Source organism: Algibacter sp., from assembly GCF_039977455.1.
In the GTDB taxonomy this organism is placed as follows: domain Bacteria; phylum Bacteroidota; class Bacteroidia; order Flavobacteriales; family Flavobacteriaceae; genus Algibacter_B.
Genome location: NZ_JBDWDG010000024.1, coordinates 57,672 through 115,342, shown reverse-complemented (window position 1 = coordinate 115,342; position 57,671 = coordinate 57,672). Strand labels below are relative to the sequence as shown.

The window sequence follows — 57,671 nt, the reverse complement described above, 5'->3', positions numbered from 1 at the left end:
CCTTTGTAGCTACCGATGCGCATAAATTGGTAAAATACACACGTGGCGATATTCAAGCCAACCAAGTAGCAGAATTTATTATGCCTAAAAAACCTTTAAATCTTTTAAAAGGTATTTTAGCAGGTAGCGAAGATGATGTAACTATAGAATACAACGAGAGTAATGCAAAATTCACTTTTGAAAACTCTGAGTTAATTTGTCGTTTAATCGACGGGAAATACCCTAATTACGAAGCGGTAATCCCGAAGGAGAATCCAAATAAATTAGTAATAGATAGAAATCAGTTTTTAAACTCTGTGCGTCGTGTTAGTATTTTCTCTAACAAAACCACACACCAAATACGATTAAAAATTGCTGGTGCAGAGTTAAATATATCTGCTGAAGATATAGATTACAGTAACAAAGCTGAAGAGCGTTTAACCTGCGATTACCAAGGCGACGATATGCAAATTGGATTTAACTCACGTTTTTTAACAGAAATGTTAAACAACCTAAATGCAGATAATGTACAACTAGAAATGAGTATGCCAAATCGCGCAGGTATTTTAACACCTGTCGATGGATTGGATGATGGCGAACATATTACCATGCTAGTTATGCCAGTTATGTTAAATAGCTAAGTTCCTATTCAAGTTATCTCGAGCGGAATCAAGAGACCAGAATTTTATGATATAAAGCAGTAACCTTAATTAGGTTATTGCTTTTTTGTTTTTATTAACTTTATCAGAAAAAAGCGACTTACTTGATTTAACGACAGATATAAAACACCACCACGTAGAGAAATAGAAGCTAATAAAGATTTCGTATCAACCTCTATATTCAAGAAAACCCAAGAAAAATGACTTTTACTCTTGCTACAGTATTTTTTTATGCTTGTAAAAAACAGTAAACTAGTTCTCTATTTTTTATAATATCTTGGATATTATTTATAGGTGATATAAGTGGATATTATTTTAATATACCTAAGCCCAACACATCCATTCCCCTAACCCTTAAAAAACACTAAACCCTTCATTTTCATTAGACTAAACCCTGTGTTAAATATTTAAAATTTGGTTTAATAAAATATATTCACTAATTTGTACTGTATTTAATTCCTCATTTTCACACCTCTACTTCCCTTCAAAAACTGTGGCAACACTATTTATTAATTCAATCTTTTTATTATGGGCAAGTATAAAATCGGAAAAGACATTGGAAAATTGACCGTACGCCTTCAAGAAGTGAACAAAAAAGTAACTTACCTTCAAAACAAAGGGCAATCGGGTAATACTTCAAATCCTGGATGCCAGTGTCGAGGTGTTTCAGATAACGAACTTTTTGAGAGCCTTGAAGATGCAGCACCAAATGGTAAAGTATTCGAAATTTTAAAACATTTGATAATTGATGCTGGGGACGTTACAATAAGAGAACTGTTTGCATGTAACGCAGAAGATGTTGGACATAAGGCAGCAAATGCAATAACAGTAGCTAAAGACATAGGATTCCTCGCCTTAAGTAATGATAAATGCTGCCATGAAGTCGATGATGTCCTGCAGAATGACTACTGTAAGAGTAGCGCTGGAAAATGGTGTAGCCTTATAAAAAAGCATGGATTAAAGCGTTGCACGTTGGCAAGTGATAAGTGTTGAAAAACAGCTATAAAAATTGGGACAATTTGAATGTTTGAAAATCAAGTTTACATATTATTAATAGGCAGGCGCCTAAATAGTTCGGCATCAAATTTTAGTAAAGTGAATTAATTCTTAATTTCTTAAATTTATTAAAAATTAAAATTACTGAACTGTAATATCCGTGAATAGATGGTTCCATCCTGTTGTGGATTCCCAAACTGATTTAGAATTCAATTTACCAGCCAAGCGAATAGCATATTCAGGTCTATTATAAATTTTTGTTTCTGGATCAGGTAAGTTTAAAAACAAATCATATTTTCCTGGTTCTAATAATTCAGCCCATTTAAAATTAAGATTAATTTTTTGAAGCTCATCTGTAAACCAATAACGAGGATCACTCTCTATTTTTGTTTTATATATTTTTTTAGTGTCTTTATTCCTTAAAACCAGTTCAACAAACCTATAGTTATAAGTAGATGAATAACCTTCATTTAAAATATCCAATTCTATTTTTATTGTCTCATTATTTTTTATTTTAGTTGGGTACAAACCACGTTTTAAAACAAATCTATATCCTAAATTTCGTTTTATTTCATCGATACATTTATTATTCCAATCCCCATTTACAGCACCCGACCATGCCGTATTTAAAAATGAAGTATGAAAGCGTTTTAAATATTTTTGTGCACCACCCCCCTCGGACTCACAATCGTTATATGGACTATATACATCCTCACCATTATCACCTCCGGGGCAAGTTTCACCACCAAAAACTAAAAACTTCGTTTCGGCAGCAATGTATTTTTTCAGGTTTAATGTATCGCTTACAGCTGGCCACGTATGAAACGAATTATACGTCCAATAGTCGTCATAATTTGCCAATATACAATCGTTATGATGAGCTATTCTTGCCCTCGCCATACCGTTAAATGCATTTTCTTTTAATAAAGGAATTGCTTCTTCTGGTTTTGCTTTTTCACCATCAAAATACCTTAACTTATAATAAGGGGCCCGTACTTGTATCATTCTTGAAACAGGTACAACCTCTAGTAACTTTGTAATAATTTCATTTCTATCTAACCAATTTTGGTTAGTAACTGGCCCATGCTCCAAATCTCCAAAAAAGTCTGAATAATATTGCTCTCCCCATGGCCCTATTAATCCCATTTGAACTACAGCAATTACGTCTTTATTATGTTCTAAAATAGGTTTTAATTGATCTAAATGTTCTTTTATAATTTCTTTAGGGGCATCATTGAAAGGAGGATCACAACAAGTATTACTATAAGAAAACCTTAGCACTACCTTATTTCCAACTTCTCGAAGAATATCCATATCTGTTTGTATTGCAGTTAGGATAAAATTTGATAATGGTTTATCAAGAAAAATATCAAATTGATAAGACCTGTAGGTAAGAGAACAACCTACTTTAAAATCGCCAGCAGCAAGGTTTGGTGTTCTTAAATCACGTAGCACTTGGGCATTTAGAGGCACAAAATTACTTGCTAATGCATTAAAAGGTCTATAAAAACCGCGCTCAGGATTAATAAACTCATTCATATCTTCTTCATAAAAAACCTCTTTGGATTGTTGCTTATATTTCGAACAATTAAATAAGGTTATTAAAAAAATGAAATAGAAATAATGTTTCATAAATATTACTTATTTATTAATAATTAAGTTTTTAAAAATTAGAACCTTACATCTAGCAAAGTACTAACCTTTTATTTTAGTGGAATACGGTAAAAAAAACGAACACCCTAGCTTACAGCAATTTGGATTTCCAGCAATACTAATTTTAGTTTTATTAACTCATATTAAATTTTTATATAAGTTTTATTTTTATTCATGTACCATAATAACAAATACAAAATACCAAACCCTAAAATTGTAGCAAGAACATTATAGTAGTTTCCTATAAATGGCTCAAAACCAAATAGAAGATATTTAGATATTTCGGGGAAATTAAAAACATGAGAAAGTACATAAGCTGTTATAGCGTTTACACCTATAACTTTAAATAAGAACCCCCAATTGATGAAACCTTTCACATCAATTAGCCAATAAAATAGCACTAGCATAAGTGTACAAATTCCAGATGATATAAGCACAAAAGTACTATTCCATATTTTCTTAACACTTGGATGACCTACATGCAATATTAACCCCACAATCAATAAAAGAAAGCCTAACTTAACTAATTTAAGTGCTATTTTTTCTCGAGGTATTTTTAATCGAAGCATTTCCCCTGCAAATACTCCTGATAATGTTGTTGATATAAAACCTAAACCAGATAATAACCAAGTATATTGATAACCATCATCAAAACGACCAAAAATGTAATGGTCTATATACAACGCTATATTTTTATTAGGCAGTAATTTACTCCTACCAATTCCTGGCACTGGAGCAAATTCTAATAATAAAGCAAATACTATAAGACATACTACAAAAAGAATATATCTTAATTTTTTATTTAAATGAATAAATGCTACGCACGAAAACAAATAACCAACAGCAATAGCTTGTAACGTATTACTAAATATTTGAAATTTAGTAATATCTAGAGCTAAAAGATTTCCTTGAACAACCCAACCTAAGAAAAATAGAATTACAAATCTTTTTATTATATGTGGATAAAGTTTTGCCTTGTTATCAATTTCAGCAACACGTCTTTCCATAGAAAACGGTATCACAACTCCAACTAAAAAGAGAAATAGAGGCATTATAATATCGTAAAAGTGAAAACCAAACCATTTTGGATGCTCAAATTGTGTTGCAAAAAAGCCTGTAGTTTCAGTTTGAGCTGCAATATTTAAATGGTAAAAAAATCGATCTGCAAAAATAATCATTAGCATATCAAAACCTCTTAACACATCAATAGACAACAGCCTATTATTAGAAACCTTATTTTTCATAATTTAAAAAGTTAATTCCTTTTCTAGAAAGTTTTTAGTGAATAAAAAATAATTACATTTATAGAAATCGATTAATAAAACTATTAAACATTTAGGTTTACTCGCAAACACTAGTAGTCTCCGACGGAAGTTCATAAACAACAAACTGACTTGTTGCTGTTACTTTTGGAAAACTACCTACAGCTGCCCACCCACTGGTCATTTCAGAAAAGGCAAATGCAATAGAGCTGCCTAACGAACCAAATTGTGTTTTAGGAATTCTGAATTCTATAGCATTTGTTGTAGCATCTAGGTTAACAATTCCTGAGGATTCTATGTTTACTCCAGAACCTGCTAAATATGCCCAACCCCAGCCACCTGCAGGATCTGTATGCTGGTAAAAACCTCCCCAAGAATTACTTAATAAAGGACCTTCAAATAAATAATCTGCACCAGAACCATTTGGCCATTGCCAGCTTAAAAACCCTGTAGATGAATTACCATCAGAATTTATAAATATATCTACTAACTCCATTTTCATGGCTGTGTTACCTTCTAGGTAGACATTTACATTATCGCCTTTACCCCAAATTTTTATTTTTTTTACAGAAACACCGTCAGCTTCTTCATATAAAACAGGCACCTCATCCCAATCCTCAAAACCTCCATTTATATCTATTTCAACATTTAAAACAATTGGGGCTGTAATGGTTTTAGTTACATAAGACTCTTGTCCTTCATCGTTCATAGCAGTTAACGTAACCTCTATCTCGCCCCCCACCTTAGTATATCTATAGGTTGGATTCTCCTTTTCGCAATAAAAGCTTAAATCTCCAAAATCCCACCTATAAGATGTAGCTCCTTCAGACAGGTTGGTAAATGTAAATAAGTCGTTATCGTTTTTAAATGAAAAGTCGGCTACAATACCTCCATCAGAATTCACCTCACTATCATCTGTTCCACAAGAAGTAAGTTGAAAAACAATAATTATATAAAATAATAAATTTATTTTTTTCATGATTAATTATTTTAAAGATTAAATTTTAATTTTAATTTATTATTAATGTGTGTAATAATTTATTCATACCATTAGTGGCGTCCCAAGTATTTGAATTTGATAATTGTATAGAATATTCTGGACGATCTGCTAAAGTTTGGAATTGATCTTCAATTTTTAAGAATAACTCATAATTTCCAGCAGGAATTCCTGAAAGGCTTACTAATTCTGTTAATTGATAACTTGCCTCTGGTTTAACCTTCCTAATATCAAAATCTAATGCCTTTTTATAAATGGTGCCATCGGTTTCTGATTTAAAAACTAAAAAGGTATTTTTATAATTATATACTGGAGCAAATCCTACATTTTCAAGACTAGTATTTAATTCAAAATTACCACTAATTGATGCCTCCTTACTTAAACTTGCCGATTTCAATATAATTCGGTAACCTAGTTTTCTTTGAAAATCTAAAAAGCAACTATTATTTCTCCAAACATTTAATACTGGACCATAATAATCAAGATTTAAATAAGTCCATTTTAAAAAAGACATCTCATTTTCTGCCGTTAAACAACTTGCTGTTGGTATATCGGTTGGAGGGCATGTTTCTCCTCCTGTTGGAACATACAATGCTTCTTCACTTATATAACTTTTTTCGGCATCAACATCTTGATATGTACCATAATCATTAGAGCTTGCCAAAAAACAATCATTATGAAAACCAACTCTCGCTATATTTGTAGTACCATAACCTACACTAGCATCCATTGATGTTGAGGAACTGAATACTTGCTGCTTATATAGAGGTGTTCTAAGTTGAATTTTAATTTCTTTAGGCAGAACCTCTAGCAATTTATTAACAACAGCTTGTTTATTTTCTAACGTTGTTAAGTTATTGGTAGTGTAATACCACTCACCCCACGATCCAATAAAACCAGCTTGTACGAACGAAATAATATCGGCATTATTTGTAAAAATGGGTTTAAGCTGATCTAAATGCCTTTCAATTATATTTAAAGGTGCGTCTGTTTCATTTTGATTTTCATTATATGCAAATCTTAAAACACATTTTATACCGGCAGTTCTTAACCTATCAAAATCAGTTTCTATCAATGTTAATTGTGCTTCGCTTAAATCTGAATTTTTGAAAGAAGACAAATTATACAAACGTAATATGATAGATACATTTTCATTTTTTAAGCTTTGAAGTGTCACCAAATTTAATGCATCCCCCTCTGATTCAACACTCCAGGAATGCATAAAACCCCGTTCAGGATTAGAAATAACACTTGAAGATTCGCTATAAGTAATATTTGTTGTTGAATTATCTATTACTTCTTCCTCTTCTTCATCATTACCTGAAGACGAACAACATAGGCATGTTATAACTGAAAAGAATATAATGGGAATTAAAATTTTAATTTTCATAATGCTTTTTTGTAAGTTTTAATATGTGTTTTTTATCCATGAATAAGGTTCTCTTTTCACCCAATTCCCTCTGGTAAAATCTGGAAAATCTTGAGGTTCTCCATTGTTTTCAATTGAAGCCTCTGAAAGAGGTGTTACAGCACTCCAAGCTGCTGCATCGTATGCATCCATAGGCGGTGCTATTTTTAATTTGGCCGATTCTACAAATGCATTGATAACGAAAAAATCCATACCTCCATGGCCTGCTCCCTCGGCATGATCGCCAAATTTTTGCCATAATGGATGGTCGTACTTCTTTAACCATTTATTTGCCTCATCCCATTGATGAGCCTTTGTTTGGCCATCAATATGTATGCGATTTCCATCAACTTCCCATAAGCCATTTGCTCCTTGCACCCGAAAACCTAACGAATATGGTCTAGGTAAATTGGTATCATGAGTTACTATAATTGTTTCTCCATTAGCAGTTTCTATAGTAGAAGTAACCACATCCCCCAACTTAAACTTAACTTTAGAGTTTGGGTGTTGTTCACCCCCATTTTTTACAATATAATTATGTAAACCAACACCCTTAGAAGCATGTGATGTTAACGACATAAAACGGTTTCCTCTATTAATATCGCACATTGCAGCTATAGGGCCTACCCCGTGAGTTGGGTAAATATCTCCATTGCGCAATACGGAATGTTGCGTTCGCCATTTTGCCTCTGAAATTGCTTTTTCGCCAAACTCTACACCACCTCCATAAGGCTGTTTTCCATTGTTAAACTTAACTGCACGAAGATCATGTTGATAGCCACATCTAAAATGTATTAATTCTCCAAATACATTTTGCTTTACCATGTTTAATACCGCCATAACATCTCTACGGTAATTCACATTTTCTAATATCATTAAATGTGTTCCTGTTTCTTCATGGGTATTAACCAAATCCCAACACTCTTCCATGGTGTTAGCGGCAGATACTTCTAGGCCTGTATATTTCCCTGCTCTCATAGTATCTTTAGCCATACGAGTATGCCATAGCCATGGGGTGGAAATAATTACGGCATCTACATTATCCAATTCTAGCAGATTTTTATAATCGTATTCGTTCTTACCAAAAACAAGTGGTTTCTTCCCCCCTTTACTTATTATTTTATCAACCACTAAATTGGTTCGAGCTACGTCTATATCGCATATTGCGGTAATTACAACATCATTTCTTAACAAAAGATTATCTAGGTGATTTGTTCCGCGTAAGCCAACACCTATCATCCCTATTTTTAGTTTTTCTTCAGAACTAGCCATTCCAAAAGTTAAATTTGGAAGAATTGAAATACCTGCCCCAAACAATGCTGTTTTTTTTATAAAATTCCTTCTAGAGTCCATTTCTTTTTTTATTGTTTTATTATTTTACTCTTCATAAAATGTTTGTTTAATTTATTAAAACACCTAACTTGTTTTTAAAATTAATTATAACCTGTGTTTTGCAAAAACAGACCTTTACCTTCACTTATTCGCTCTAAAGAAAAAGGAAATAATGCTTTATAAGTTTCGCTTTGGCTTGAAACTCCATTTAATGAATTTGCGTATTCTGTAAATTTATCATGGCGAATTAAATCTGCTCGATATTGACCATTTTCACACCAATATTCATGGGATCTTTCTAATAAAATCATAGTATTAAAGGTATCTATATCCGAATAATTCGATAATAAGATATCATTTAATCCAGCCCTGTTTCTAACTATGTTTACCAAATCTATAGCTTCTTGAGAAGGTACATTAGCTTTATTAGCTAATGCTTCTGCCTTAGACAGTAAAACATCGGCATACCTGTAAATAATAATATCTACTGTGGTAAGCCCTGTGTTTCGAGCGGCATCTTCAGAAATTTTTAATGGTAATGGTCCCAATTGCATATAAGCCCCAGGGTTTGACTTATTGTACGTAACACCATCGGTACCGGTATATTCTGCAATTAAATTTGTTTTACGTATATCATCCGGTTCAAAAGACTCATAAAAATCCCAAGAGCTTTGTATAGTTCCATAACCTCCACGATTAGGGTAATTACTTGGTAATACCATAAGCTGCCATTGGTTTTCGCTAGTTCCTGCATAATCGGCTGGAACTGCAAAAATAACTTCTTTACTATCTACAGGTGCTTGCGTATCCCATAAACCAACATAATCGTCATCTAACTCATAATAATTCATTGCCATAATCGCATTTGCTTGCTCTTCTACATCCTCCCATCTTTTTTCATGTAAATACAATCTAATTAATAACATTCTTGCCATGCCTTGACTAAACCTTCCATATTCTGCATCTTCAGGTAACGGTAAGCCTTCAATGGCTTCTAACAAATTATTTTCAATAAAAGACACCATATCATTATAATCTAACCTTGCCAATGGCGTTTCTATTAGCGGATTTTTTAAAACATCTAAAGGAGCTATAACCAAAGGACCATAAACATCAAATAACTCATATGCCAAAAAACCTCTAGCACATTTTATTTCCGCAACTCCTTGTTCTTTTAAATTATCATTAACACTTGAGTTTTCTATCCTATCAATATTAAGAGTCATGGAGCTAATTTGGTTATAAAAAACATCATAATATCTAGTAAAACTAGTAGATGCTGAATTATAACTATGTAAAGTAGCTTCTTGTTGAATACCATAAGCCCCTTGAAGTATTTCAGTGGTAGCGTCTAATAAAAACATTAATCCATTTTCTGATGTGGAATGTATCCCGTTACTCCAAGAACCTCTTAAAGGATAATATGCGGAAACAACCAATGCTTCTACATCTGCCTCTGATGCAGGAAAAATGGTAGGGTTAATTTCATCGTAATTTATAGATTCTAATTCTGAGCTGCACGCAACAGACACCATTGAGATGAGTCCCATTAAATAAATTTTTAAATTTTTCATAAGTATTTTTTTTAAAATTTTAAATCTAAGCCTATTGTGTATGTTTTAACACTTGGATATGCTGCTTGATACGAATCGGTTTCAGGATCAACACCTTTATACGGTGTAATTACAAATAAATTTTGTCCATCTAATCGTAGGGTTGCAGATTTTATTAATTTATTAATCCATTTTGATTCTAATTTATAAGCTAGTGATACATTTTGTAACCTTATAAACCATGCATCTTGATAAAAGAAATCACCAGGACCATATTGCGAATACCCATAATAAGATGAAGGTCTTGTATTAGAAGGGTTTTCTGGTGTCCATCTGTCAAATACATTACTTAATACATTTTGTCCATTTGTAGCAACAGCTTCAGCACTTAGTCCTAAGGCATAATCGGTTGGATCTACCATTTGCCTCCCAAACATTCCGTTAAAATGGATATTTAAGCTTAAATTCTTGTATTTAAATGAATTACTAAAACCAGCAATAAAATCCGGATCTGATGAACCTATTAACACAGTATCGGCAGCGTCAATAATTCCATCAGACTCTCCTGTTCTAATAAAAACGCCATCTTCATCAACAATTGGATTTCCAGAATTATCACGTTGAAATCCATTTACATCTTTAATTTTTATTTGACCGGGAACTAAATCAGGTTGAGCAGAAACTACATCTCCGACTTGCATTATACCATCAGAAATATATGAAAATTGAGCTCGAATAGGGTCGTCTACACTTTCATAAACAGATGGCTTCCAATCCTCAGAACGCTCTTTCCATCGATCCTTATATTTAGAAAAAACAAAAGTACTATTCCATTTAAAATTTTCATTTTCTATATTAATTGAATTTAAACTAAGTTCTATTCCCTTACTTTGGGTACTACCTACATTTGCCCAAACACTATTTATTTCGTTATAAGAATTTATATCTTTAAGCTGAAGTAAGTCCGAGATTTCTTTATTGTAAACTTCAATAGAACCCGATAATTTTCGATTAAGCAATTCAAAATCAAGACCTATATTTATTTCCTTGGTAGTTTCCCATTTTAAATTAGGATTTTCTAACCTAGAAGGAAAGACACCTACTAAAATAGATTCATCAGCATCCAAATATGCAGGTTGTGCGTAATATGCAGCAAATGCATTAGAACCTATATCTGCATTTCCTGTTTCACCATACCCCACTCTTAATTTTAATTGAGATACATTAGATGAATTTTCCATAAATGATTCTTGAGACAAATCCCAACCCAGAGCTAAAGATGGAAAAATGGCAAACTTATTATTTTCTGAAAAAACACTAGATCCATCTCTACGCAGTGTAGATGTTAAAATATACTTCTTATCATACACATAATTTAATCTACCAAAATACGAAACCAGGTTATCTTCATTTTTTGATGAAGCCAATACTTTAGTACCCGCACCCGCATTAATGTTGTTCCATAAAAAAGAATCGGTTAAGAAATCACTATTTCCTAATGACGAACTTTCAGACCTATATTTTTGTCTAGAATATCCCACTAAAAAATTAAAATTATGCTTATCAATTAGTTTAGAATAATTTAAGGTTAAATCAAAAAGTTGATCGTTTTTTTTCTCGTTTGCAATTGATGCTTTTCCGTTTTCCAAAGCTCCCCACAATGTGGTTCTTGGCAAATAAGTATTTCTACTTGTATCCCCTTGATCTAAACCTACTTGAGCTCTAGCTGTTAATCCAGGTAATGGCTTAAATTCGATGAAAAAATTTGTAAGCGTCCTATCAATAACTCCTTCGTCTGATATGGTAAGCAGAGAGTATGGATTAGGTTCCTGAGCATTTTGTGGGTTAATAGGGTAATTACCAAACTCATCTATCGCCCCAATATGCGGCCCGTACTTTAATGCAGAATAAATTAATCCTGAATTTTCATATAGTCCATCTCCTAATTGGGTATTGTCGTTTTTTATTCTACTCATGGTAAAATTCATACCAACATTAATAAAATCATTAATTTTTTGATCTAAATTAAACCTTAACGACGCCCTATTGAATGCAGAGTTTTGTAGAACACCTTTTTGTTCGTATAGATTTCCGGACAAGAAATACTTAGTAGTATTAGTCCCTCCTCTTAAGGACAAATTGTGCTGTTGCGTACTTCCGTCTCTAGTTACTAAGTCTACCCAGTTTGTACCTTGACCAGCATTATTAATTTCATCATCAGAATAAAACCTTGTAAAAGCAACGCCATTAACAGGGTTAGCAATTGCTTCTTCTAGAGTTCTATCACTATATGGATATATTTTATTGTTAAAAGCCCAATTTTCATAAGCCGCATCATTTCGTAATTCCATCCATTCAGGTAAACTTAAAACATCAAAACTATTATTATATGGTTGATAAGAGAATGATGAATTATAATCAACTTGAATTCTTCCAGCTTTACCTTTTTTAGTTGTTATTAAAATAACCCCATTTGCGGCTCTAGCACCATATATTGACGTAGCACTAGCATCCTTTAAAATAGAAATATTTTCTATATCATTAGGGTTAAACGAATTTAAAATACTTTGTGTACCTCCATCATATCTGTTTCCAGTTTCTGGTTGTTGGAAGTCTGAAATTGGAAATCCATCTACAACAATTAAAGGGTTATTTGAAGCATTAATAGATCCTGCTCCCCTAATTTGAATATCTAATCCACCACCAGGTTGTGCACTATTTTGTGTAATCTGTAAACCTGCTGCTTTACCTCTAAGCACATCACCTACTGAGGTTGAAGACGACAACACTAAGTCTTCTGTTTTCACAGTAGAAATAGCACCAACTATATCCTTTTTTTGTTGTGTTCCATATCCTACTACTACAACCTCATCAAGACTAGTATTATCTTCTATTAATTTTACATTAAAAATCAATTGGTCGTTTATTGCTATTTCTTGAGTTACAAAACCTAAAAATGAAAATACCAACGTTTTTGAGTTACTAGGAATATTTAATGTAAAATTTCCATCAAAATCTGTAGAAGAACCTATAGATGTCGATTTTACCTGGATTGATGCCCCAGGAAGAGGAACACCAGCTTCGTCTGTAACATTACCAGTAACGGTAATTTGTTGTTTAGCATTTTTTAAATATTTTATTGCACTTGAAGAAAAAGAGTTTGCATTAACTTGACTTATTGAAACTAATAGAAATAACATTAATAGTTTCATTTTTAAATCAAACTTAATATTACCCCTCAATACATTGGGTGTTGTTGTAAGTTTTTCCATATTTTTACTTGTCATTTTTTAATTAGAGATAAAATTAAGTCACTTATTTTACCAGAAAATGTTTAAACATTTTTCCGTATTTAAGTTTGCATACGCTACTGTCACTATTTGTTTCATAATCTATTGAGTTGTTTTAATTAATTTTCTAATTTTATTTTTCTTCTTCCCCTAAAAAGAGCTGTGTTTTTTAAGATATATTCTGTCTTCATTTTATATAATTATCTCATTTTGCTAATTTCTATTTGAATTAAATTTTCATCTTGTAGATTTATTTTTTTTCTAGAGTTAAAAAACAAGATTAAAAGACTAAGGAAAAGAACCAAATGTATAACAAGCAGAACCAAACTGAGTCAACACGCTGAAAACCAAAACACTACAAGCGTATTTAAAACAAAAACAAATGAATATTAAATTTATTTTAAGCTAATGTATCTATTTTTTTTATATAAAAAAAGGAATAAAACAAAAAATGTTCTCGAACACACTATTTTTTTGTGCTCGAGAACATAATTTAGTGTAATAATAAATAACTTTTAATTATTTTTGCTTTATGAAAATTTACACAATAAAGGACATTGCTAACTTAGCAGGGGTTTCTAAAGGAACAGTTGATAGAGTTTTACACAAAAGAGGTAAAGTATCTCAAAAATCTTTAGAAAAGGTCAATAAAATATTAAAAGAAATTGATTTTCAACCAAATCCTATTGCTAGAAATTTAAAAAATAATAAAGTTTATCAAATATGCGTAGTGCTACCTAATCCGGAAGAAGACATTTTTTGGGAACCTTGCATTGTTGGGATAAACGAAGCTATAGAGGAATTTAAAAAGTTTGGCATATCAATTCAAACTTACTTTTATAGTCCAAGTAGTACACAATCTTTTATAGATATTAATAATGATATATTACAAACAGCTCCAGATGCTGTTCTTTTATCTCCCATGTTTTATAAAGAAAGTTTAGAAGTTACCCAAAAGTACACTTCGGCTGGTGTTATAGTTAGTACTTTTAACAATCAAATAGATTCAAATCAAATTGGAAGCCATGTTGGACAAGACCTGTTTCAAAGCGGTAGAGTAGCTGCCAAATTAATGGACATGATAACAAACAAAAAGTCAAAAATACTAATTGTGCATATTGATGAGGCTGTAAACAATGCATTACATATGCAACAAAAAGAAAAAGGCTTTCGAAATTACTTTGAAGAATTACCTAGTAGCCAATATGATTTATTGACTTTTAATGTTTTTCAATCTGAAATAGATAAATCACTTCCTGATATTTTAAAGTCGCAATCAAATGTTTCTGGGATATTTGTAACCACTTCAAAATCTTATAAAGTAGTAGAAATCCTAAAGAAAATAGATTATAAAGATCTTAATATTATTGGTTACGATTTATTACCAAAAAATATTATGTACATGAAAAATAATATTATTAATTTTCTTATTAATCAAAATGCAAAAATGCAAACCTATATTAGTCTAACCTATTTAGTTGAACATTTCCTATTTAATAAAAAAATACCTTCTCAAAAACTTTTACCAATTGATATTGTAAATTCTGAAAACGTAGAATCTTACATTCACTAATAATCAACAAGATTTAATATTCCAAAAGATGAAGCAATATGAAAATTAGGTTCTTTTGATTGAGGATTTATCCAAGAAATCCATGTAGGCTCAAAACTTGCATTTTTAGATTTATTATATTTTGCAACATAAATACCTGCTTCTATTATATTATTGTTTAATAAATTAAATTTTTTTAATGAAGCTAAACTAATTGCTCCTTCTACTGTAAAATAATCTTTTTGAATATCTGACTTAATCTCAATATCTTTAGAAGGCCAATTCCAATTAAAATCAAATTTTCTTTTAGGATAGGCCATAAAATCCATAAGCCTAGGCGTCGGGTCTATTTCTAGACAATAATATGGATTCATATTTAGGTTTGACCTAAAAAAAAGTTCTACCCTATCTGAATTACCTATACTATCGATACTATCATCCTTAGTATTCAGATGTACATTTTCATCAAAAACTTTAAACAAAAAATACAAATTATTTGAATCCCAAAGTGATTTAAATTCTATTTTATTTGTTTTTTTATCATCCCAAGGTGAAATAAAATCCTTTAAAACATTAGCATATTCCCATCCTTTATCTATTCCTTTTCCCGTTAAGCTAACATGTTCATGTTTGTTATAGTTTACGTTGTATACTTTTGTTTTCACACTTGGATATTTCGTTATATTAATTAAAATAGCGCATTAACATCTTATAAATTACTATCAGGTTAAATTAAGGTCTTAACTTCTTCTATAATTTTTTCGGCCAATAAATTAGCATTATCTAACGAAAAGCTCTCTGTATAGATTCTAATAATAGGTTCAGTATTAGATTTTCTTAAATGAACCCATTCCTTTTCAAAATCAATTTTCACACCATCAACAGTATTTACACTCTCATTTTGATACTTAATTTCCATTTTTTTTAAAACTGCATCTATGTTAATATCAGGTGTTAATTCAATTTTTTGTTTACTCATAAAGTAATTGGGGTAATTGTTTTTTAATGCCTTACAAGATATGTTTTTATGAGCTAAATGAGATAAAAATAAAACAACCCCAACTAAAGAATCTCTTCCATAATGAGATCCAGGGTAAATAATTCCTCCATTACCTTCCCCCCCAATAATGGCGTTAGACTTCTTCATTTCATGAACAACATTAACCTCACCTACTGCACTTGATGAGTAAACCCCTCGATGTTTTAAGGTTATATCTTTTAAAGCTCTTGATGATGATAAATTTGAAACCGTATTACCTCCATTTAGTTTTCCTAAAACATAATCGGCACAGGCAACTAAAGTATATTCTTCTCCAAACATAGAACCATCTTCACAAACAATTGCGAGTCTGTCTACATCAGGGTCTACCACGAATCCTAAATCTGCTTTTTGATTAACTACAAGTTTCGATATTTCTGTTAAATGTTCTTTTAATGGTTCTGGATTATGAGGAAAATGTCCGTTTGGTTCGCAATAAAGTTCGATACATTCCACACCTAACTTATTTAACAGCAATGGTAATGCAATACCGCCTGTAGAGTTGACAGCATCTATAACCACTTTAAATTTTGCTTCTTGTATAGCATTAATATCTATAATATCTAATTTTAAAACCTCGTTTATATGTTTCTCTATATAACCTTCAATTTTATTATGAGTCCCTAAATCATCAACTTCTGCAAAAATAAAATCCTCATTTTCTGCAATATTTAAAATTTTTGTTCCCTCACTTGCATTTATAAACTCTCCTTTATTATTTAAAAGTTTTAAAGCATTCCACTGTTTTGGGTTATGGCTTGCTGTTATAATTATACCTCCATCGGCATTTTCTAAAACAACTGCTATTTCTACGGTTGGAGTTGTAGACAATCCCAAATCTTTTACATTAATACCAAGACCTATTAAAGTTTTGGCTACTAAATCACCAATCATGCTACCAGAAATCCTCGCATCTCTACCAATCACAACCGTTAATTTTGTTTTAGAGCTTTTTTCTTTTAGCCACATGCCATAAGCTGCAGCAAACTTAACAGCATCCAGAGGAGTTAAATTATTATTTACTTCACCACCAATAGTTCCTCGTATACCTGATATCGATTTAATAAGAGTCATTTAAATTTTTAATTTTTAATTACTAAAACTGAGTCATTTTTTATTACCATTTACTAAACCATCAATTCTGGGAAACACTTTTTAATTGTAATACTTGTTCTTAAGACATAAATTAACTTGTAATCCTGTTCGCCAACTTCGTTTAAATACTATAAAAAAATTACATGTAAACTCTTTTTGGGCTGAAATATGATGGTTTAGCTTTGGATAATTTTTATATTTAATTCGACTTTTTATAAATTCGATTTAATATTAAACTTAATAATGCCATCTTACAAAAGCTTCCATTGCAGCATAATGAGATAACCCCAATTGATCATATAAATTGGCTGTTTCTTTATTTCTATCTTCTGCACGTTGCCAAAACTCTCTGCTATCTGTTCCTTGAAAAACAACACCATCTTTTTGAGACTGGTGCTTAAAAATACCTTTTCGCTTTTCCAATACTTGATCTGGTCCCATTGGTACAGCCATTTCTATTTCATCTACTCCCCATTCTTGCCAAGCACCACGATATAACCAAACCCAACATTCTTTCATAAACTTCTTAGGCTTAAGCTCTTTTACAGCTTGAAAAACAGCATCTAAGCACACTTTATGTGTTCCGTGTGGATCGGCTAAATCGCCAGCTGCATAAATTTGATGTGGTTTTATTTTTTCTATTAAATCTGAAGTAATCTTTATATCGGCAATTCCTATCGGGTTCTTTTTTATAGTGCCTGTTTCATAGAAAGGCAATTCCATAAAGTGAATTTGTTGGTCTGGAATACCCACAAAATGACATGTTGCTCGTGCCTCTCCTTTTCTTATTAATCCTTTTATAAAACGAACCTCTGCTATATCAATTTCACTAGATTTTTTATTTTTAAGAAAAGTAGCAGCTTTTTTATAAATATTTAAAGGTTCTGAATTTTCTATTCCAAATTTGTCATTATAGTCACAAACAAAATTAGCAAAGCGTAATGCTTCATCATCGGCTACTGCAATATTTCCAGATGTTTGATACCCTACGTGAACCTCATGACCTTGCTCTTGCAGTCTTTTAATGGTTCCTCCCATACTAATAATATCATCATCTGGATGTGGGCTAAAGACGAGAACACGTTTTTTTGATGGCTCTGATCGCTCTGGTCGCTTGCTATCATCGGCATTTGGCTTACCTCCTGGCCAACCAGTAATTGTATTTTGTAATTTATTAAATATTTTAATATTAATATCATAAGCAGGTCCAGAATCCGCAAGTAAATCGCTCATACCATTTTCAATATAATCATCGTCTGTTAACATTAAAATTGGTTTCTTCAACGAAAGAGCTAAACTCAAAACCGCTTTTCGAACGAGTTTGTCTGTCCATTCAATCTTCTCAACCAACCAAGGCGTATTAATCCGTGTTAATTTAGATGCGGCTGCTTGATCTAATACAAAAGTTGCATTGTTATGCTCTTGTAAATAAGAAGCTGGTACCTGACTAGTTACTTGGCCTTCAACAGATGCTTTGATAATATTTGATTTACCTTCTCCCCAAGCCAAAAGAATAATTCTTTTAACTTCCATTATTTTTTTAACACCTAACGTTATAGCTGTTCTAGGGGTGTTTTCCAAACCTCCAAAATCGCCACTAGCTGCAACTCTGGTGATGTGATCTAAAGCTACTAGTCTGGTTTTAGAATTTTGTAACGAACCAGCTTCATTAAAACCTATATGGCCATTTCCTCCAATACCTAAAATTTGTAAATCCAAACCACCCAAGGCTTCTATTTTAGCTTCATAAGCATCACAATAGTTTCCTATTTCTACTTTCGATAATAATCCATCAGGAATATGATAATTTTCAGGTAATATATCGACATGATTAAATAATTGCTCTTTCATAAAACGCACATAGCTATTTACAGAATCTGGTTCCATAGGGTAATACTCATCCAAATTAAACGATATTACGTTTTTAAAACTTAAACCTTCTTCTTTATGTAAACGTACCAATTCGGCATAAAGACCTTTAGGAGAAGATCCTGTAGCTAAACCTAAAACACAAGGTTGTTTTTGAGACTGCTTAACCCGAATAAGGTCTGCTATTTCCTTTGCCACCGCTTTTGATGCTTCCGTTGAAATTTCAAATACTACTGTTCCTATATTTTCAAATCGCTTTTCGAAGCCTGTAGCTTTATCAATAATGCTTTTTAACATTGCTTTTAATTTTTTATTTATTTTTTGACCAATTTTTAATTTTATGCCCCCAAATAGCAAAGAAAAAAATAATACCATAACATGGAATTAGTATCCAATAACTGCTTGTTGCGGCTTTTGCCAAAGCATCTGTTAAGGGCATGCCTTCAGCAATTAATGCGAGCTTATTAGCATCAACGATTCTGCCATAAAGAGGTGGTATTATTGCTCCACCAGATACGGCCATAATAAGTAATGCGGATGCTGTTTTTGTAAACCTCCCTAAACCATCGAGAGTTAAAGGCCAAATTGCAGGCCACACCAGGGCGTTCGATATACCTAAAGCTGCTACAAACAAAATAGAAGTAAACCCTGTTGTGTTTAATATACAAATACTAAAAACTATTCCCAAAATGGCACTTCCTAAAAGAGCTTTTTTTTGCTTGAGATATTTTGGTATTAAAAACACCCCAAGAGCGTAAGTAAACACCATTGCTAATAAAGTATAGGTTGTAAAAAACTTAGCTTCTTCACCTGTAAATCCTAAGGAAATCCCATAAGAAATTATAGTATCCCCAGCAATTACCTCGGCGCCAACATATACAAAAAGAGCCAAAACACCTAGCCATAAATTTGGAAATTGAAAAATATTTGTTTTAACATTTTTTCCTGTTTCCCCTTCTTCTTCTTCCTGTGCTGCTTCAACATGTGGCAATGGCGCTTTTCTTATTATCCCTCCTAATATAAATAACACAACAGCCATTATTATATAAGGCATAAAAACACTAGCTGCCATTGTATCAAGTAGTTCTCCTTTTTCTTCTAAAGTTGCCGTTCCCAACTTTTCTTTAACATCATCGATGCCTGATAGTAGTACGGCCCCAAAAATTAACGACCCTAATGCTCCTGCTATTTTATTTGCTATACCCATTATAGCAATACGTTTTGCCCCACTTTCTATAGGGCCTAAAATAGTAATGTATGGATTTGAAGCCGTTTGAAGAAGAGTCATTCCAATACCTTGAATAAAAATACCAGAAAGAAATACCCAATATGTTCTTGCTACTGCCGCAGGAATAAATACTAAAGCCCCTATAGCCATAATTATTAAACCTAGAGACATTCCTTTTCTGTAGCCTATTTTAGAAAGAATATACGATGCCGGTAATGCCATAACAACAAATGAAATGTATGATGCAGAAGCCACCAAGTAAGATTGCGCATCTGTTAATTCATTAATGGTTTTCATAAATGGAATTAATGCTCCATTAATCCAGGTAACAAAGCCAAAAATAAAAAAGAGTCCTGCGATGATTAAAATGGGAACTAACCTTTTATTATTAACCCGTTCTTGCTGTAATTTTGACATACGAATGATATAGAATTATATTATTTCTTGTTGAATTTCTTTAATTTTTTCCGAAAAACTCTCTATGAGTTTCAATTGATTTTTAGCCCTAACTAAATTGTGATCTTCGTATTTTATTTTATAATAAATATCGTTATTTAGATAATCTGTTAAAAACCTCAAAGCCATAATATAGGTCATAGTTTTAGCTCCTAATGGTAAATATTTAATTTCCAAATCAGTTAATGAGCTTTGTATTTCTTCTAGAAAACCTCGAGTATAAGCTTTATAAAAATCAAAATTAAAATTCACCAAATCAAGATTTGCTTCATCTTCTGCGGCAGAGTTACAAATGGTTCTAATGGCGTCGCCAAAATCATAATGTACAATACCAGGCATTACTGTATCTGTGTCTATTACACAAAGGCCTTTATTATCTTTAGTAAATAAAGCATTAGATATTTTGGTGTCGTTGTGTGTAACTCGCAATTTTATATCTCCAGATTCTTTTAAATTTTGAAGAATATGCATTTCCTCCTTTAATTCCGTAACCATATTTATGGTCTCTGTGGCCTTAAAAAGACGCTCTTTAGCAGCCGATTGTAATGCCGATTGGAATTGAGAATACCTAAACGACATATTATGAAACTTAGGAATAACTTCTGTTAATTGAGATGTATCAAAATCACTGGTTAAATTTAAAAACTCACCAAAAAGCTTTCCGCCTTCATATGCTATTTCAATATCGTTAACAGTTTCATAGGTTACACTGTTATCTATATAGTACATTAAACTCCAATAATTACCCTTGATATCTTTATAATAAGAATTATCATCATTAGACTTTACAAAATCTAACACTTGTTTTTTACTTTCTTTTAATTTACTTTTTATGTGTTGGCTAATGGCTACTTTATTATTAATTAAACCCGCAACATCTTTAAAGACACTATGATTAATACGCTGTAATACAAAGTAAGGCCTTGTTTTAGTAATAATTAAATAAGTATCATTTATATGCCCCGAGGATAATTCTTTATAGGATTCATAAACATTTAGATGCTGAAATTGATCGAATATTTCTTTTAAATTTTCTACTTCCATTCTACCATAATTTTTTAGGGTAAACACCTTGTTCCTTTAAATTTACTATTGCTTTTTCAACAATTTCTTTGTCTTCTTTATAGGTTACTCCAAACCATTTGGCTTTAGATTTTAATACTTCTACACAAGCCTTATTAGATTTTAAAATTTCATTAACTATTGAAGGTAAATAAAATTCAGATTTTAAATTTTCCTTATTGGCTTCTAAAAATGCCTTAAATAACTCTCCACCAAATTCAAAACATTTTGGTGTAAACCCCCAGAAATTCATAGATACAACTGTATCCTTATTTATAGGAAGCATTTCTCCTTTTTCCCCCTTTCGATATAACTTATCGGCAATTTTCTCAATATGGGTACGTTCAGTAACATTTAATAAGTAACCTTTGTCCGTTACTTGGCATTCGCCTCTAGAAACAAATCCATAATTAGACACTGTGTTTTCTAATAAATACGCTATCATGCTAAATTTATATGAATTTTTATCCATCGCTTTCAAGGATTCAGCCATAGTTTCAAAGGCTTCTGCTCCATAAAAATCGTCTGCGTTTATAATAGCAAAATTCTCTTTAATTACTTCTTTAGCCATTAAAAGAGCATGACCAGTCCCCCATGGTTTTGTTCGGTCAGGGTTAATATATTTTTCAGGTACGCTATCTAATTCTTGAAAAACATAAACTACTTCGGCCCTACCCTTTAATTTTTTATTAAAAATTTCTTTAAACTCTTTTTCAAAACTCTTTCTAATGATAAAGACAAACTTTCCAAAACCTGCCTTTAAGGCATCATGTAATGAAAAATCTATAATAGTGTCTCCTTCAGGTGTAAAGGAATCAATCTGTTTTAATCCTCCATATCGGCTTCCCATTCCCGCCGCTAATATTACTAATGTTGGTTTATCCATTTTAATTACTTATTTAATTTGCTTTATTTTTCATAAAAAACTTAAAACGCTTACATACAGAAAAGTACACAGAAAAAACCCTTGTTAAATATGTAATACGCTACAAATGTAGAGAATGTAAATAGATAAAAAAAGGAAAAACAACAAAAATGTGCTCGTGCACATAAAATAATGTGTTCGAAAACACTAAATTTAGATTCTAGAAAAATTTAATTGATTAAATTAGTGTTACCTTAATTAATTACAAATTCTTCGTCTTTAAATAAAGTTAAGCAGTTAAAACACTATTTTAAAAAATGAATAATATAAAAAAATCTTTATCAGCTCCTTTTTATGGTATCCTTATAACCATAATGTAATAAATAACTAAACTGCTGAAATTGAAACATAGTTATAAAACTAAGCAATGACACTAAACCTTCAGTCCTTTGCAAGTACTCCTAAAGGAGAAGCATAAACAAGACCTATTACTTTTAACCATATCCACAAAACAATTAATAGAATCACTATTAATCTTCCGTTATAATAACTAAAAAATGCCCACTAAAAAGTGAGCGTTTCAATTACCTCGTTTAAATTCACTAACTAATAAAATTAAGAGATAAAAGTAAATGTAAATGGGTATGTTGCTACTTCACCTTTACTTGCTTTTACGGCATTTACAATAGGAAATATTATTGATATAAGTCCTAAAACAGCAAAGCCTAAAAGGCCTAAACCGAATAATAAAATTAACGGTACGCATATAATACACCAAACTATTAAACTTAATTGAAAGTTTAGTATGTTTTTGCCATGAGTATCCATTTGATACACTTTATCTTTTTGAGTAAGCCATAGTACCAATGGTAATAGTAAACTACCAAAACCGGTTACTAAGGTTATTAATTGACTTAAATGTGTGATGACTAAAAGTTGATTATCTTTTTTCATGATTATTGATTATTGATTGATACTTATATGACGAAGAAAACCATAATTTGTTACAGCATGAATACCTAAAACTGAAAAACAACCTTTATTTATAAAGCTATTTTTAGTCCTTATGTTGCAGTACTAAAAGAGGAATGTCAATTTTAAACGCAAGCCTTTCCACCGTATGAGTCGTAAATAAACGTTGTAAAAAGGAGTGTTTTTTATTGATTATTGCTAAAACGTCTATATTATTTTTTTTAATACAGTCACTTACCTCGTTAAACAGATTACTACTTGTGGTATTTATGTAATCATGTTTTAAATTGCTAAAATTACTATTAAAAAAAACTGAATTATCTTGGGTGCTATCCAATACATTTTTTTCATCGGATACATGAAGCACATTTAACACTGCATTGTGGTAGTTAACAAATTGAGTTAAAATATCTAATTCTCCAGTTTTAAACTTTTTTGAATTTGTGGTTATAAAAGCCAAACGATCTATGGGCTTAAAGGTATAACCATTTGGAATAGCTAGGACAGGAACTGCACAACGTTGCATAACCCGTACCGTATTACTTCCAAAAAGAACTTTTTCTAGTCCCGAAGCGCCTTTGGTACCCATAATTATTAAATCGATATTTTGTTTCTCGCTTACTTGGTTTATAGAATCTATGAAATTATCATAATCCACAACAGAATGAAACTGATGCTTTTTGTTATCGTTTGTTTTTTTAATAGTTGTTAAAATATTAGAAATTGATTTTTTTGCGGCATCAATCAGGGTTTTATAAATGGTTGTCGATGAATTTACCGCCATCATATTATCTGTAATAAAAGAAGATGCTTTCTGTATGTTTAAAATATAGAATTGACATTCCTGATTTTCAAACAACTTTAAAGCGTATTGAATGGCATTTATAGAGTTTTTGGAGAAATCTGTTGGTAACAAAATATGTTTCATGGCGCATGAATTTGAATTTAAAATTACCGCTTTTAACCCTAAAAAACTATGATAAAAATCAGTAAACGAATACCTCAAAAAAATAATAAATTAGCATAATAATTATAAGGATTGTATTTTCGGCACAATAAATGATTAATAGGACGTTATAACCAAAACTATATTTTATGATTCGTATCTCTTTTTTGTTATTATTCTTTGTTTCAATAACAATAAATGCGCAGAATAACGCTATTGGCACAAATGAAAAACTTACTTATACAGCGTCTTATAACATGTCTGGAGTTTTAACTGATTTGGCCGAAGTCACAATGGAAACTAGCACGGTTAAAACATCAAAAGCTACACTTTTACGCTTAAAATGTAGAGCTTTCACCTATAGTAAATGGGATAGTTTCTTTAAAATTAGAGATTTATATGAAACTTATGTGAGTCCGAAAACCTTAACACCATACTTACATAACCGCGAAATCAATGAAGGTAGCTATTTTAAAAACATGAAATACACGTTTAGCCACAAAACCAATACGGTTAAAACAGTACAAACCAAGAAAAACAATTGGGTGCAGAAAAAAACAGTAACTATTGGTGCTGATACTAAAGATATTATCTCGACTTTATATACCATAAGAACCTTCGATTTAACAAACCTAAGTCCAGGAACAAGTAAAATATTTACTATTTTATTTGATCGTGAAGAGATAAAAGCTAAAGTGACTTATTTAGGAAAAGAAACCATATCTACAACATTAGGAAAAAGGACTTGCTATAAGTTATCTATGGGTTCTGCTAGTAATAACAAAGTAAACGGAACCATGTGGCTTTCTGCCGATGAAAATAAAATTCCTGTTTATGTACAATTCAAAATTCCTGTTGGCACAGGCGAGTTAAAACTTAAATCTGCTTCTGGCTTAAAACACTAAACATATTAAAATGAAAAAAGTATTTACAATTTTAGCACTAATAGCCTCTATATTTTCGGTTATTTTTTCTGTTTTACCTATTTCGAACTTGGCCATATTTCCAGCAATAGCAGCCTTAATATTTGGTATAATAGCCTTTTATTTATTTAAAAAATCAGGCCAGACAAAAAAAATTATTCAATTCACGTTTTTATTAACCATTGTTGCATTAGCGGTTACCACTTATAAAGCCATTTTTACAACAACAGAAATTGCAAACACCGATGCTATTGAGGCTAAAGAAGTTAAACTAGAAGAGGCATCTATTGAAGAACTAGAAGGCTTAGACATTGAGATTGACGAATCTGAATTAGAAGATATTTCATTTGAGTAGAACGTAACTTTATTCTTAAATGTTTTTAGTAGCCTTAGTTTTATTGAAACTAGTAAGCTATATATAGCCACTCTATCAAAATAATTTGATGGTAATTTGATGTAATTACTAACTGCTCAAACTACAATAAATTTATTGACAACCTATTTAATTACTTGGTTAGAATCTATTTTAAAACTTAGGATATTGTAATATTCAAAATACACTTGCAGCTTTACATTGCTTAATATTTTTGTTATTTTCTATTATAATTGCGAACCTAACGATTAGCATTAAGTATCGGTTACACCAGATAAAATAGATTATCCTTAATTAGAAAAGTGAGCCAAACGGATATTCGTAATTCCCTTACGAATCGTTTATCTAGAACATAAAATCGCCACGGATACCGCAAATGAATTGTTAAATTGGACTGAAAATTAGAAGTCTATAAAAACTATTTTGTAATATCGTATTTAAAAAAAAGACTAAAACATGAAAAAATTAGCCATTTTAGTTTGTATGAACTTACTATTAGCGTCTTGCAGCTCTTCACAAAATAAAACCAATACAGAAAAAGATATAACGCCAGAAACTTACGCTAACACCATTACAGCTAGCGAGCTTAAAACTATGCTTTACACCTATGCTTCTGATGATTTTGAAGGCAGGAAAACTGGCGAACCAGGACAAAAAAAGGCCATAGAGTTTATAAAAAGTAATTATCAATCTAATAACATTCCTTCTCCAATTGCTAAGGATGATTATTTTCAAGAAATTCCTGCGAGTTACTTTGGTAAAAACATAAAAGATTCTGAAAATGTAATTGCCTATATAAAAGGAAAAGAAAAACCAGATGAAGTTATTATTATTTCAGCACATTTAGATCATATTGGGGTATCTGGAAGTGGCGATATTAATAACGGTGCAGATGATGATGGTTCTGGAACCGTAGCTATTTTAGAAATTGCAGAAGCTTTTAAAGCAGCCGAAAAAGATGGAAAAGGACCTAAACGCACTGTTGTATTTTTACATGTTACAGGTGAAGAAATTGGGCTTTACGGATCGCGCTATTATGCCGATGAGGACCCTATTTTCCCTTTAGAAAATACGGTTGCAAACTTAAATATAGATATGATTGGACGTGTTGACCCAAAACATGAAGCTAGTGGTAAAAACTACTTATACCTTATTGGGTCTGATAAATTAAGTAAAGAATTACACGATATATCGGAAGATGTTAATAAGACATATTTCAATTTAGAATTTGATTACACCTATAATGCTGATAACGATCCTAATCGTTTTTATTACAGATCGGATCATTATAACTTTGCAAAAAACAACATTCCTGTTATTTTTTATTTTAATGGAACACATGCCGATTACCACAAACCATCGGATACTCCAGACAAAATAAATTATGCCTTTTTAGAAACTCGTGCTAAACTTATTTTCCATACAGCATGGGAACTCGCTAATAGAGCAGAACGTATTAAAGTGGATTAAAAACAAAGTTAAAACCACAAAAAAAGCCTTTCAATTTCTTGAAAGGCTTTTATTTTTGGGTGGAAGACCGGATTCGAACCGGCGACCCTTGGTACCACAAACCAATGCTCTAACCAACTGAGCTACAACCACCATGTTTTTTTCTTTAAAAACCTATTAAAAAGTTTTTCAAGAGGAACGCTCTAACCATTAAGTTAAAACCTACCATGCAACTACATTTCTGTAATGCGTGTGCAAATGTAATTGATTTCATTCTTTATAACAAAGACTTTTTTTAAAATTTTTAGTTAAAAATGAAAAAAAAATAGTTAAAACCCCTAACTACTTTAAATCGAACAAACTATCAACTGCTGCATAACGCTCCACAGTAAAACCTTCTGCGTGCTCTACACTTATTAATCTACCTAAATCTCTAGATCTATAAATTATACTATCTGTAAAGTTCTTACTAGATATAGGAGTTTGCGGTTCTTTACTATTTGCATCAAAAAACTGAGTTTTATACGCCAAAACAGCATCCATTTTTTTATCGATAAATCCAGTAACATCAACAGCTATATCTGGTTCTATATGGTTCCACTGTATATAATGGTAAACATGTTTTGGTCGCCATGGCTTTTGTATTTCACCATCATCTTTAGTTTCTATTTTAATTAAACCACTTAAAAAACAAGCATCACTTACAAGTTTACTGCCTTTACCATGGTCAATATGCCTATCATTAATGGCATTGCATAATATTATTTCTGGCTGATATTTTCTTATCATTTTAATAATAGCCAATTGGTGTTTTTTATCATTAACAAAAAATCCATCAGCAAATTCTAAATTAGTGCGCATGCTAACCCCCAATATTTTTGCGGCATTAAAAGCTTCTTCGTCTCTAGTTTGGGCAGTACCACGTGTACCTAACTCTCCTCTAGTTAAATCTATAATGCCAACTTTTTTACCCTTATCAACTTCTTTTGCTAGTGTTGCACCGCAACCTAATTCTACGTCATCAGGATGTGCTCCAAAGGCTAAAACATCTAATTTCATGTGTTTATATTTATTTTTTTTATTGTCACAAATAGCACCTATATAATATTGTCCTTAATTACGAACTTTAAATATGGATATTTCTTATATAAATTTATTTTTATTTTCCGATTTCACATTTCTGTAAATCATTTTATTCAGCTAAAACATAGAATATCGTAAAACTTCACATAACGAAAACGTATTCGTTAGCATTTTCTTTAATTTTTTTATCCTAAATATACTAAATACTTAAAAATAACGCCTTTACTCAAAGCATGATATTAGTCATAATTCTAACAGGATAATCAAAGTAGTTTTGCTCTATAATTATTACGAACCCTATAGCAGTCAAAGCTAATAAAGAATTACAAGATATGATCTATTTAATGCTTACCATTTTAATTATTACTATTGGTCTCTTCGTCTGGGGAAAGTTTACACCAGATATTGTTGCATTAATTTCAATGTTAAGTTTATTCTTAACAGGTATTTTAGATACTAAAGAAACCTTAAGTGGTTTTAGTAATCCTACAGTTATTATGATTGCTGCCTTGTTTATAATAGGAGAAGGTATTGCTCAAACTGGTTGGACAGCCCTAGCGGGTAAAAAGTTTGTAGAATGGGCAGGAAAAAGTGTACCTAAGCTATTAGTAATTATAACGCTTGGTGCAGGTGTTTTATCTGGTTTTGTTAGTAATACAGGTACCGTTGCTACTTTAATGCCGCTTACAATCTCATCAGCTTGGAGTATTGGTACCTTCCCATCTAAAATGCTAATGCCTGTGGCATTTGGATCGAATACAGGTGGTTTACTTACATTAACAGGAACACCTCCAAATATTATTGCTAGTAATGCTTTAGCTGAAGCTGGTTTTGAAGAATTTTCATTTTTTGAATTCGCGCTTATTGGTTTACCATTACTCATTGTCGCACTGCTATACTTTAGATATATAGGTTATAAACTTTTACCTGAAAACAAAACCAATAACAAACCCGTAAATATAGAATCTACACTGCATAACTGGATTGAAGCCTATAAAGTTCATAATGGATACTACCGATTACGTGTAAGATCTATATCGCCATTATTAAACACCAAGTTAGATACCTGGGAGCTTGAAAAAAACTTTAATATATCTATTATCAGAATAAAAAGAAGACATCCAAGTGTATTGAAAAAAATACCACAATTTATAGAATTCCCAGATCCTGATACAGAATTTCTGTATCACGATATTATAACTGTAAAAGGGGAAACAGAGGATATAAACCGATTAATGATTACGTTCAGGCTAGGGCTTTTACCGCTTGAGCCTATTACAGACGAGCTTAAAAACAACTTAATAAATCAGGAGGTTGGTATGACCGAGGTTATAGTAAACCCTAACTCTATGTTAGTAGGCAGAAAGTATAATTTAAGCACGTATTTTAATCGTTTTAATTTACAACTTCTGGCCATTTCTAGAAACAGACAGCCTGTTTTAGATAAAGAGATTACAATTAAACCTGGCGATGCATTTTTAATTCGTGGTACTTGGGAACATATTGACGATTTAAAAAAACAACATGAAAATTTGATAATTATTGGTAGTCCTGAGGGGATGGCTAAAAACGTAGAAAACCTAAACCATAAATCATTTATAGCATTAGGCGCTTTAATTCTCATGATTATATTTATGGTCTTTAAAATCGTACCAGGATCTATAGCAGCCTTAATATCTGCAGGTGTGGTATTACTTACTGGTTGTGTACCTATTTCCAAAGCCTATAAAGGCATTAGCTGGACCAGTGTTGTAATGATTGCAGCTATGATACCCATGGGTATTGCGCTTCAAAAAACAGGAACCGCTCAATTAATTGCAAACGGACTTGTAAATTATTTAGGTGCCATTCACCCTGTACTATTATTGGGAGGTGTTTTTTTACTAACTACAACATTTAGTCAGGTAATAAATAACTCTGCTACAGCAGTATTAATGGCTCCAATAGCCATATTAGCAGCAAACTCATTAAACCTATCACCTGCTCCATTTATGATTGTTGTGGCTATAAGTGCATCGACAGCCTTTTTAACACCCATTGGAACAACAACTAATGCCATGGTAATGACGGCAGGCGGATATAAATTCATGAACTATTTAAAAGTGGGCGCACCACTGCTATTTATTTTTTTCATAATAACACTAATACTTGTGCCAGTAATATGGCCATTTTAATAATAATTAATAGGAACCTTTAAATTCAATAAAAATGGAAACAACAGAAACAAAAAATCCAAGCTTAGAGCAATACGGATTAAAAGATGTGACGGTTAACTGGAATTTATCACCAGAGGAATTACAAAAAATCACAGTTGATAAAGGAATGGGGAAAGAAACAGCTAATGGCACCCTAGCAATAAAAACTGGAAAATTTACAGGACGTTCACCACAAGATCGTTTTATAGTAAAAGATGATTATACTGCAGATAAAGTATGGTGGGGTAAAACAAACAAACCTGTTACCTCTGAAAACTTTGATAAATTAAAAAACGAAATCACTAAATACCTTTCTGGAAAAGAAATTTATGCTAGAGATGGCTACGTATGTGCAGATCCCGAATACAGAACTAATATTAGAACTGTTACCGAATTACCTTGGTCTAACATGTTTGTATATAATATGTTTTTAAGACCTAGTGTAAATGAATTAGAAAACTTTAAAGAAGATTGGTTAATTCTATGTGCTCCGGGCTATGAATGTCCTAACCCAAAAGATTTTGGTATTCGTCAAGGAAACTTTTCAATACTGAACTTTACCCAAAAAATTGCATTAATTGGAGGGTCGGCTTATACTGGAGAAATGAAAAAAGGTATTTTCTCTGCATTAAATTTGATTTTACCTACAGAACGTAATGTATTACCAATGCACTGTTCTGCTAATGTTGGTAAATTTGGAGACACTGCTATTTTCTTCGGATTATCGGGTACGGGAAAAACAACTTTATCGGCTGATCCAGAACGTAAGTTAATTGGAGATGATGAACACGGTTGGACAGCAGACAATAACATTTTTAATTTTGAAGGTGGTTGCTATGCCAAGGTAATAGACTTATCTGAAGAAAAAGAACCAGACATTTTTAGAGCTGTTAAACCAGGTGCTATTCTTGAAAATGTGGTTTTTAAAGAAAATGGAGAACCTGATTATCTTGATAGTAGCATTACTCAAAACACGCGTGTAAGCTACCCTATTCATCATATTGATAATATTCAAGAAACGCTTTATGCTAACAATCCTAAGAATATTTTCTTCCTAACTTGTGATGCCTTTGGTGTTTTACCTCCAGTATCCAAATTAACTCCAGGACAAGCAGCTTATCACTTTATTTCGGGGTATACCGCAAAAGTTGCTGGAACAGAAGCAGGAATTACTGAACCTGTACCATCATTCTCTGCATGTTTTGGCGAACCTTTTATGCCATTACACCCAACAGTTTACGGCGAAATGCTAAGTAAAAAAATGACCGAAGCTGGTGTAAACGTTTGGTTAATTAACACAGGATGGAGCGCAGGACCTTACGGTGTTGGATCTCGTATAAAATTAAAATATACAAGAGCTATGATAACTGCTATTCTTAATGGTGAGTTAGACAATGTAGATTACCATCAAAACTTTATATTTGGTTTATATATGCCAAAATACTGTCCAGGTGTACCTTCAGAGATTTTAGACCCTATGAACACTTGGCTACAAAAAGGAGCTTATGTTGGGAAAGCTATTCACTTAGCACACTCATTCCACTTAAACTTTGAGAAATTTGCTCAACATGCATCTGATCAAATTATTGAAGGTGGACCACTAATTGATGAACATCATCATTTAAACGAACACTTTTAATAGGTTCTTATTTAATGGTAAAAGGAGCTCTTATATTTTGAGCTCCTTTTATATTTTATCCTATTTCAAATTCTAGTTGTTTTAAAAGCATAAATTATGAAGTATTTACTAATTTTCATACTACTAAGTGTTTCTGTTTGTAATGGTTACGCTCAATCTAACCAAGAGAAAAAAATAGGCTCATGGTTTACTTACGCAGGCACACATCGTGTATCCGATAAACTGAGTATAAGTACACTTTCTCAAGTTTGGATGTTCGAATTAACAGAAAACTTTAATTTCATTCTGCTTTATGGCGGTTTAAATTATCATGTATCTCCAAAGTTAACCACAACTTTAGCTTATGGATATGGAGATATTGATGGCGGTTTTTATACCGACAAGCCACATACTTACGAAAATAGAATATTTGAACAGGTTACTTTTAAACATAAAATTTCAAATCTCCCTATAGATCATCGATTTAGAGCAGAACAGCGCTTTTTCCATAAATACGATTTTAAAAGCACGTCTCACCGATTACGATACAGGTTAGGCACCAAAATAAACTTAAATAAAAGTTTATTTATTAGATTGAATAACGAGTTTTTAGCAACCATTCAAAGTGATATGCTTACAGAAAACAGGTTTTACACCGCTTTAGGCCTTAACATTTCAAAATCTTGCAATGTACAATTAGGGTATTTAAACAGAAAAATAAACGGTTTAAACTTACATAGACTACAAGCCGGACTTTTTATAAAAACAGATCATAGAAAGAAAAAAAAATAAGCTAAATTTTATTTAAGAATAGCCATTAAAATTTCTCCTTTTATTTAAACGTCCACGCTACAATACGTGAAATTTTATTGCCTTGTCCCATACTTATAGTTTTAATATTAGTAGCCCCTAATTTTTTTAGCGAATTATACATGCCTTTTACCAAATCCTTTTTAGAAACTAAGGTTGTAAACCATTCGCAATGGTCTTTAAACAGCGAACTTTCATATAAATAAGTATGCAGAAACGCTTTTTCACCACCTTTATACCACAACTCATTTTGGGTACCAGAAAAGTTTCTAATAGGCTTTAAATCATCCATATTTAAACCTTTAAGCTTTCTAGCATTAGCTTCTAAAGCATCGGCTTCCGATTTAAAAAATGGTGGATTACAAATAGCCACCGAAAACCTATCGGTATCCTTTAAAATACCTTGAAATATTTTTGACGCCTCTCTTTGAAGTCGAAGTTCAATACCATGATCAAGCTTATTCTTAGTAATAATATTTTGAGCATGTTTTAAAGAATCCTTATCAATATCTGTAGCAACGAAGCTCCAGTTATATTCTGCGTGTCCTAAAATCGGGTAAATGCAACTAGCACCAGTTCCAATATCTAAGACTTTAATATTACCTGTAATTTCTGAGGATTTTAATAAATCGGAAATATGATGAATATAATCTACTCGCCCTGGAATTGGTGGACATAAATTAGTTTCAGGAAACTCCCAAAACCCAATATTATAATATTTAAAAAGCAAAGCCGTATTAAGTGCTTTTACCGCATGCGGATTCGCAAAATCTATAGTTTTTTTTTCATATTTATTTACAAAAACATACGGTGCCAATCCTGAGAAGAATTCACTTAATACATCTAAATTGTATCCTAATTTATGCTTGTTATTTGGGTGTATTTGAGCTGACTTCTTGATAGTTTTGGTTTTAAGGAAAGGTATTAAGGAGACTAGTTTTAACTATACAAAGTTAAGAATAACAAACTACACTTCAATACTTTTTAATAATGAGAATTGCTTTACATGTCTAACCTTCCATTGGAATGGAAAAACTAAAAGTAGTTCCTTCACCTTTTTCAGATGTAAACCATATTTTACCTGAATGTGCTTCCACAATTTTTTTACAATGGGCTAAACCAATACCAGAACCTTCATACTCCAAACGTGAATGCAAACGTTGAAATATATCAAATACCCGATCTTGATATTCTTTAGCTATTCCAATACCATTATCGGAAACAGAAAACACCCAAAATTTTTGATCTTTTTTTAATATGCTATCTGTTTCACGAACCTCGTTACACGCTATATTTATAATAGGTTTTGTATTTGGATTTCTAAACTTTATACCATTAGTTATCAGATTTTGAAATAACAAGCGTAATTCTGTTTCATTACCTTTTACTATTGGTAAAGCATCATACTTTATTTCGGCATTGGAGTTTTTAATCGTATTATGAAGGTCACTTGTTAAAACATCTAAAAGCGGCATACAATTAACATCTTCGTATTCCTTAGATCGCCCTAATCGAGAATATTTTAAAAGCTCGTCAATTAACTTTTTCATTCTTACACTACCCTCTTTAATAAACCCAAGCATTTGTACACCATCGTCATCAAACTTACTTTCATACTCATCTTTTATTATATCTATAAAACTAGATATGGTATTTAAAGGCTCTTGTAAATCGTGACTTGTTATATATGCAAATTGCTCTAGTTCTTTATTTTTTAATGATAATTGTCTAGACTGTTCGTTTATCTCAATATGTTGTGCATTTAATCGAATATTTAATTTTTTGTTCTTTATGTAAGCTACCAATAAAGACATGCTTAATATTAGCAATAAAGTAGACAAGATTGATAGTACAATATTTTGCTTTCTTTGCGTATCTATTATAATATTCTTCTCCTTTAAAACTGCTGTTTTTTCTTGTATATCACTACTTTGATCGTTTAATATTTTTTGTTGGTATAGAATTTGAATCTTTATAGAATCTATTTTATTTTGTTGATAATTTAATCTAGCTACCTGCTCATTAATTTTCCGTTCATTTTCTCTTTCTATCGATAAAACTTCCTCTAACTTTTTATTCTTTAATTCGCTTTCTATAAATAAAGAATTTATAGAGTTTTCCTTTTCTAAAAGTGCTTCTTCCTTTTTATTTAAACTATCTATATGACTACCAATCGTTTTAATCTGCTCTTTAATAATTTCTTTTTGTTGATCGTTTTCCCTACTAACCACATACAATTTTTGCTCTGCTTTTTTATAAAGTTTTTCTTTAAGCTCTGTTGAAGTTACAGCATAACTAGCTAGAGTAGAAACCATTTTAAGATTGGCCTCTCTAAAATACATTCTATTAATATCGTAACTAAAAGTATCGCCTACTTGCACCATATTAATCATTGAAGAATTGGTTGGGTAGCCTTCTGTAATAATTAAAATTCTATTTCCAATTGTCGCCTCTAGAATATCTTTTATTAAATACTCGTAGGCTGTATTAACATAAATGACATTAAAGTTTTGAATTTCTCCAATACCTTTAATTCTACTGACATCAATAAGCTTATCAAAAAGCCGCTTTTCTTCTGAAACTTTAGTAAGATTATTATAAATAGACTCTGTTCCTAAAACACCAATTTTAAATGTTTCTATACTTTCTACATTAGGCCATCTAACCTGCTCCGATAAATTTAAAATCATAAAGGAGCGTTGGTCTTCAATAGAGATATTATCAGAAGATTCGGCATCTTGAGCAAAAGAAACAAAACTGCAAAACACCACAAATAAAAATGAAGCATTTAATTTTGAAATTTTGAAATTAAAACGCTGTATTTTATATAAAAATAGTCTTAGTAAACTTATTAAAATTTTAACTATAACTTTCATTAAATCGATAATTTGGGGAATTATTTATAAAAGCTTTTTATTGACTTCTAGGTTTTTAAAATTTTATTAATCTGTGAATTGGTTAACATTTTACTATTTAAAACTTTTACATACTTGTAATTTTCTAATTCCTGAAGCTTTTCTAAAGACAAAACTACACTCATCATGACATAAATTTTAGTATTATTTGTTTCACCTTTTAGAAAACCTTCGTAGGCCTTTAAAAACTGAAAACCATCCATAACCGGCATATTAATATCTAAAAAAATAAAATCTGGCAGTGTATTTCCCTGGATATACTCCATTGCCATTAAGCCATTTTCTAACACTTTTATTTCATAATCAACTTTATTTCTTTTTAAAATAATTTGATTATAAAAATTTGTTGCCTTATCATCGTCCACTAAAAGTATTTTGCCCATATTTATAACATTCAAAATAAACTTTAAACTTTATCCAATACAGAAACTAAAGCTTGTACATTTAATGGTTTTCTCAAAAAATCCAATAGTTTGCCATTATTTTCAAACCTTTTTAAATCTCTTGGATCATCAGATGAGGATAGAATAATAACTTTAATTTTATTAATTAAGTTTTCATCAAGTTCATAAAATTCTTCTAAAAACTCCCAACCATTCATTGCTGGCATATTTATATCTAAAAAAATTAAATTTGGTATATTTTCAGTATCCTTTGTACAATTTTGAAGAAATTCTATAGCTTCAAATCCACTATGTTTTAAATAAATAGATTCAATACTTTCGCGACCTTTAGCCAAATGTTTATTTAAAAAATTAGTAGCCTTATCATCATCAATAAATAGAATTTTTATTTTTTTATCGTCACTCATTTAATTTCAAAAATAGATATTAGTTTTCTAGATGTTTTCTGTCTGTTCAGAAAGCCAATTTAGTATTTTTTTTCGACATAATACATTTTTTTACGTCAAAATACATTTTTTTGAAAGATTTGACTGAATTTAACACTCCTACATGAACCGTTAGGCATTTAAATGACAATCTTATATCTTCGCAAAAAAATGTTATATGCTCAAAGCCGTTATTTTTGATATGGACGGGGTTATTATTGATAGTGAACCCATGCACAATAAAGCCTATCATGATATGTTTAATGAAGTTGGAATTGAAGTTTCAACAGAGCTTTACGAATCATTTACAGGGCAATCTACCATTAATATTTGCAAACGATTATGCGATCACTTTAATTTGGACCAGGATCCTGAAGTTTTAGTCGCCTTAAAACGTAAGTATTATAAACACTTTTTTTATAGCAATTCGGACTTAACACTTATTGATGGTGTATTAGATTTAATTAAAGATTATCATAAAAACGGACTGACTTTAGTTTTAGCCTCATCGGCAGCAATGACCAGTATTAATCAAATTTTTGAACGTTTTGATTTAAACCAATATTTTATTGCAAAATTAAGTGGTGGCGATTTAAAACAATCTAAACCTCATCCAGAAATTTTCATAAAAGCAGCAGCTGCTACAGGTTTAAAAAAAGAAGAATGTATTGTTATTGAAGATTCTACTAACGGGATTATAGCTGCAAAGGCTGCTGGTATTTATTGTGTTGGCTTTGATAGTTTTCACTCTAAAAACCAAGACTACTCTAAAGCGAATATGATTATTAAAGATTTTAATGACATTAAGTTTAATAAAATATCAAATGTATTTAAATAAAAAACACAAAAAGACTATAATAAGTTTGTCCACAATTTTGGATGATTAGTCAATTTTAAGCATCAAAAATAGCTTTTATTCTTTACCATCTGATTTTTCTTGCATTTTTTTAATAATACTTTTAAGCCGTTCTTTCCTTATTTGGGTTTCAGATTTTATTTTATTTTTTTTCTGAGCCATCAATTTAGAATGCTTCGCTTTATTTTTCGTATTCTTTTCTCTACCCTTTTTTGCCATAATACTACATCGGTTTTTTAGAATGCAAAATCCCCTAAAGTTTTTTAATTTGTACTATTGCTTTGCTTTTAATAAGGCATTTTGCTCTTCCATCAATTCATTTAAGTTTGATAATAACTCAATATCCTTTGGTGTAACGACGGTTTTATCTTGGGTATCATGCGATTTGTTTTTAAGCCTGTTAAGAAACTTAACAACAATAAAAACGGTAAAACCAATAATTAAAAAGTCTAAAAACGCTTCTCCCAATGCGCCATAACCAATAGCAACCTCTCCAGTAACAACCGTACCGCTAGCATCACTTACGGCTTCTCGCAATATAAGACGTTTGTTATGCATATTAACACCATCGGTTAATAAAGATAATGGCGGAAGAAATACTTTTTTAACCAACACATCTATCACCTTATTAAAAGACGCCCCAATTATAATACCTATAGCCATATCCATCATATTACCTTTAACAGCAAACTCCTTAAATTCTTTAAATAATTTCATCATTTTATTTTATTATGTTCTGATGCAAAGATATTAGATTGTAATTTTCTTTATTACTCCTTTTAACAAAAAAAATACTCTAAACGCCTTATGCTAATGGTTCTTTTTAAAATTGTAATGTTGAAATAGTACGGATTTAACTAATAACTAAACATATAAGCATATAAACTAATAATGATAAATATTAGCTAATAAGATAATATTTTAATTTATTAGCTTTTAAGATAATAAAATTGTTAATTACAATAATAATTAATACCTTTGAATGTAATTTGCTACAAATTTTATGACTAGTATAATAACAGGTGATATAGTAAACTCTAAAAAAAGCGACCCTAAAAAATGGCTACAAGCACTTAAATCTATTTTAAATAGTTTTGGTACTACACCTTTAAATTGGGATATTTATAGAGGCGATAGCTTTCAACTAGAAATCAAACCAGACCAAGCCTTACATGCATGTATACTTATTAAAGCTACCATAAAACAATTCGATAGTATAGATGTTAGGCTCGCTATTGGTATAGGCGACAAAACCTATAACTCTCCAAACATAACTGAATCTAACGGAAGTGCCTTTGTAAATTCTGGCGAGTGTTTCGAAAACTTAAAAAAAACAACTTTGGCCATAAAATCGCCATTCGAGCCCTTAAATACCACTATAAATATTATGTTGGAATTGGCGCAATTAACAATAAACAATTGGTCTAGTACCTCAGCAATTCTCGTTAAAACAACTTTAGAGAACCCCAACCTAAACCAAAACCAAATAGCTAATATTTTAAACAAAACTCAAGGCAATATTAGCCAAGGCTTAAAACGAGCAGGTTACGACGAAATTTCAAAACTACTACAGTACTACACCTCTCAAATACAAAGCCTATGTTAGCATTAGCTTTAAAATTTATACTTGCACACGTTATTGGCGATTTCCTGTTTCAGCCCTATAAATGGGTAGAACACAAAGAAACCCATAAACATAAATCCAAATATTTATACTGGCATATATTAGTGCATTTACTAGTATTAATACTACTGCTACAATTCAATTTTAAATATTGGCTAGCCCTATTAATCATACCTATTTCACATTATATAATCGACGTTATAAAGCTTCACCTTAAAACTAAAACAAACAACCGCATATTATTTGGGTTAGATCAATTAGCACATATTGTAGTAATAGCGCTTGTTACAAAAATTTACGAACCCTACCCTATCACAATCGATAGTTTATTTACGCCAAAAACTCTATTATTTATAACCTGTTTACTAGGCATTACCAATGTATCATCTATTATCATGAAAACCATAATTTCAAAATGGGATTTATCAGAGTATAATAAAGAAGCCTCTCTAGCCGACGCCGGTGCCTACATTGGCATCCTAGAACGTCTATTTGTATTCATGTTTATCGTAACAAACCATTGGGAGGGCGTAGGTTTTTTAATAACCGCAAAATCCGTATTCCGTTTCGGCGATTTATCAAAAGCCAAAGACCGCAAACTTACCGAATACATCCTAATAGGTACACTCTTAAGTTTTGGGTTAGCCATAGCCTTCGGGATAAGCTACGAGTACGTTTTAACTTTAATAGAAAAATAAATTAGGGCGTTACCACAAGGGTCGAGCTTTCCGTTACAAGTCCTCGCTCCTCCTACGTCGGGCTGTGGGCTTTTCACTGCAATCCCTAACGCGGGTTACAACTTGCCATAAACAGTCATCCATCTGCAGTTATCTAGCCTAGTTAAAATAAAAACCTATAGAAAAATAAGTGACTTACTTCTTATAAAACTTAGCATAGCCACGATAGGCAAAAAACCCTAATACAGCTACCAAACCACAGGCAATACTAATAAACTTAACACTCACAATCTGGTCGCCACTAGCATAACTATGCAAACCTGCTAAGTAAAAATTCACACCAAAATACGTCATTAAAATACTAGCAAACGCTACAATAGACATTAGGTTAAAAAACCAACGTCCACGAAGTCCCGGAACCAATCGCATGTGTATTACAAAAGCATATACCATAATACTAATAAGCGCCCAAGTTTCTTTAGGGTCCCATCCCCAATAACGTCCCCAACTTTCGTTGGCCCACATACCACCTAAAAAGTTTCCAATGGTAAGCATTACTAAACCAACCGTTAAGGCCATTTCATTAATAATGGTTAACTCCTTAATGTTTAAATCCATTTTAGCTTTATTAGCCTTGTTGGTAAAAATCATAAGTATTAATGAAACCACACCTAAAATCATTCCTAAGGTAAACGGCCCATAACTCGCCACAATTACCGCCACATGAATCATTAACCAATAGCTATTTAAAACAGGTTGTAAATTTGCAATAGCCGGATCCATCCAATTCCAGTGCGCAATCATTAAAATCATAGCCGTAACAAAAGCGGATGCCGCAATAGTAAGGTTAGATGTTTTTCTATTAAATATATCTTTAACAAAAGCCATTACTGCCGATTTAGGCACTACCGCTTCAGATAATTTCTCCTGCTCTAATTTTTTCTTACTTATCCCAGTAATTAAACCAAATAACATGGTAGACCATGCCACATAAATCATAGACTCATAAGCATCACTCCAAGGTGCATGACCCGAAATGTACCAACGTACAATTAATCCTGCCGTATGTAACAAAAACAACCCTAAAATTACAAACTTTAAAACCGTAACCGATACATTTACAAACTTGCGCTTACTATTAAATATTTGCATAATTAACAAAACAAACATTAAACTACCAGCATACATGTACCAACTATAAAGTTTCTTAAAAATATCATACTTATTGTAAAGAACCTCGGTGTTTATTTTACCATCACTAAGCATCACCGCAGCCCCATAACGATGTTGTGTTTTCTTAAAAGCTTCCAATAATTTATCAGCTTCACTAAAATCGTCAGTACGTTTTGCTTGATTTAAAGTATATAAATAGGCTCTAAACCCATTGTTTACAAAATTTGAATACAACGAATCTTTAATTATAGAAGTATCTTTTTTATAATCGTAGTTCGAAATCCATTTGTTATTTTCATCATTAGGAATTGGAAATATCTTTAAAGACATCCCTTCGATAGTATTATATAGTAAATTAACACGCTGGTCGGTTTCTTTAAATTCTTTTTGAAAACCATTAGGCACTTGCGCTTTATAAGCTTCATCCAAAAATGGAGCTAATTTATACTCTCCTCTATCTGAAAAGAAATCTGCTAACGGTACATATTTAGCATCTTTTTCAGCACCAATAAGATGCCTAATAGAATCCCCTTTTTTAGGTTTTAAATAAATAATAGGCACATTATACCAAAGCATTGGGCTTTCTTGAATAGACAAAAACACTTGGTTGGCATCAAAATCAGCATACGTATCATGTTTACTTAATTTTCGAAGCATTTCTGATGCATAGGTATTAATGGGCATCATTCGTCCGCTTAAATCCTGAATCACTAAATGACCAAATTTATCGGCATGCGCTTTAGGTGCAATATTAGCTTTAAGAATAGAATCTATTTGGGCTTTTGTAGGCTGAGAATGGTCATGACCATCGCCCTCATGATGCTCATGTGTTTGCGCCATAGCGTTTAAGCTAAAACACAACACCAAAATAGTAATTAATTTTTCCTTTTTAGCTTTTACTTTTTCTAACTGGCGTTTAATTTCTCCAAATCGAGAATGCTTAGAAAACAGAATAGCCATTAACCCAAAGTACAACATAAAATAGCCTAAATAAGTAATTAAAGACCCCCAGTAATCATGATTTACAGAAAGAATTGTCCCTTTTTCGTCCGGATCAAATCCCGATTGAAAAAATCGATACCCATCATGGTCTAGAATATTATTCATAAATATTTTATAATCATAATTTTCGCTTCTTTCATCTATAACGGTTACTTCACTTGAATATGCCGAATAGCCTCGTTCGGTACCAGGGTAACGTTCAGCTTCAAAATCGTTAAGTTTTATCGAGAATGGTAAGTCTAGAACTTTAGAACCATATTTAAAAGCAAAATCTAAACCTCCAACTTGTATTTGTTTAAAGCTACTGTTTGTGCCTTTACCTCCTAATAAACCAACACGTTTTGTTTCACCATTGGTAGTCACTTTTAGAACCAAACCATCTTCGTCGTTTTTAAGAAATTCTGCTTTTTGAACCACATCGAAAACACCTTTAATAACGGGTTTGGGAAACACCATTTGCATATCGCCTATTTTATAAAGCGATCTTAAAACTAAAGGCTGTATACTATCTTTTATCAATTGACCTTCTGCTCTTGTTGCCATAGTCATGTAAGACCCCTCAAATGGCGACTCTATAGTTAAACCAGCATCGGTATAATTAATATTAATAGCCCCTTTAGCTGGGTTATTTAAAGCAAAAATAACATTATGAATGCTGGCTTGCTCGCCTACTTTTAAAAAGTGATTATGCGCACCGTTACCGCCGGCTTCAACAATTTTTAAATATTCCTCACCATTTTCATTTGGAATAACATCTTCTTCGGCACTTACTATAAATTTTTCTAACTCAATAGTTACTGGTTGCTCACCGTATTGGGTATCAATTCTAAAATCGTTTTCTAAACGTCCAGAAAAATCAACCTCACTTTCAATAGGCAAACGTTGTGGCACACCATCAATTTTATAATCACCATCTATATAAGTTGTAATATATGTTTTTTGAGAAAGAAACGTGTTTTCGGTTGCTCCTTCTCGAATAGCCATCATACCTTCAAAACTAGCATAACGCGTTATAAAAGCACCTAATAAAATAAAAATGAAAGCGCCATGTAAAATAAACGTTGCCCATTTTTCTTTTTTGTAAAGCCTGAATCTAAAAACATTACCAATAAAATTGATAATAAAAAACACCATAATAGCTTCGAACCACCAGGCATTATAAATCAAGTTTCTGGTGTATGGTGTTGGAGATGTTTCTTGTCCTGCATCTAAAATTGTTCCGGTTGCCATTGCAACAGCAAAAGCAATAAATAAAACAGCAGTAAGTTTTGTTGAAAATAAAATATTGGCTAGCTTTTTTTGCATAATAATTACCCTTTTGTAAGGTTGGGCAAATTTAAGGATTAATGTTTATTTTGAAGTGTTAAAGTATTCTAAAAAAGCAAGCTAATTAAGGAATACTAAAAGTAAAAAAACGAAAGTAAAATTATAAAAACCTGCATACGTTTTTATCATATTTAAAAGCATGGTTTTTTTCACTAAAAAAGAATAAAAAAAATCATATCTAATTGTCCATGAAACTAGGCATTACTTCCCTCTAGCTTCAAAAATTTTCAAATACAGAAACGATCCCATTTTACGGGCCCGACGTTTAGCGTTTTCGGCAACTTCGCCTTCAAAAAGTTCTTCTAGAGTTTCAAACCATAAGTTTAACCAAAGTCCAAAGTGCAATTCAGAAATACTATTATTATTATCTTTATCAACTTTAACATGCGCCGCCAATGGATCCCCGTGGTATTTATGATCTAACTTACGAGTCATAAATAGGCTAGATTCCCAAAAAGTAGTTAGCTTTTCTAAATGAGCGTCCCAATCTTTAATTACATGATTAAAAAAAGGACCTAAAACGGCATGCACTCTCACTTTTTTATAAAATGAAGTAACTAATAAAGCGACATCTTCTCGAGTTTGAATATCTGTTTTCATGGTATTGTAAAATTAAATTATTTTTTCTTGTAGAGGTGCAAAAGCTTTAAAAATGTTAGACATATATTTTTAGGATTATTTGGGATTTAGAAAGAATATCTCGCATAGCCGCTAAGGCGCCAAGGCTTTCTAGGTTGAATACTATTTATTACAAGAAACAAATATTTTGACTGTCTATTATAAATTAATTATGAGACCTAGGCTTAAAACTACTCTAGCAAATAACCGCGTAAAATATAGCTGTGACACATTTATGTACATGAATTCATTTATAAAAAAACAAAAACCATGAATTAAGGCCCATAGTCCGACGTATGAGGTGCGAGGACTTCTAGCATTTCGAATTTGCTCTAGACAGGCTCCTAGTCCGACCCTTTTAGGATGCGCCCAAAAATAAATAATTTGGTTGTCTTTTTTTGAGAATTCATTAGTACTTTTGCAACATGATTTCAGTAGTAATTTTAGGTGCTGGCAATGTGGCCACACATTTATTTAAGGGGTTTGAAAAAACCAACGATGTTTCCGTGGTGCAATGGTATAACCGGAACGCTTCTAGTTTACAACAGTATAGTCATTTGGTTGATGTTACCGATAACTTAGAAGCTTTAAAGGACGCCGACTTGTACATTATTGCCGTTAGTGATGATGCTATTTCTGAGCTTTCGAGCAGCTTGCCGTTTGAAGATAAACTAGTGGTTCATACTTCAGGGAGTGTAAGTGTTTACGATTTGGATATGAAACTAAAACGTGGTGTTTTATATCCATTACAGAGTTTTAGTAAAGCGGCTAAATTAAATTTTACCAATGTGCCTATTTGTATCGAAACCATTGATAAAAAAAGCTATCCGTTACTAAAAAAAGTAGCAGTTAGTTTGGGCAGCCCAACTAAACGCATTAATAGCGACCAAAGGCGTGTGTTGCATTTAGCGGCTGTTTTTGTAAATAATTTCACAAACCAACTATACCGCATTGGGCATGAAATTACCGAAAGTGAAGGTGCCGAATTCGATTTACTAAAACCATTGATTATGGAAACGGCAAATAAAATTCAAGATATGTCGCCGTTTAAAGCGCAAACTGGGCCTGCAAAACGGAACGACAAAAAAACTATTAAAAAGCATTTAAAACAATTAGATAACGAGCACCATAAAGTAGTTTACGAATTGCTTACAGACTCTATAAAACGTACGCATGGAAGAAAAAAGTTATAAGGAATATTTAGAACACATTAGCACTTTTATTTTTGATGTTGATGGCGTACTTACCGACGGAACTGTAACCGTAACCTCCACCGGTGAATTGCTAAGATCCATGAATATTAAGGATGGATTTGCTTTAAAATCGGCTATTGACCAAGGGTTTAATGTGTGTATTATTTCGGGAGGGTCGAACGAAGGTGTACGTATAAGATTAAGTGGCTTGGGGATTACTGATATTTATTTAGGCGCTCATAATAAAATTGAACAGCTTAATGAATACTTTAGTAAAAAGAACATAAAAGCTGAAAACGTTTTATACATGGGTGATGATATTCCGGATTATCCTGTAATGAAAATTATTGGTTTACCATGTTGTCCCCAGGACGCTGTTCCGGAAATTAAAAGCGTTTCTAAATATATTTCTCATAAAAAAGGTGGTAAAGGTGCTGTTAGAGATATTATTGAGCAAGTGATGAAGGTACAAAGTAAATGGAATGGTAATTTTAATGCTAAATATGATTAATTAACGTTTTGGCTAGACAACAAAGAAGACATAGCACTGGTTTTGGATATATTGGTTTTGGCAACAACCAAAGTGTTTTTAATCAAACCACCACTAAAGCATTTTCTAGTCTAAAAGAAAAACTTGATAGTGAAACATTTTATCATCACAAAGTCAATTTTCTTCATAAAAAACTTAGTAAGGCTGAAAAAGAAGCCATTAAAGAAAACATTAGAAAACAAGAAAAAATTAGAACACAAAAAACTATAGTCCTATTTGTTATTCTTGCTATTCCTATATTCTTTTTTATAAAGTTCTTTTTTAATAAACTAGCATCAAACCTTTAAGTTTTGAATGTATTAAACCTTATACGCTGGAAAAATTTATTGATGATTGCCCTGGTGCAACTCCTCATTAAATATGCGTTTTTGGAACCTTTTGGTGTTGAAACAAGTTTAGATGGTTTAGGTATTACCCTTTTAATTTTAGCGACTATTAGTATTGCTGCTGCAGGCAATATTATTAACGATATTTACGATGTGGAAACCGATTTGGTAAACAAGCCAACCCGCGTTATAATTAACAAACATATTTCTGAAAAAACAGCCTATACCCTGTTTATATTTTTTAATGTAATTGGTGTTGGTACTGGCTTTTACTTATCGCACCTTGTAGGTCGCGCTCCGTTTTTTACCATATTCGTGCTTATTTCTATTTTGCTTTATGTGTATGCCACCTATTTAAAAGGTACACTTTTGGTTGGTAATATTGTTATTTCTTTTTTGGTTTCTTTAAGTATTATTATTGTTGGAATTTTCGAATTAATTCCGGTAATGACTACTTCCAATCAAGACCTTCAAACTGTTTTTTTTAAAGTGATTTTGGACTATGCTATTTTTGCATTTTTAATAAATCTATTACGGGAAATAGCAAAAGACATTGAAGATATTAATGGCGACTATAAAGCCGGCCTAAACACCTTACCCATTGCAATTGGTAGAGCACGCTCAAAAAACATTTTAACAGGATTAAGTTTATTTCCTTTAATGGGGGTTGTTTTCTATGTGGTTTCCAACTTATACAAACACCCCATAGCGGTTGGCTATTTTTTAATTTTTATTGTGGGGCCGTTAATGTACACGTCTATTAAAACTTTTAAGGCTAAAACTAAAAAGGATATGCATCATATTAGCGTTATGTATAAAATTATTATGCTATTTGGGATGTTGTCATTATTGCTTTATTTGTTTACCTTAAGCTAGTAATTCTGGTATATGGATATGCTCTTAATTTATCATTAGGATTCATTAAGTAAGCTTAAAACAAACTAACTTTTGTTGCACTAAGCCCCAAAGTTATTAGCGCATAATGAAAACTGAGACTATAAACAAAATAACATGCTAAAAGAAAAACTAAAAAATCATAGACTAATTTTAGCCTCTGGATCTCCAAGACGTCAAGAGTTTTTTAAAAACTTAGGGCTCGATTTTGAAATTCAGTTAAAACCTATAACAGAAGAATACCCGCCACGGTTAAAACATTTTGAAATCAGCAATTACTTATCACAATTAAAGGCCTTACCGTATAAAGAGGCCTTACAACCTAAAGATATATTAATAACTAGCGATACTATTGTATGGCACAATAACACCGCACTTGGTAAACCTCGCGACATTAAAGAAGCTTTTAGCATACTAAAATCATTAAGCAATGCCACGCACGAAGTTATAACCTCGGTTTGTTTTACTACTACAACCTATACAAAAACACTGTATAGTATAACCAAAGTTTCATTTAAGGATTTAACCGATGATGAGATTAATTACTACATTAAAAACTACCAACCTTTCGATAAAGCTGGTGCTTATGGCATTCAAGAATGGATAGGACAAATTGGTGTTACAAAAATTGAAGGTTCGTATTTTAATGTTATGGGATTACCCGTTCATCTTGTTTACAAAACGTTAAATACCATTGCAGAAACCACTTAGCATTGTAAATTTACTATTATGAAAATACAAGAGAAATTAAAAAAATTAGTAAAAGGAGGAACTTTTGTGTTGGCTGCAGTAGGTTTTCTAGTTTTAACAAACTGTAAAAACAACACACCAAAAAACAACGAAGTTGCACAGTCAACTAAAGAGGCTGTTGTTAATTCGCCTAAACAAGAAGACACCAAATTAACTCAAGAGTTTAAAGAATATTGGTATGCTGGAGAAGCTGAAATTTCATCATACAAATTAGAACAAGCCCGATATGGCGAAATACGCGAAGGAACAGCCGTTTTAGTTTATGTTACTGAAGATTTTCTTCCGGATGCTCAGGTAAAGGCAGATAGTAAAAACTCAAACAACATTCCTGTTCTAAAACTAAATAGTATTAAAAACTTTGTTACCGGAATTTATCCGTATTCTATAATGCAAAGTACATTTTACCCTGTTTCAAATAATGCCCATGCTACGAAAGTGTCTATATCTATGCAAGAATGGTGCGGCCATATATATATGCAACTTAACAATAGGTCAGGATTTGAAATTACCTCACACTCGTATTTTGATGGTGAAGCAGACCAAAACTTTAAAACCGATAAAGCCATATTGGAAAATGAGCTTTGGACTAAACTTCGGGTTAATCCAAAATCTTTACCTACGGGAGATTTACTTATTACACCTTCTTTCGAATATCTAAAATTACACCATGCTAAAGTAAAACCATTTCAGGCAAAAGCGACGCTAACCGCAAATAGCTACACAATTAATTACCCTGAATTAGAGAGAACCTTATCCATTATTTTTAATCCTAATTTCCCTTTTGAAATTTTAAGTTGGGAAGAAACTCAAAAAAGCGGTTATGGTAAAGACGCTAAAATATTAACCTCTAAAGCCACTAAGTTAAATACTATAAAATCGGCTTATTGGAATAAGAAAAGCATAAAAGACGAAGCCTTAAGAGCTACCTTAAAATTAAATTAGATTGCCCTAAAATGTTTTAATTATTTTGAAAGGTAAAAGGATTTAAATTTTTATTTCGAACGTATCTTTACCTAACATTTCAACTGATAAATTATGTTTTTTCAAACCTATCAAAACCAACTTATATTAACGGGTATTATACTGCTTTCACTTTTAACAATAAGATATATTACACATGTTACTGTTACTAAAGTCGCTAAAAAGAATGGCATTAACGAGGCTAGAATAAAACTTATGCGTCGTTACATTACTGTAACACTTTTAGTAATTGCCCTTATAATTGAAGCTTTTGTTTTTGGTGCAAAATTTGAAGATTTAGCACTTGTTTTTTCATCCGTATTTGCCATTATAGGTATAGCTTTATTTGCCATCTGGTCAATATTAAGCAATATCACCTCGGGGATCATTATGTTTTTTAATTTCCCTTATAAAGTAGGCGACAAAATAGAAATTCATGATAAAGATTTTCCTATAAGAGCAATAATTGAAGATATTAGAGCCTTTCAACTACATTTACGACTCGAAAATGGTGATTTAGTAACCTATCCTAACAACCTAATGCTACAAAAAGCAGTAACCCTTATTGAAAAAGATGCTATTGAAGATTATTCAATCGACAACGAAGGTTCCAGTGCTGTATAAATTTATATCTTTATAGTATTATGAAAAAAGTGGCTAAAAAAACAAGAAGTCAAATGTCCAAAAAAAAAGTTGGGCAAGCACCAGGAAGTGTAATATATACGGGTGAAAAATCAGATCAGAAATTATTTATTGAGGCCTTCGATTATAATAATACAAAATGCGAGGTCAAAGAACTTCATAATGTTGAAGAATGTTTTACTTACGAAGAAGGCACCATTACCTGGATAAACATTAACGGCCTAAACCATGTAAAAGCCATTGAGCAGATTGGTGAACATTACGAGTTACACCCATTGGCACTTGAAGATATTGTAAACGTTTCACAACGACCTAAAATAGACGACTACGGCGATTATATTTTTCTAGTATTAAAAATGTTGTATTATGATAATGACGAAAAAATCGTATCAGAGCAAGTCAGTTTTATTCTAGGCAATGACTATGTTTTAACTTTTCAAGAGTCAGAAGGCGATGTTTTCAACGAGGTTAGAGAACGTATTAAACAGGCTAAAGGACGCGTACGTAGTATGCCAGCCGACTATCTGTTATATGTACTCATGGATGCGGTAGTCGATCATTACTTTAGTGTTATAGAAGTTTTGGGTAACAAAATAGAGGACTTTGAAACTCAAATATTTTCAGGCCATGTAAATGATGATGTAAGTCAAGATATTCAGAACCTAAAACGTGAAATACTAAGAGTACGTCGTGCCATTTATCCACTTCGAGAAATTGTAAATCGTATTGAAAAAACCGAAAGCTCACTTATCAATCATAAAACCATTACTTATTTTAGAGATGTTTACGATCACCTTATTCAAGTTTCAGAAAACATCGATATATACCGTGAAATGATTTGGAGTTTAATGGATATGTACATGACTACCATTAGCAATAAAATGAACGAAGTCATGAAAGTACTTACCATTATGGCATCCATTTTTATACCGCTAACCTTCATTGCAGGCATTTATGGCATGAATTTCGAGTACATCCCAGAACTACAGTATAAATACTCTTATTTTATTCTTTGGGGCGTTATGATAGTTTTGTTTATAGGTATGCTTTTTTATTTTAAACGTAAAAAATGGTTATAATCCCTTTTAACCTTAAATAAATTTACGTCATGTTATTTCGCTAAGACTTAAAGTTTATACTTTTTATGTAAAAAAACCACAATTCGAGTGAAAAAGACAATATTTAAAATTTCTAAAATGGACTGTCCTTCGGAGGAAAATCTCATCCGAATGAAATTAGATGGTATTTTAAGTATCGTGAATTTAGATTTTGATATAGCAAATCGAAAATTGACCGTTTTTCACAATGGAGAAATCAACCAAATCGAAAAGTCCATTTTAGAATTAGAATTAGGCGGAAAAAAAATCTCAACCGAAGAAACCCACCAATCAGAATTTAAAGAAAATGCCAACCAAAAGAAACTACTTTGGGCTGTACTTTCCATAAATTTCGTCTTTTTCTTAATAGAAATAACAACAGGAATTATTTCTAAATCTATGGGCCTTGTTGCAGATAGCTTGGATATGCTTGCAGACAGTTTTGTTTATGGCATTAGTTTATTTGCAGTTGGCGGCACCATAACAAAGAAAAAACGGATTGCAAAACTTGCTGGATATTTTCAAATCTCACTTGCTATTATTGGTTTTATTGAAGTTTTAAAAAGATTTTTTGGAGATGAGAAACTTCCCAATTTTTCAACAATGATTATCGTTTCGGTTTTTGCTCTAATTGCAAACGGAATTTGTCTTTACATTTTACAACAGTCAAAAAATAAAGAAGAAGTACATATGAAAGCCAGTATGATTTTCACCTCCAATGATGTGATAATTAACCTAAGCGTAATAATTGCAGGACTTATGGTAAATTGGTTAAGCTCTAGTAAACCAGATTTGATTATTGGAACAATCGTATTTATTTTGGTAATTCAAGGCGCATTCAGGATACTGAAACTAAGCAAGTAAACAGAAGGCACCACTTCCATTTAGTTATTTATTTCTTAAATTGGGTACTTAACACGACCAATATTCCAAACTAACGCATTGGTCAACATTAAGAAAAACCATGTGCTACGATATTAAAGCAAGTTATGAAGCTCAAATAAGTAGAGCTAAACGAATGGGGGATTTGGAGGCTGTTGAGGAAATATTGGAAAATCTAATTCCACTTACAGATTTACCAATTCACCACGCTTCAGGTTTTAGTCATCCTGAGTTATTAATTTACACAGATGACACGCCTGAATTTCCAACTGTCGCAACTTGGGGCCTCGTACCACATTGGGTTAAAGATGAAGACCAGTTGAAAAATTTGTGGAATAATACTCTTAACGCGCGCGGAGAAACAATATTCGAAAAACCATCATTTAAACAATATGCTAAAAACAATAGATGCCTAATCTATATCGATGGATTTTATGAGCATCATCATTTCAATAAAAAAACATACCCTTTTTTTATTCAGCGTAAGGACGAAAAACCTATGGCACTGGGTGGTTTATGGAGTGAATGGATTAACCCAAAAACAAAAGGCAGAATGATTACCTTTTCTATTGTAACAACAAAAGGAAATTCTATGATGGCAAAAATTCATAATAACCCAAAATTAAAAGATCCAAGAATGCCATTAATTTTACCTCAAGAAACAGAAGAACAGTGGTTGCGTATTACTGAGAATGATATAGATAAACAGAAAATCACATCTTTAATACAAAGTTATACTGAAGAAGAACTGAAGGCACATACTGTAGGTAAACTAAGAGGGAAGGAATACCTTGGAAATGTTAAGGGAATTTCGAAACAAATAGTTTATGAGGAACTTGAATTTTAAGGCTCCCTAATAACCTTCAATATTTTATACTAACCTCTTATATTTTAAAAAAATTGAATAATTAAAGCCCGTTAAAACGCTAATAAAAATATTATAATATCAACCTTAAAATAAGCAAACAAAAATCGATTATCGTCAATCAAAAATAATAGTGTATCTTTGCCGACTGAAACTCAAGAAGAGTTTTTATTCCTCAGAGTGAGGATGTGTTACTGGAAGTTTAAGTTAAGTATGTCGATTCACTTCTTTATGTAACACCACATAACAAATCGCATACATAAACAAAAATGAGCACATTCCAAGATTTAGGTCTTAATGACGACCTATTACATGCAATTACCGATTTAGGATTTACAAAACCTAGTGAAGTTCAAGAAAAAGCAATCCCAATTTTATTAGAATCTGAAACAGACTTAGTAGCATTAGCTCAAACAGGAACAGGAAAAACAGCTGCCTTTGGTTTTCCAATGTTAGAAAAAATTGATGTTTCAAGTAGAACCACCCAAGGTTTAATATTATCCCCAACAAGAGAGCTTTGTTTACAAATTACCAACGAAATGAAATTGTATGGTAAATATTGTAAAGGCCTTAATGTAGTTGCCGTTTACGGTGGGTCTAGTATTACAGACCAAGCTAGAGATATTAAACGTGGCGCACAAATTATTGTGGCTACTCCTGGTAGAATGAAAGATATGATTAACCGTCGTTTGGTAGATATTTCTAAAATCCAATATTCGGTTTTAGATGAGGCCGACGAGATGTTAAACATGGGGTTTAAAGAGGATATTACTGATATTTTATCACATACTCCCGAAGATAAAAACACTTGGCTTTTTTCTGCAACTATGCCTCGAGAGGTGGCAACTATTGCGAAAAAATTTATGAATAACCCACAGGAAATTACTGTTGGTAATAAAAACGAAAGCACAAGTAATGTAACTCACGAATACTATTTAGTAAACGCTAGAGATCGTTATCAAGCTTTAAAACGTTTAAGTGATGCTAACCCAGATATATTTTCTGTAATTTTTTGTAGAACAAAACGTGATACTCAAAAAGTCGCCGAAAACCTAATTGAAGATGGATATAGCGCAGGTGCTTTACATGGCGATTTAAGCCAAAACCAAAGAGATTTGGTAATGAAATCGTTTAGAAACCAACAAATTCAAATGCTTGTAGCAACCGATGTTGCTGCACGTGGTATTGACGTAGACGATATAACCCATGTTATAAACTACCAGTTACCAGACGAAATTGAAACCTATACACACCGTTCTGGTAGAACAGGTCGTGCCGGAAAAACAGGAGTTTCAATGGTTATTGTTTCTAAAAGTGAGGTTCGTAAAATTAAAAGTATCGAGCGTATTATTAAACGTCAATTCGATAAAAAAGAAATTCCTGATGGTGCCGATATTTGCGAAATACAATTAATGTCGCTAGCAAATAAAATACACAAAACAGAAATAAACCACGAAATCGATAAACACTTATCGAGTATTAACGAATTATTTGCGGATACCGATAAAGATGAATTAATTAAAAAATTCTTCTCTGTAGAGTTTACACGTTTTTATAATTACTACAACAAATCTAAAAACTTAAATATTGCCGAAGGCTCTTTTGATAGTGGTCGTGAAGGCGGACGTGATTTTAGAGGTGGTAAAAACGATTCTACACGTTACTTTATTAACGTTGGTGGAAAAGATGGTTTCGATTGGATGTCTTTAAAAGACTTCTTAAAAGAACAATTAGGCCTAGGTAGGGACGATGTTTTTAAAGTGGAAACTAAAGAGTCTTTCTCTTTCTTTAATACAGAAAATGAATTAAAAGAGAAAGTTTTAGCGCATTTTACCGACTTTAAACACGAAGGTCGTTTTGTAAATGTTGAAGTATCTGAAAACCGCGGTGGCGGAAGGCGCGGAGACAGACGCGGTGGCGGAAGACGCGACGGTGGAAAACGAAGAGACGACAAACGTGGCGGCGGAAGACGTGACGACAGAAAAGGAGCTTCTTCTGGGAGCCGAAGTGAAAGACGCAGAAGCGAAGGTGGCGATTCAAAACCACGTCGTTCAAATTCTAGTGAATTCGGTAGCTCAAGACCAAGACGTTCTAGACGATAATTTAAAAAAAACGCTTGATACTAAGTGTCAAGCTTACCATAAATTTGTTAATCCTATAAAAATAGGAATTAAACTTTTTTGTTAATTTTAAGTCAAAATAAAACAAAACGGCAATTAATTGCCGTTTTGTTTATTACTTTTGGTAAGCAATTTAGGCCTATGAAAAATTATATTTTACTTTTTACCTTTCTTTTTACTTCTGCCATTTGTTTAGCACAAGAGTCAGGTAAGGTTTCAGGGGTAATAATTAATTCGGCCGATGATTCAGTTCTTGAGAGTGTAAATATTGTAAACCTAAACCAGGTTATCGGTACAACTACAAGCAAACAAGGCGAATTTACAATTACTGCAAAAGCTAACGACACCCTTCACCTATCCTACTTAGGTTTTAAATCTATAAAAGTTAGGGTAACTAACGATTGGATAAAGTTTGGAAGCTCTAAAATCGCGCTAACCGAGTTGGCTTTAGCACTAGAAGAAGTAGTAGTAAACCAACTAAGTCTTACCGGGTATTTAGAAGTCGATATTAAGCAAATACCAGACATTAACACCAATTACCGCTACAGTATTTCCGGATTACAAGGCTCTGGTTACGAAGCCAGTAAAAAATCTGGACTAACCAAAGTTATTGGATCTATATTTAACCCTGCAGATTTTTTACATCGTATGTTTGGCAAAAAAGAAACCGAATTACGAAAGCTAAAAAAAATGAAGTTAGACGACGAAATCAGGAACCTTTTGGCCTCTCGTTTCGATCGTGAAATGCTAACCGTTTTACTGCAAGTGGAGCGTGTCGATCTAGACGAAATTGTAAGCCAGTGTAATTACTCTAAAGGTTTTATTCAAACCGCTAACGATCTTCAAATACTAGATGCCATTAGCGAGTGTTACGAAGAATATAAGCTATTAAGCAGAGGCCGTAGCAGAAAAATTTAATTTAATTATTTGGGCGTTACCACAAGGGTCGGGCTTTCCACTATATCTTTTTAATAAGTCATTTTGAGGTCAAAGCATTGTGGCAATCTGTTAAATTCCAAAATTTTTAAAATTTAAGGTTTCTTTGTTATAAAAAGGATGCCGTTTCAATCCCTAACGCGAGTCAATCTGCAAAAAGCAGTTCTAAACCATCGAATGTAAAGCCACTCTATTACCTTCCGAGTCTTCAAAAAGCCCCATATACCCATGTTCAGGAGAAATCTCGGTTTTAGTTTGCAGTATTTTACCGCCAGCACCTTCTACTCTATCTAATTCAATTTGAACATCATCACTCATAAAATAAACCAATGTACCATCATGACTTGGCGTATAAGAGTCTTGCTTAACCAAAGTACCTGCAGCGCCTTCCTTTCCCTCAGTAAAAGGAAACCATCCCATTACCATTTCACCATAATCCTGAATATCTATTTTAACTTGAAATACATTTTCGTAAAACGCCTTGGCTCTATCCATGTCAGACACAGGAATTTCAAACCAGCCCACCATATTTTTTTTCATGATTTCTGCTCTTATAAAGTTGAATTCTATAAAGATAATTATTTTTTCAATTCATAAAACCGCTCCACAATCTCGTCATAGCTTTTAATTGTTTTTTTACACCAATCTAAACGCTTTTCAAGAATTTCAGGTTCGGTAAGTTGCCAATTTATAGCCGTCTTTTTAAGCTTAGTTGTTACATGCTGCAAAATAATAGCAGCCGAAACCGAAATATTTAAACTCTCAGTAAACCCAACCATAGGGATTTTTAAATAGCAATCTGCCTCATCCAATACATCTTTAGATAAGCCTTCCGTTTCCCGTCCAAAGAAAAAACAAGACTTTTTAGTTACATCAAAATCATACAGTTCACAATCATCCGTATGTGGTGTAGTAGCAACAATTTGATATCCATTTTGCTTTAAATCCTTTATACAATTCTTAACGCTACCATATCGGTTTAAATCCACCCATTTTTGAGCACCCATAGCAATTTCGCGGTCTATGCTTTTACTGTTTACTTCTTCAACAATATTTAACTCTTGTATTCCAAACACATCGCAAGTTCGCATTACAGCACTAGTATTATGCAGTTGGTACACATCTTCTGTAGCCACAGTAAAATGTTTGGTTCGTTCTTGTAAAACTTCCGAAAAACGACTTTTACGATGTTCTGTTAAATAGGTTTCTAGGTGTTCAATGAGTTTTAGGTCAGTCATAACGCAAAACTAATAAACTTTCTGGCATTACTAAAAATGAATACTTAGTATCTTTGGTACTATTCCTGTATTCGGGAAAATTACAAAAAAGCATAAATAATGAAACATATAGTAGTACTTACAGGCGCAGGTATGAGTGCCGAAAGTGGTATAAAAACCTTTAGAGATGCAGACGGATTATGGGAAGGGCACGATGTTATGGAAGTAGCAACTCCCGAAGGCTTTGCAGCCAACCCAGAATTGGTCTTGGATTTTTATAACCAACGTCGACGTCAGTTATTTGAAGTAACGCCTAATCAAGCACATTTTGAATTGGCAAATTTGGAGCACAATTATAAAGTAACCATAGTGACCCAAAACGTAGACGATTTGCATGAACGAGCTGGCAGCACAAAAGTTATCCATTTACATGGCGAATTATTAAAAGTAAGAAGCACTAACACCTCTAAAGATATTCAACAATGGAAAACGGATTTAGTAATTGGCGATTTATGCGAAAACGGGCACCAACTGCGTCCGCACATAGTTTGGTTTGGTGAGGATGTGCCGATGATTGAAAAAGCAGTAAGCATATGCGAAACAGCCGATGTTTTAGTTATTATTGGTACATCGATGCAAGTGTACCCTGCGGCAAGTTTAATGCATTATGTTCCAGAAAACACACCAACGTATTTTATAGATCCAAAACCAAGTATAGCTGGTAATAGTAATTTAACTGTCATTGAAGATACAGCAACTCTTGGCGTCCAAAAATTGATAAAATTGTTAAAGACTAAACAGTAAACTCTAAAAAATATAATATGCTAACTGTAAACTATAAAGACTATCTTCGCGCACTATTTAAAAAAATACAGAAGTAACAGATGAAGCGCATTAACGAATACAAGAAATTGTTTGAAGTAGAACAAGACATGAGTTTAAAATTTCTTAAAACTAAATATAGAAATTTAGTTAAGGAATGGCACCCAGACAAATTTCAAGCAGATGACCCTAAAGCTGTTGAGGCCGAATTAAAAAGCCGACAAATTATCGATGGGTATCACTTTTTAGTTAGTATCGCTCCAGAAACTAAAGCTGCAAATTTAGAAGACTTTAATACTACTATTTCAACAGCTATAATGGATTGGCAACATAAAGGGTTACTTTTAGAAGTTACTTTTTTAGATGGCAATACTTACGAGTTTTTTGGTGTAAACAAAGCTTTATATATTAAATTTTCGCAATCGGATAAACAAACCCGTTTTGGTAAACGAAATATTTTCAACAGCTATACCTATAGAAAAATTAAGAAAAGCGAAGTTACAGCTTAGGCTTTATTCTTCTCTTCAATCCATCGGCTCATAAATTTAGTGCTTTGCATACTATGATGATGCAGCATTTGCCCCGTAAAATTATGTTGACGATGTATATCTAAATTATTAATAATCGATTCAATTCGCGATACAAACACTATTTTATGTTTTTGCGCATTGAATCGATTGTTTATTACAGCAAATCCATTGGCTTGCTTTTCACTCCAGAACCATTCATTTTT

53 protein-coding genes and 1 tRNA gene (2 of these 54 cut by a window edge) are annotated in these 57,671 nt (G+C 32.1%); 26 read left to right on the top strand and 28 right to left on the bottom strand.

Going from position 1 to position 57,671, the window contains the following annotated elements; genetic code table 11:
- Nucleotides 1-620: the 3' portion of a DNA polymerase III subunit beta gene (dnaN, locus tag ABJM36_RS12730; protein ID WP_348451876.1), read on the top strand. 499 nt of this gene lie to the left of the window's left edge; only the last 620 of its 1,119 coding nucleotides appear in the window; its start codon lies beyond the left edge, outside the window; the stop codon is at nucleotides 618-620.
- A gap of 582 nt (nucleotides 621-1,202) precedes the next feature.
- On the top strand, nucleotides 1,203-1,631 hold the full coding sequence (locus ABJM36_RS12725; RefSeq protein WP_348451875.1) for a hypothetical protein: 429 nt from the start codon (nucleotides 1,203-1,205) through the stop codon (nucleotides 1,629-1,631).
- A 144-nt stretch (nucleotides 1,632-1,775) separates the two neighbouring features.
- Here ABJM36_RS12725 and ABJM36_RS12720 read toward each other — a convergent pair whose 3' ends face one another.
- The 7 genes from ABJM36_RS12720 to ABJM36_RS12690 form a co-directional block, all read right to left on the bottom strand.
- Nucleotides 1,776-3,266, bottom strand: a complete 1,491-nt coding sequence (locus ABJM36_RS12720; RefSeq protein ID WP_348451874.1) for a DUF4832 domain-containing protein — start codon at nucleotides 3,264-3,266, stop codon at nucleotides 1,776-1,778.
- A gap of 164 nt (nucleotides 3,267-3,430) precedes the next feature.
- Nucleotides 3,431-4,531: a DUF5009 domain-containing protein gene (locus ABJM36_RS12715; protein WP_348451873.1), complete on the bottom strand. Its 1,101-nt coding sequence runs from the start codon at nucleotides 4,529-4,531 to the stop codon at nucleotides 3,431-3,433.
- 97 nt (nucleotides 4,532-4,628) lie between these two features.
- A complete protein-coding gene (locus ABJM36_RS12710; RefSeq protein WP_348451872.1) occupies nucleotides 4,629-5,528 on the bottom strand; it encodes a PKD domain-containing protein in 900 nt (299 codons plus the stop codon).
- 31 nt (nucleotides 5,529-5,559) lie between these two features.
- The gene (locus tag ABJM36_RS12705; RefSeq protein ID WP_348451871.1) at nucleotides 5,560-6,936 is read right to left on the bottom strand and encodes a DUF4832 domain-containing protein; all 1,377 of its coding nucleotides are present in this window, start codon (nucleotides 6,934-6,936) and stop codon (nucleotides 5,560-5,562) included.
- Between the two features lie 18 nt (nucleotides 6,937-6,954).
- Nucleotides 6,955-8,307 carry a Gfo/Idh/MocA family oxidoreductase gene (locus tag ABJM36_RS12700; RefSeq protein ID WP_348451870.1) on the bottom strand — a complete coding sequence of 451 codons (1,353 nt, stop codon included), beginning with the start codon at nucleotides 8,305-8,307 and terminating at the stop codon, nucleotides 6,955-6,957.
- An 80-nt stretch (nucleotides 8,308-8,387) separates the two neighbouring features.
- A complete protein-coding gene (locus ABJM36_RS12695) occupies nucleotides 8,388-9,860 on the bottom strand; it encodes a RagB/SusD family nutrient uptake outer membrane protein (RefSeq protein ID WP_348451869.1) in 1,473 nt (490 codons plus the stop codon).
- A gap of 11 nt (nucleotides 9,861-9,871) precedes the next feature.
- Nucleotides 9,872-13,126, bottom strand: a complete 3,255-nt coding sequence (locus tag ABJM36_RS12690) for a TonB-dependent receptor (RefSeq protein WP_348451868.1) — start codon at nucleotides 13,124-13,126, stop codon at nucleotides 9,872-9,874.
- Between the two features lie 535 nt (nucleotides 13,127-13,661).
- On the opposite strand from ABJM36_RS12690, the gene ABJM36_RS12685 reads away from it, so the two are divergent.
- A complete protein-coding gene (locus tag ABJM36_RS12685) occupies nucleotides 13,662-14,702 on the top strand; it encodes a substrate-binding domain-containing protein (protein ID WP_348451867.1) in 1,041 nt (346 codons plus the stop codon).
- On the opposite strand, the gene ABJM36_RS12680 is transcribed toward ABJM36_RS12685, so the two are convergent.
- The 8 genes from ABJM36_RS12680 to ABJM36_RS12645 all read right to left on the bottom strand — a co-directional run bounded on the left by ABJM36_RS12680 (nucleotide 14,699) and on the right by ABJM36_RS12645 (nucleotide 24,195).
- The gene (locus tag ABJM36_RS12680; protein ID WP_348451866.1) at nucleotides 14,699-15,346 is read right to left on the bottom strand and encodes a sugar-binding protein; all 648 of its coding nucleotides are present in this window, start codon (nucleotides 15,344-15,346) and stop codon (nucleotides 14,699-14,701) included. The genes ABJM36_RS12685 and ABJM36_RS12680 overlap by 4 nt on opposite strands.
- A 62-nt stretch (nucleotides 15,347-15,408) precedes the next feature.
- Nucleotides 15,409-16,794 (bottom strand): phosphoglucosamine mutase, encoded by a 1,386-nt coding sequence (gene glmM, locus ABJM36_RS12675; RefSeq protein ID WP_348451865.1) that lies wholly within the window; start codon nucleotides 16,792-16,794, stop codon nucleotides 15,409-15,411.
- A 258-nt stretch (nucleotides 16,795-17,052) separates the two neighbouring features.
- Complete coding sequence (gene nagB / locus ABJM36_RS12670; protein WP_348451864.1) at nucleotides 17,053-18,981, bottom strand: glucosamine-6-phosphate deaminase; 1,929 nt, start codon at nucleotides 18,979-18,981, stop codon at nucleotides 17,053-17,055.
- A 13-nt stretch (nucleotides 18,982-18,994) separates the two neighbouring features.
- Nucleotides 18,995-20,329 carry a sugar MFS transporter gene (locus tag ABJM36_RS12665; protein WP_348451863.1) on the bottom strand — a complete coding sequence of 445 codons (1,335 nt, stop codon included), beginning with the start codon at nucleotides 20,327-20,329 and terminating at the stop codon, nucleotides 18,995-18,997.
- A gap of 15 nt (nucleotides 20,330-20,344) precedes the next feature.
- Nucleotides 20,345-21,412, bottom strand: coding sequence for an aminoglycoside phosphotransferase family protein (locus tag ABJM36_RS12660; protein ID WP_348451862.1), 1,068 nt, complete (start codon nucleotides 21,410-21,412; stop codon nucleotides 20,345-20,347).
- A 1-nt stretch (nucleotide 21,413) separates the two neighbouring features.
- Nucleotides 21,414-22,316, bottom strand: a complete 903-nt coding sequence (locus tag ABJM36_RS12655) for a sugar phosphate nucleotidyltransferase (RefSeq protein WP_348451861.1) — start codon at nucleotides 22,314-22,316, stop codon at nucleotides 21,414-21,416.
- A gap of 594 nt (nucleotides 22,317-22,910) precedes the next feature.
- On the bottom strand, nucleotides 22,911-23,249 hold the full coding sequence (locus ABJM36_RS12650) for a DUF4870 domain-containing protein (RefSeq protein WP_348451860.1): 339 nt from the start codon (nucleotides 23,247-23,249) through the stop codon (nucleotides 22,911-22,913).
- A gap of 103 nt (nucleotides 23,250-23,352) precedes the next feature.
- On the bottom strand, nucleotides 23,353-24,195 hold the full coding sequence (locus tag ABJM36_RS12645) for a universal stress protein (protein WP_348451859.1): 843 nt from the start codon (nucleotides 24,193-24,195) through the stop codon (nucleotides 23,353-23,355).
- Between the two features lie 167 nt (nucleotides 24,196-24,362).
- On the opposite strand from ABJM36_RS12645, the gene ABJM36_RS12640 reads away from it, so the two are divergent.
- The 3 genes from ABJM36_RS12640 to ABJM36_RS12630 all read left to right on the top strand — a co-directional run bounded on the left by ABJM36_RS12640 (nucleotide 24,363) and on the right by ABJM36_RS12630 (nucleotide 26,979).
- Nucleotides 24,363-25,118, top strand: coding sequence for a DUF3108 domain-containing protein (locus tag ABJM36_RS12640; RefSeq protein WP_348451858.1), 756 nt, complete (start codon nucleotides 24,363-24,365; stop codon nucleotides 25,116-25,118).
- Nucleotides 25,119-25,128: 10 nt separating this feature from the next.
- The gene (locus ABJM36_RS12635; RefSeq protein WP_348451857.1) at nucleotides 25,129-25,491 is read left to right on the top strand and encodes an FUSC family protein; all 363 of its coding nucleotides are present in this window, start codon (nucleotides 25,129-25,131) and stop codon (nucleotides 25,489-25,491) included.
- A 474-nt stretch (nucleotides 25,492-25,965) separates the two neighbouring features.
- Nucleotides 25,966-26,979 (top strand): M28 family metallopeptidase, encoded by a 1,014-nt coding sequence (locus tag ABJM36_RS12630; RefSeq protein WP_348451856.1) that lies wholly within the window; start codon nucleotides 25,966-25,968, stop codon nucleotides 26,977-26,979.
- Nucleotides 26,980-27,036: 57 nt separating this feature from the next.
- Here ABJM36_RS12630 and ABJM36_RS12625 read toward each other — a convergent pair.
- Together ABJM36_RS12625 and bshB1 are read right to left on the bottom strand one after the other, a co-directional pair.
- Nucleotides 27,037-27,112, bottom strand: a tRNA-His gene (locus ABJM36_RS12625).
- A gap of 188 nt (nucleotides 27,113-27,300) precedes the next feature.
- Complete coding sequence (bshB1, locus tag ABJM36_RS12620) at nucleotides 27,301-28,017, bottom strand: bacillithiol biosynthesis deacetylase BshB1 (protein WP_348451855.1); 717 nt, start codon at nucleotides 28,015-28,017, stop codon at nucleotides 27,301-27,303.
- 356 nt (nucleotides 28,018-28,373) lie between these two features.
- Here bshB1 and ABJM36_RS12615 point away from each other — a divergent pair, with 356 nt between their 5' ends.
- From ABJM36_RS12615 to ABJM36_RS12605, 3 genes are all read left to right on the top strand, one after another.
- The gene (locus ABJM36_RS12615) at nucleotides 28,374-30,215 is read left to right on the top strand and encodes an SLC13 family permease (RefSeq protein WP_348451854.1); all 1,842 of its coding nucleotides are present in this window, start codon (nucleotides 28,374-28,376) and stop codon (nucleotides 30,213-30,215) included.
- A 34-nt stretch (nucleotides 30,216-30,249) separates the two neighbouring features.
- Nucleotides 30,250-31,875: a phosphoenolpyruvate carboxykinase (ATP) gene (gene pckA, locus ABJM36_RS12610; protein WP_348451853.1), complete on the top strand. Its 1,626-nt coding sequence runs from the start codon at nucleotides 30,250-30,252 to the stop codon at nucleotides 31,873-31,875.
- 96 nt (nucleotides 31,876-31,971) lie between these two features.
- Nucleotides 31,972-32,646, top strand: coding sequence for a DUF2490 domain-containing protein (locus tag ABJM36_RS12605; protein ID WP_348451852.1), 675 nt, complete (start codon nucleotides 31,972-31,974; stop codon nucleotides 32,644-32,646).
- A 40-nt stretch (nucleotides 32,647-32,686) separates the two neighbouring features.
- Here ABJM36_RS12605 and rlmF read toward each other — a convergent pair whose 3' ends face one another.
- The 4 genes from rlmF to ABJM36_RS12585 form a co-directional block, all read right to left on the bottom strand.
- A complete protein-coding gene (gene rlmF, locus ABJM36_RS12600) occupies nucleotides 32,687-33,547 on the bottom strand; it encodes a 23S rRNA (adenine(1618)-N(6))-methyltransferase RlmF (protein WP_348451905.1) in 861 nt (286 codons plus the stop codon).
- A 127-nt stretch (nucleotides 33,548-33,674) separates the two neighbouring features.
- Nucleotides 33,675-35,540, bottom strand: a complete 1,866-nt coding sequence (locus tag ABJM36_RS12595) for a YfiR/HmsC family protein (protein WP_348451851.1) — start codon at nucleotides 35,538-35,540, stop codon at nucleotides 33,675-33,677.
- 47 nt (nucleotides 35,541-35,587) lie between these two features.
- The gene (locus tag ABJM36_RS12590; RefSeq protein WP_348451850.1) at nucleotides 35,588-35,962 is read right to left on the bottom strand and encodes a response regulator; all 375 of its coding nucleotides are present in this window, start codon (nucleotides 35,960-35,962) and stop codon (nucleotides 35,588-35,590) included.
- A 23-nt stretch (nucleotides 35,963-35,985) separates the two neighbouring features.
- Nucleotides 35,986-36,390 carry a response regulator gene (locus ABJM36_RS12585; RefSeq protein ID WP_348451849.1) on the bottom strand — a complete coding sequence of 135 codons (405 nt, stop codon included), beginning with the start codon at nucleotides 36,388-36,390 and terminating at the stop codon, nucleotides 35,986-35,988.
- Nucleotides 36,391-36,586: 196 nt separating this feature from the next.
- On the opposite strand from ABJM36_RS12585, the gene ABJM36_RS12580 reads away from it, so the two are divergent.
- Nucleotides 36,587-37,246, top strand: a complete 660-nt coding sequence (locus ABJM36_RS12580; protein WP_348451848.1) for an HAD family phosphatase — start codon at nucleotides 36,587-36,589, stop codon at nucleotides 37,244-37,246.
- Between the two features lie 75 nt (nucleotides 37,247-37,321).
- Here ABJM36_RS12580 and ABJM36_RS12575 read toward each other — a convergent pair whose 3' ends face one another.
- Nucleotides 37,322-37,483, bottom strand: coding sequence for a hypothetical protein (locus ABJM36_RS12575; RefSeq protein ID WP_348451847.1), 162 nt, complete (start codon nucleotides 37,481-37,483; stop codon nucleotides 37,322-37,324).
- 54 nt (nucleotides 37,484-37,537) lie between these two features.
- Entirely contained in the window at nucleotides 37,538-37,981 is a 444-nt protein-coding gene (gene mscL, locus ABJM36_RS12570) for a large conductance mechanosensitive channel protein MscL (RefSeq protein WP_348451904.1), read from the bottom strand.
- Between the two features lie 286 nt (nucleotides 37,982-38,267).
- Here mscL and ABJM36_RS12565 point away from each other — a divergent pair, with 286 nt between their 5' ends.
- Nucleotides 38,268-38,870, top strand: coding sequence for a transcriptional regulator (locus tag ABJM36_RS12565; protein ID WP_348451846.1), 603 nt, complete (start codon nucleotides 38,268-38,270; stop codon nucleotides 38,868-38,870).
- Nucleotides 38,864-39,586, top strand: coding sequence for a DUF3307 domain-containing protein (locus tag ABJM36_RS12560; RefSeq protein WP_348451845.1), 723 nt, complete (start codon nucleotides 38,864-38,866; stop codon nucleotides 39,584-39,586). The genes ABJM36_RS12565 and ABJM36_RS12560 overlap by 7 nt, the downstream gene beginning before the upstream one ends.
- Before the next feature lie 174 nt (nucleotides 39,587-39,760).
- Here ABJM36_RS12560 and ccsA read toward each other — a convergent pair whose 3' ends face one another.
- Together ccsA and ABJM36_RS12550 are read right to left on the bottom strand one after the other, a co-directional pair.
- Nucleotides 39,761-43,045: a cytochrome c biogenesis protein CcsA gene (gene ccsA / locus ABJM36_RS12555; RefSeq protein ID WP_348451844.1), complete on the bottom strand. Its 3,285-nt coding sequence runs from the start codon at nucleotides 43,043-43,045 to the stop codon at nucleotides 39,761-39,763.
- A gap of 222 nt (nucleotides 43,046-43,267) precedes the next feature.
- Complete coding sequence (locus tag ABJM36_RS12550) at nucleotides 43,268-43,666, bottom strand: group III truncated hemoglobin (RefSeq protein ID WP_348451843.1); 399 nt, start codon at nucleotides 43,664-43,666, stop codon at nucleotides 43,268-43,270.
- A 443-nt stretch (nucleotides 43,667-44,109) separates the two neighbouring features.
- Here ABJM36_RS12550 and ABJM36_RS12545 point away from each other — a divergent pair, with 443 nt between their 5' ends.
- The 12 genes from ABJM36_RS12545 to ABJM36_RS12490 all read left to right on the top strand — a co-directional run bounded on the left by ABJM36_RS12545 (nucleotide 44,110) and on the right by ABJM36_RS12490 (nucleotide 54,881).
- The gene (locus ABJM36_RS12545; protein WP_348451842.1) at nucleotides 44,110-44,877 is read left to right on the top strand and encodes a F420-dependent NADP oxidoreductase; all 768 of its coding nucleotides are present in this window, start codon (nucleotides 44,110-44,112) and stop codon (nucleotides 44,875-44,877) included.
- Complete coding sequence (locus tag ABJM36_RS12540; protein ID WP_348451841.1) at nucleotides 44,858-45,388, top strand: HAD-IIIA family hydrolase; 531 nt, start codon at nucleotides 44,858-44,860, stop codon at nucleotides 45,386-45,388. The genes ABJM36_RS12545 and ABJM36_RS12540 overlap by 20 nt, the downstream gene beginning before the upstream one ends.
- Nucleotides 45,389-45,396: 8 nt before the next feature.
- The gene (locus ABJM36_RS12535) at nucleotides 45,397-45,714 is read left to right on the top strand and encodes a hypothetical protein (RefSeq protein ID WP_348451840.1); all 318 of its coding nucleotides are present in this window, start codon (nucleotides 45,397-45,399) and stop codon (nucleotides 45,712-45,714) included.
- Between the two features lie 3 nt (nucleotides 45,715-45,717).
- The gene (locus ABJM36_RS12530) at nucleotides 45,718-46,629 is read left to right on the top strand and encodes a geranylgeranylglycerol-phosphate geranylgeranyltransferase (RefSeq protein ID WP_348451839.1); all 912 of its coding nucleotides are present in this window, start codon (nucleotides 45,718-45,720) and stop codon (nucleotides 46,627-46,629) included.
- 135 nt (nucleotides 46,630-46,764) lie between these two features.
- Entirely contained in the window at nucleotides 46,765-47,358 is a 594-nt protein-coding gene (locus ABJM36_RS12525) for a Maf family nucleotide pyrophosphatase (RefSeq protein WP_348451838.1), read from the top strand.
- Between the two features lie 18 nt (nucleotides 47,359-47,376).
- On the top strand, nucleotides 47,377-48,339 hold the full coding sequence (locus ABJM36_RS12520; RefSeq protein WP_348451837.1) for a septum formation inhibitor Maf: 963 nt from the start codon (nucleotides 47,377-47,379) through the stop codon (nucleotides 48,337-48,339).
- Between the two features lie 93 nt (nucleotides 48,340-48,432).
- Nucleotides 48,433-48,981 (top strand): mechanosensitive ion channel domain-containing protein, encoded by a 549-nt coding sequence (locus ABJM36_RS12515; RefSeq protein ID WP_348451836.1) that lies wholly within the window; start codon nucleotides 48,433-48,435, stop codon nucleotides 48,979-48,981.
- 53 nt (nucleotides 48,982-49,034) lie between these two features.
- Entirely contained in the window at nucleotides 49,035-50,078 is a 1,044-nt protein-coding gene (gene corA, locus ABJM36_RS12510) for a magnesium/cobalt transporter CorA (protein WP_348451835.1), read from the top strand.
- 87 nt (nucleotides 50,079-50,165) lie between these two features.
- The gene (locus ABJM36_RS12505) at nucleotides 50,166-50,960 is read left to right on the top strand and encodes a cation transporter (RefSeq protein ID WP_348451834.1); all 795 of its coding nucleotides are present in this window, start codon (nucleotides 50,166-50,168) and stop codon (nucleotides 50,958-50,960) included.
- Between the two features lie 100 nt (nucleotides 50,961-51,060).
- Nucleotides 51,061-51,825 carry an SOS response-associated peptidase gene (locus ABJM36_RS12500; RefSeq protein WP_348451833.1) on the top strand — a complete coding sequence of 255 codons (765 nt, stop codon included), beginning with the start codon at nucleotides 51,061-51,063 and terminating at the stop codon, nucleotides 51,823-51,825.
- A gap of 287 nt (nucleotides 51,826-52,112) precedes the next feature.
- The gene (locus ABJM36_RS12495) at nucleotides 52,113-53,945 is read left to right on the top strand and encodes a DEAD/DEAH box helicase (protein ID WP_348451832.1); all 1,833 of its coding nucleotides are present in this window, start codon (nucleotides 52,113-52,115) and stop codon (nucleotides 53,943-53,945) included.
- A gap of 159 nt (nucleotides 53,946-54,104) precedes the next feature.
- Entirely contained in the window at nucleotides 54,105-54,881 is a 777-nt protein-coding gene (locus tag ABJM36_RS12490; protein WP_348451831.1) for a carboxypeptidase-like regulatory domain-containing protein, read from the top strand.
- Between the two features lie 183 nt (nucleotides 54,882-55,064).
- Here ABJM36_RS12490 and ABJM36_RS12485 read toward each other — a convergent pair whose 3' ends face one another.
- Both ABJM36_RS12485 and ABJM36_RS12480 read right to left on the bottom strand, forming a co-directional pair.
- On the bottom strand, nucleotides 55,065-55,439 hold the full coding sequence (locus tag ABJM36_RS12485) for a VOC family protein (RefSeq protein WP_348451830.1): 375 nt from the start codon (nucleotides 55,437-55,439) through the stop codon (nucleotides 55,065-55,067).
- Nucleotides 55,440-55,477: 38 nt separating this feature from the next.
- Nucleotides 55,478-56,137 carry an RNA methyltransferase gene (locus ABJM36_RS12480; RefSeq protein ID WP_348451829.1) on the bottom strand — a complete coding sequence of 220 codons (660 nt, stop codon included), beginning with the start codon at nucleotides 56,135-56,137 and terminating at the stop codon, nucleotides 55,478-55,480.
- Between the two features lie 99 nt (nucleotides 56,138-56,236).
- Here ABJM36_RS12480 and ABJM36_RS12475 point away from each other — a divergent pair, with 99 nt between their 5' ends.
- Nucleotides 56,237-56,920, top strand: a complete 684-nt coding sequence (locus tag ABJM36_RS12475; protein ID WP_348451828.1) for an NAD-dependent deacylase — start codon at nucleotides 56,237-56,239, stop codon at nucleotides 56,918-56,920.
- A gap of 80 nt (nucleotides 56,921-57,000) precedes the next feature.
- Nucleotides 57,001-57,447 (top strand): KTSC domain-containing protein, encoded by a 447-nt coding sequence (locus ABJM36_RS12470; protein ID WP_348451827.1) that lies wholly within the window; start codon nucleotides 57,001-57,003, stop codon nucleotides 57,445-57,447.
- Here ABJM36_RS12470 and ABJM36_RS12465 read toward each other — a convergent pair.
- On the bottom strand, nucleotides 57,444-57,671 hold the 3' portion of the coding sequence (locus ABJM36_RS12465; protein ID WP_348451826.1) for a glycosyltransferase family 4 protein. The gene runs 1,008 nt beyond the window's last position; only the last 228 of its 1,236 coding nucleotides appear in the window; its start codon lies off the right edge, out of view; it ends in the stop codon at nucleotides 57,444-57,446. The genes ABJM36_RS12470 and ABJM36_RS12465 overlap by 4 nt on opposite strands.

What these genes read in the sequence shown, in the direction of transcription:
- ABJM36_RS12605 (WP_348451852.1), top strand. Translation starts at nt 31,972, where the DNA reads ATGAAGTATTTACTAATTTTCATACTACTAAGTGTTTCTGTTTGTAAT.
- ABJM36_RS12545 (WP_348451842.1), top strand. Translation starts at nt 44,110, where the DNA reads ATGATTTCAGTAGTAATTTTAGGTGCTGGCAATGTGGCCACACATTTA.
- ABJM36_RS12640 (WP_348451858.1), top strand. Translation starts at nt 24,363, where the DNA reads ATGATTCGTATCTCTTTTTTGTTATTATTCTTTGTTTCAATAACAATA.
- ABJM36_RS12475 (WP_348451828.1), top strand. Translation starts at nt 56,237, where the DNA reads ATGAAACATATAGTAGTACTTACAGGCGCAGGTATGAGTGCCGAAAGT.
- ABJM36_RS12520 (WP_348451837.1), top strand. Translation starts at nt 47,377, where the DNA reads ATGAAAATACAAGAGAAATTAAAAAAATTAGTAAAAGGAGGAACTTTT.
- ABJM36_RS12650 (WP_348451860.1), bottom strand. Translation starts at nt 23,249, where the DNA reads ATGAAAAAAGATAATCAACTTTTAGTCATCACACATTTAAGTCAATTA.
- ABJM36_RS12645 (WP_348451859.1), bottom strand. Translation starts at nt 24,195, where the DNA reads ATGAAACATATTTTGTTACCAACAGATTTCTCCAAAAACTCTATAAAT.
- ABJM36_RS12710 (WP_348451872.1), bottom strand. Translation starts at nt 5,528, where the DNA reads ATGAAAAAAATAAATTTATTATTTTATATAATTATTGTTTTTCAACTT.
- ABJM36_RS12485 (WP_348451830.1), bottom strand. Translation starts at nt 55,439, where the DNA reads ATGAAAAAAAATATGGTGGGCTGGTTTGAAATTCCTGTGTCTGACATG.
- ABJM36_RS12495 (WP_348451832.1), top strand. Translation starts at nt 52,113, where the DNA reads ATGAGCACATTCCAAGATTTAGGTCTTAATGACGACCTATTACATGCA.
- ABJM36_RS12660 (WP_348451862.1), bottom strand. Translation starts at nt 21,412, where the DNA reads ATGGAAGTAGAAAATTTAAAAGAAATATTCGATCAATTTCAGCATCTA.
- ABJM36_RS12685 (WP_348451867.1), top strand. Translation starts at nt 13,662, where the DNA reads ATGAAAATTTACACAATAAAGGACATTGCTAACTTAGCAGGGGTTTCT.
- bshB1 (WP_348451855.1), bottom strand. Translation starts at nt 28,017, where the DNA reads ATGAAATTAGATGTTTTAGCCTTTGGAGCACATCCTGATGACGTAGAA.
- glmM (WP_348451865.1), bottom strand. Translation starts at nt 16,794, where the DNA reads ATGACTCTTATTAAATCGATATCAGGTATACGAGGAACTATTGGTGGT.
- ABJM36_RS12720 (WP_348451874.1), bottom strand. Translation starts at nt 3,266, where the DNA reads ATGAAACATTATTTCTATTTCATTTTTTTAATAACCTTATTTAATTGT.
- ABJM36_RS12615 (WP_348451854.1), top strand. Translation starts at nt 28,374, where the DNA reads ATGATCTATTTAATGCTTACCATTTTAATTATTACTATTGGTCTCTTC.
- ccsA (WP_348451844.1), bottom strand. Translation starts at nt 43,045, where the DNA reads ATGCAAAAAAAGCTAGCCAATATTTTATTTTCAACAAAACTTACTGCT.
- ABJM36_RS12630 (WP_348451856.1), top strand. Translation starts at nt 25,966, where the DNA reads ATGAAAAAATTAGCCATTTTAGTTTGTATGAACTTACTATTAGCGTCT.
- ABJM36_RS12715 (WP_348451873.1), bottom strand. Translation starts at nt 4,531, where the DNA reads ATGAAAAATAAGGTTTCTAATAATAGGCTGTTGTCTATTGATGTGTTA.
- ABJM36_RS12590 (WP_348451850.1), bottom strand. Translation starts at nt 35,962, where the DNA reads ATGGGCAAAATACTTTTAGTGGACGATGATAAGGCAACAAATTTTTAT.
- ABJM36_RS12705 (WP_348451871.1), bottom strand. Translation starts at nt 6,936, where the DNA reads ATGAAAATTAAAATTTTAATTCCCATTATATTCTTTTCAGTTATAACA.
- ABJM36_RS12480 (WP_348451829.1), bottom strand. Translation starts at nt 56,137, where the DNA reads ATGACTGACCTAAAACTCATTGAACACCTAGAAACCTATTTAACAGAA.
- pckA (WP_348451853.1), top strand. Translation starts at nt 30,250, where the DNA reads ATGGAAACAACAGAAACAAAAAATCCAAGCTTAGAGCAATACGGATTA.
- ABJM36_RS12490 (WP_348451831.1), top strand. Translation starts at nt 54,105, where the DNA reads ATGAAAAATTATATTTTACTTTTTACCTTTCTTTTTACTTCTGCCATT.
- ABJM36_RS12690 (WP_348451868.1), bottom strand. Translation starts at nt 13,126, where the DNA reads ATGACAAGTAAAAATATGGAAAAACTTACAACAACACCCAATGTATTG.
- nagB (WP_348451864.1), bottom strand. Translation starts at nt 18,981, where the DNA reads ATGTTAAAAAGCATTATTGATAAAGCTACAGGCTTCGAAAAGCGATTT.
- ABJM36_RS12565 (WP_348451846.1), top strand. Translation starts at nt 38,268, where the DNA reads ATGACTAGTATAATAACAGGTGATATAGTAAACTCTAAAAAAAGCGAC.
- mscL (WP_348451904.1), bottom strand. Translation starts at nt 37,981, where the DNA reads ATGAAATTATTTAAAGAATTTAAGGAGTTTGCTGTTAAAGGTAATATG.
- ABJM36_RS12665 (WP_348451863.1), bottom strand. Translation starts at nt 20,329, where the DNA reads ATGTCAAAATTACAGCAAGAACGGGTTAATAATAAAAGGTTAGTTCCC.
- ABJM36_RS12515 (WP_348451836.1), top strand. Translation starts at nt 48,433, where the DNA reads ATGTTTTTTCAAACCTATCAAAACCAACTTATATTAACGGGTATTATA.
- ABJM36_RS12525 (WP_348451838.1), top strand. Translation starts at nt 46,765, where the DNA reads ATGCTAAAAGAAAAACTAAAAAATCATAGACTAATTTTAGCCTCTGGA.
- ABJM36_RS12575 (WP_348451847.1), bottom strand. Translation starts at nt 37,483, where the DNA reads ATGGCAAAAAAGGGTAGAGAAAAGAATACGAAAAATAAAGCGAAGCAT.
- ABJM36_RS12585 (WP_348451849.1), bottom strand. Translation starts at nt 36,390, where the DNA reads ATGAGTGACGATAAAAAAATAAAAATTCTATTTATTGATGATGATAAG.
- ABJM36_RS12695 (WP_348451869.1), bottom strand. Translation starts at nt 9,860, where the DNA reads ATGAAAAATTTAAAAATTTATTTAATGGGACTCATCTCAATGGTGTCT.
- ABJM36_RS12470 (WP_348451827.1), top strand. Translation starts at nt 57,001, where the DNA reads ATGAAGCGCATTAACGAATACAAGAAATTGTTTGAAGTAGAACAAGAC.
- ABJM36_RS12580 (WP_348451848.1), top strand. Translation starts at nt 36,587, where the DNA reads ATGCTCAAAGCCGTTATTTTTGATATGGACGGGGTTATTATTGATAGT.
- ABJM36_RS12655 (WP_348451861.1), bottom strand. Translation starts at nt 22,316, where the DNA reads ATGGATAAACCAACATTAGTAATATTAGCGGCGGGAATGGGAAGCCGA.
- ABJM36_RS12560 (WP_348451845.1), top strand. Translation starts at nt 38,864, where the DNA reads ATGTTAGCATTAGCTTTAAAATTTATACTTGCACACGTTATTGGCGAT.
- ABJM36_RS12550 (WP_348451843.1), bottom strand. Translation starts at nt 43,666, where the DNA reads ATGAAAACAGATATTCAAACTCGAGAAGATGTCGCTTTATTAGTTACT.
- ABJM36_RS12700 (WP_348451870.1), bottom strand. Translation starts at nt 8,307, where the DNA reads ATGGACTCTAGAAGGAATTTTATAAAAAAAACAGCATTGTTTGGGGCA.
- ABJM36_RS12595 (WP_348451851.1), bottom strand. Translation starts at nt 35,540, where the DNA reads ATGAAAGTTATAGTTAAAATTTTAATAAGTTTACTAAGACTATTTTTA.
- ABJM36_RS12635 (WP_348451857.1), top strand. Translation starts at nt 25,129, where the DNA reads ATGAAAAAAGTATTTACAATTTTAGCACTAATAGCCTCTATATTTTCG.
- ABJM36_RS12500 (WP_348451833.1), top strand. Translation starts at nt 51,061, where the DNA reads ATGTGCTACGATATTAAAGCAAGTTATGAAGCTCAAATAAGTAGAGCT.
- ABJM36_RS12540 (WP_348451841.1), top strand. Translation starts at nt 44,858, where the DNA reads ATGGAAGAAAAAAGTTATAAGGAATATTTAGAACACATTAGCACTTTT.
- corA (WP_348451835.1), top strand. Translation starts at nt 49,035, where the DNA reads ATGTCCAAAAAAAAAGTTGGGCAAGCACCAGGAAGTGTAATATATACG.